53 protein-coding genes and 2 tRNA genes (2 of these 55 cut by a window edge) are annotated in these 56507 nt (G+C 65.4%); 35 read left to right on the top strand and 20 right to left on the bottom strand.

Translation table 11 applies throughout. The features are described from left to right. The 5 genes in view from OJI97_RS17410 to OJI97_RS17390 are tightly spaced (at most 8 nt apart) and all read right to left on the bottom strand, a layout consistent with a single transcriptional unit that may run on beyond the window. Positions 1-744: the 5' portion of a DNA polymerase III subunit delta' gene (locus tag OJI97_RS17410; RefSeq protein WP_297665584.1), read on the bottom strand. 234 nt of this gene lie to the left of the window's left edge; only the first 744 of its 978 coding nucleotides appear in the window; the start codon lies at positions 742-744; the stop codon falls past the left edge of the window. Further along, entirely contained in the window at positions 735-1361 is a 627-nt protein-coding gene (gene tmk / locus OJI97_RS17405; RefSeq protein ID WP_297665590.1) for a dTMP kinase, read from the bottom strand. Before tmk ends, OJI97_RS17410 begins: the two co-directional genes overlap by 10 nt. Next, on the bottom strand, positions 1355-2578 hold the full coding sequence (locus OJI97_RS17400; protein ID WP_297665582.1) for a D-alanyl-D-alanine carboxypeptidase family protein: 1224 nt from the start codon (positions 2576-2578) through the stop codon (positions 1355-1357). The genes tmk and OJI97_RS17400 overlap by 7 nt, the downstream gene beginning before the upstream one ends. 8 nt (positions 2579-2586) lie before the next feature. Beyond that, entirely contained in the window at positions 2587-3540 is a 954-nt protein-coding gene (locus OJI97_RS17395; RefSeq protein WP_297665580.1) for a septal ring lytic transglycosylase RlpA family protein, read from the bottom strand. Beyond that, positions 3524-4519: a lytic transglycosylase domain-containing protein gene (locus OJI97_RS17390; protein WP_297665589.1), complete on the bottom strand. Its 996-nt coding sequence runs from the start codon at positions 4517-4519 to the stop codon at positions 3524-3526. The genes OJI97_RS17395 and OJI97_RS17390 overlap by 17 nt, the downstream gene beginning before the upstream one ends. Positions 4520-4733: 214 nt before the next feature. Here OJI97_RS17390 and OJI97_RS17385 point away from each other — a divergent pair. After that, positions 4734-4823, top strand: a tRNA-Ser gene (locus OJI97_RS17385). A gap of 237 nt (positions 4824-5060) precedes the next feature. On the opposite strand, the gene OJI97_RS17380 is transcribed toward OJI97_RS17385, so the two are convergent. After that, complete coding sequence (locus OJI97_RS17380; RefSeq protein ID WP_297665578.1) at positions 5061-5777, bottom strand: 2OG-Fe(II) oxygenase; 717 nt, start codon at positions 5775-5777, stop codon at positions 5061-5063. A 158-nt stretch (positions 5778-5935) separates the two neighbouring features. On the opposite strand from OJI97_RS17380, the gene OJI97_RS17375 reads away from it, so the two are divergent. From OJI97_RS17375 to OJI97_RS17360, 4 genes are all read left to right on the top strand, one after another. Next, entirely contained in the window at positions 5936-9139 is a 3204-nt protein-coding gene (locus OJI97_RS17375; protein WP_297665576.1) for an autotransporter domain-containing protein, read from the top strand. Between the two features lie 245 nt (positions 9140-9384). Next, positions 9385-9903 (top strand): sigma-70 family RNA polymerase sigma factor, encoded by a 519-nt coding sequence (locus tag OJI97_RS17370; protein ID WP_297665574.1) that lies wholly within the window; start codon positions 9385-9387, stop codon positions 9901-9903. Continuing rightward, entirely contained in the window at positions 9896-10831 is a 936-nt protein-coding gene (locus tag OJI97_RS17365) for a FecR family protein (protein WP_297665572.1), read from the top strand. The genes OJI97_RS17370 and OJI97_RS17365 overlap by 8 nt, the downstream gene beginning before the upstream one ends. Before the next feature lie 2 nt (positions 10832-10833). Beyond that, positions 10834-13230: a TonB-dependent receptor gene (locus OJI97_RS17360; RefSeq protein WP_297665571.1), complete on the top strand. Its 2397-nt coding sequence runs from the start codon at positions 10834-10836 to the stop codon at positions 13228-13230. Between the two features lie 39 nt (positions 13231-13269). Here the strand turns inward: OJI97_RS17360 and OJI97_RS17355 are convergent, their stop codons facing one another. Then, positions 13270-14409 carry an acyl-CoA dehydrogenase family protein gene (locus OJI97_RS17355; protein WP_297665569.1) on the bottom strand — a complete coding sequence of 380 codons (1140 nt, stop codon included), beginning with the start codon at positions 14407-14409 and terminating at the stop codon, positions 13270-13272. Positions 14410-14513: 104 nt separating this feature from the next. Further along, positions 14514-15707, bottom strand: coding sequence for an acyl-CoA dehydrogenase family protein (locus tag OJI97_RS17350; RefSeq protein WP_297665568.1), 1194 nt, complete (start codon positions 15705-15707; stop codon positions 14514-14516). 153 nt (positions 15708-15860) lie between these two features. Between OJI97_RS17350 and OJI97_RS17345 the strand changes: the two genes are divergently transcribed. Next, positions 15861-16937: an MBL fold metallo-hydrolase gene (locus tag OJI97_RS17345; RefSeq protein ID WP_297665566.1), complete on the top strand. Its 1077-nt coding sequence runs from the start codon at positions 15861-15863 to the stop codon at positions 16935-16937. A gap of 132 nt (positions 16938-17069) precedes the next feature. On the opposite strand, the gene OJI97_RS17340 is transcribed toward OJI97_RS17345, so the two are convergent. From OJI97_RS17340 to OJI97_RS17320, 5 genes are all read right to left on the bottom strand, one after another. After that, on the bottom strand, positions 17070-17948 hold the full coding sequence (locus OJI97_RS17340) for a PAS domain-containing protein (protein ID WP_297665564.1): 879 nt from the start codon (positions 17946-17948) through the stop codon (positions 17070-17072). A 91-nt stretch (positions 17949-18039) separates the two neighbouring features. Beyond that, a complete protein-coding gene (locus OJI97_RS17335) occupies positions 18040-19659 on the bottom strand; it encodes a TadG family pilus assembly protein (RefSeq protein WP_297665562.1) in 1620 nt (539 codons plus the stop codon). Positions 19660-19662: 3 nt separating this feature from the next. Further along, positions 19663-20055: a TadE/TadG family type IV pilus assembly protein gene (locus tag OJI97_RS17330; protein ID WP_297665561.1), complete on the bottom strand. Its 393-nt coding sequence runs from the start codon at positions 20053-20055 to the stop codon at positions 19663-19665. A gap of 209 nt (positions 20056-20264) precedes the next feature. Continuing rightward, positions 20265-21149 (bottom strand): glutathione-dependent disulfide-bond oxidoreductase, encoded by an 885-nt coding sequence (gene yghU, locus OJI97_RS17325; RefSeq protein ID WP_297665560.1) that lies wholly within the window; start codon positions 21147-21149, stop codon positions 20265-20267. Positions 21150-21223: 74 nt separating this feature from the next. After that, positions 21224-22402 carry a CoA transferase gene (locus tag OJI97_RS17320; RefSeq protein WP_297665559.1) on the bottom strand — a complete coding sequence of 393 codons (1179 nt, stop codon included), beginning with the start codon at positions 22400-22402 and terminating at the stop codon, positions 21224-21226. Between the two features lie 163 nt (positions 22403-22565). On the opposite strand from OJI97_RS17320, the gene OJI97_RS17315 reads away from it, so the two are divergent. The 14 genes from OJI97_RS17315 to OJI97_RS17250 all read left to right on the top strand — a co-directional run bounded on the left by OJI97_RS17315 (position 22566) and on the right by OJI97_RS17250 (position 36078). Further along, a tRNA-Ser gene (locus OJI97_RS17315) sits at positions 22566-22655 on the top strand. 168 nt (positions 22656-22823) lie between these two features. Continuing rightward, positions 22824-24233 (top strand): integrase arm-type DNA-binding domain-containing protein, encoded by a 1410-nt coding sequence (locus OJI97_RS17310; protein ID WP_297665557.1) that lies wholly within the window; start codon positions 22824-22826, stop codon positions 24231-24233. 221 nt (positions 24234-24454) lie between these two features. Beyond that, positions 24455-24727: an AbrB/MazE/SpoVT family DNA-binding domain-containing protein gene (locus tag OJI97_RS17305; protein ID WP_297665555.1), complete on the top strand. Its 273-nt coding sequence runs from the start codon at positions 24455-24457 to the stop codon at positions 24725-24727. Continuing rightward, positions 24714-25103 carry a type II toxin-antitoxin system VapC family toxin gene (locus tag OJI97_RS17300; protein WP_297665553.1) on the top strand — a complete coding sequence of 130 codons (390 nt, stop codon included), beginning with the start codon at positions 24714-24716 and terminating at the stop codon, positions 25101-25103. The genes OJI97_RS17305 and OJI97_RS17300 overlap by 14 nt, the downstream gene beginning before the upstream one ends. A gap of 731 nt (positions 25104-25834) precedes the next feature. After that, positions 25835-26380: an RNA polymerase sigma factor gene (locus OJI97_RS17295; protein WP_297665552.1), complete on the top strand. Its 546-nt coding sequence runs from the start codon at positions 25835-25837 to the stop codon at positions 26378-26380. Beyond that, the gene (locus OJI97_RS17290) at positions 26377-26646 is read left to right on the top strand and encodes a DUF4880 domain-containing protein (protein ID WP_297665551.1); all 270 of its coding nucleotides are present in this window, start codon (positions 26377-26379) and stop codon (positions 26644-26646) included. Before OJI97_RS17295 ends, OJI97_RS17290 begins: the two co-directional genes overlap by 4 nt. Positions 26647-26688: 42 nt before the next feature. Continuing rightward, the gene (locus OJI97_RS17285; RefSeq protein WP_297665550.1) at positions 26689-27732 is read left to right on the top strand and encodes a FecR family protein; all 1044 of its coding nucleotides are present in this window, start codon (positions 26689-26691) and stop codon (positions 27730-27732) included. Positions 27733-27938: 206 nt separating this feature from the next. Then, a complete protein-coding gene (locus tag OJI97_RS17280) occupies positions 27939-31310 on the top strand; it encodes a TonB-dependent receptor (protein WP_297665549.1) in 3372 nt (1123 codons plus the stop codon). Positions 31311-31507: 197 nt separating this feature from the next. Continuing rightward, a complete protein-coding gene (locus OJI97_RS17275) occupies positions 31508-32365 on the top strand; it encodes a metal-dependent hydrolase (protein WP_297665546.1) in 858 nt (285 codons plus the stop codon). An 80-nt stretch (positions 32366-32445) separates the two neighbouring features. After that, positions 32446-32811, top strand: coding sequence for a DUF2147 domain-containing protein (locus OJI97_RS17270; RefSeq protein WP_297665544.1), 366 nt, complete (start codon positions 32446-32448; stop codon positions 32809-32811). A 192-nt stretch (positions 32812-33003) separates the two neighbouring features. After that, a complete protein-coding gene (locus OJI97_RS17265) occupies positions 33004-33753 on the top strand; it encodes a LuxR family transcriptional regulator (protein WP_297665543.1) in 750 nt (249 codons plus the stop codon). A gap of 63 nt (positions 33754-33816) precedes the next feature. Beyond that, the gene (locus tag OJI97_RS17260) at positions 33817-34428 is read left to right on the top strand and encodes an acyl-homoserine-lactone synthase (protein WP_297665542.1); all 612 of its coding nucleotides are present in this window, start codon (positions 33817-33819) and stop codon (positions 34426-34428) included. A gap of 9 nt (positions 34429-34437) precedes the next feature. Further along, positions 34438-35319, top strand: coding sequence for a phytanoyl-CoA dioxygenase family protein (locus tag OJI97_RS17255; protein ID WP_297665540.1), 882 nt, complete (start codon positions 34438-34440; stop codon positions 35317-35319). A 12-nt stretch (positions 35320-35331) separates the two neighbouring features. Beyond that, the gene (locus OJI97_RS17250) at positions 35332-36078 is read left to right on the top strand and encodes a DUF2285 domain-containing protein (protein ID WP_297665538.1); all 747 of its coding nucleotides are present in this window, start codon (positions 35332-35334) and stop codon (positions 36076-36078) included. Between the two features lie 5 nt (positions 36079-36083). Here the strand turns inward: OJI97_RS17250 and OJI97_RS17245 are convergent, their stop codons facing one another. Then, positions 36084-36296: a helix-turn-helix transcriptional regulator gene (locus tag OJI97_RS17245; RefSeq protein WP_297665536.1), complete on the bottom strand. Its 213-nt coding sequence runs from the start codon at positions 36294-36296 to the stop codon at positions 36084-36086. 222 nt (positions 36297-36518) lie between these two features. Between OJI97_RS17245 and OJI97_RS17240 the strand changes: the two genes are divergently transcribed. Genes OJI97_RS17240 through OJI97_RS17230 form a run of 3 tightly spaced genes read left to right on the top strand, consistent with a single transcriptional unit; the run spans position 36519 to position 37877 of the window. After that, a complete protein-coding gene (locus tag OJI97_RS17240; RefSeq protein WP_297665534.1) occupies positions 36519-36740 on the top strand; it encodes a helix-turn-helix domain-containing protein in 222 nt (73 codons plus the stop codon). Beyond that, on the top strand, positions 36733-37263 hold the full coding sequence (locus OJI97_RS17235) for a S26 family signal peptidase (protein ID WP_297665532.1): 531 nt from the start codon (positions 36733-36735) through the stop codon (positions 37261-37263). Before OJI97_RS17240 ends, OJI97_RS17235 begins: the two co-directional genes overlap by 8 nt. After that, the gene (locus tag OJI97_RS17230) at positions 37251-37877 is read left to right on the top strand and encodes a lytic transglycosylase domain-containing protein (RefSeq protein ID WP_297665530.1); all 627 of its coding nucleotides are present in this window, start codon (positions 37251-37253) and stop codon (positions 37875-37877) included. Before OJI97_RS17235 ends, OJI97_RS17230 begins: the two co-directional genes overlap by 13 nt. Here the strand turns inward: OJI97_RS17230 and OJI97_RS17225 are convergent. Further along, a complete protein-coding gene (locus OJI97_RS17225) occupies positions 37830-38621 on the bottom strand; it encodes a hypothetical protein (RefSeq protein WP_297665528.1) in 792 nt (263 codons plus the stop codon). The genes OJI97_RS17230 and OJI97_RS17225 overlap by 48 nt on opposite strands. A gap of 218 nt (positions 38622-38839) precedes the next feature. Between OJI97_RS17225 and OJI97_RS17220 the strand changes: the two genes are divergently transcribed. The 4 genes from OJI97_RS17220 (at position 38840) to OJI97_RS17205 (ending at position 42297) form a co-directional block, all read left to right on the top strand. Further along, positions 38840-39817 (top strand): zincin-like metallopeptidase domain-containing protein, encoded by a 978-nt coding sequence (locus tag OJI97_RS17220; protein ID WP_297665526.1) that lies wholly within the window; start codon positions 38840-38842, stop codon positions 39815-39817. Further along, positions 39814-40218 carry a DUF2958 domain-containing protein gene (locus OJI97_RS17215; RefSeq protein ID WP_297665524.1) on the top strand — a complete coding sequence of 135 codons (405 nt, stop codon included), beginning with the start codon at positions 39814-39816 and terminating at the stop codon, positions 40216-40218. The genes OJI97_RS17220 and OJI97_RS17215 overlap by 4 nt, the downstream gene beginning before the upstream one ends. Before the next feature lie 83 nt (positions 40219-40301). After that, positions 40302-42053: a ParB N-terminal domain-containing protein gene (locus tag OJI97_RS17210; RefSeq protein ID WP_297665523.1), complete on the top strand. Its 1752-nt coding sequence runs from the start codon at positions 40302-40304 to the stop codon at positions 42051-42053. A gap of 55 nt (positions 42054-42108) precedes the next feature. Further along, on the top strand, positions 42109-42297 hold the full coding sequence (locus OJI97_RS17205) for a hypothetical protein (RefSeq protein ID WP_297665521.1): 189 nt from the start codon (positions 42109-42111) through the stop codon (positions 42295-42297). Between the two features lie 87 nt (positions 42298-42384). Here OJI97_RS17205 and OJI97_RS17200 read toward each other — a convergent pair whose 3' ends face one another. After that, entirely contained in the window at positions 42385-42612 is a 228-nt protein-coding gene (locus OJI97_RS17200; RefSeq protein ID WP_297665519.1) for a hypothetical protein, read from the bottom strand. A gap of 359 nt (positions 42613-42971) precedes the next feature. Between OJI97_RS17200 and OJI97_RS17195 the strand changes: the two genes are divergently transcribed. The 4 genes from OJI97_RS17195 (at position 42972) to OJI97_RS17180 (ending at position 47267) form a co-directional block, all read left to right on the top strand. Beyond that, entirely contained in the window at positions 42972-43292 is a 321-nt protein-coding gene (locus tag OJI97_RS17195; RefSeq protein WP_184101424.1) for a DUF736 family protein, read from the top strand. 326 nt (positions 43293-43618) lie between these two features. Next, positions 43619-43783, top strand: coding sequence for a hypothetical protein (locus tag OJI97_RS17190; RefSeq protein WP_297665518.1), 165 nt, complete (start codon positions 43619-43621; stop codon positions 43781-43783). A 326-nt stretch (positions 43784-44109) separates the two neighbouring features. After that, positions 44110-46074, top strand: a complete 1965-nt coding sequence (gene rlxS / locus OJI97_RS17185; RefSeq protein WP_297665516.1) for a relaxase/mobilization nuclease RlxS — start codon at positions 44110-44112, stop codon at positions 46072-46074. Between the two features lie 377 nt (positions 46075-46451). Then, entirely contained in the window at positions 46452-47267 is an 816-nt protein-coding gene (locus OJI97_RS17180; RefSeq protein WP_297665514.1) for a hypothetical protein, read from the top strand. A 52-nt stretch (positions 47268-47319) separates the two neighbouring features. On the opposite strand, the gene OJI97_RS17175 is transcribed toward OJI97_RS17180, so the two are convergent. Further along, entirely contained in the window at positions 47320-47763 is a 444-nt protein-coding gene (locus OJI97_RS17175; protein ID WP_297665512.1) for an Rrf2 family transcriptional regulator, read from the bottom strand. Between the two features lie 78 nt (positions 47764-47841). On the opposite strand from OJI97_RS17175, the gene OJI97_RS17170 reads away from it, so the two are divergent. The 4 genes from OJI97_RS17170 to OJI97_RS17155 all read left to right on the top strand — a co-directional run bounded on the left by OJI97_RS17170 (position 47842) and on the right by OJI97_RS17155 (position 50716). Continuing rightward, a complete protein-coding gene (locus OJI97_RS17170; RefSeq protein WP_297665510.1) occupies positions 47842-48771 on the top strand; it encodes an NAD(P)/FAD-dependent oxidoreductase in 930 nt (309 codons plus the stop codon). Continuing rightward, a complete protein-coding gene (locus tag OJI97_RS17165) occupies positions 48768-49457 on the top strand; it encodes a class I SAM-dependent methyltransferase (RefSeq protein WP_297665508.1) in 690 nt (229 codons plus the stop codon). Before OJI97_RS17170 ends, OJI97_RS17165 begins: the two co-directional genes overlap by 4 nt. 362 nt (positions 49458-49819) lie before the next feature. After that, complete coding sequence (locus OJI97_RS17160) at positions 49820-50272, top strand: MarR family winged helix-turn-helix transcriptional regulator (RefSeq protein WP_297665506.1); 453 nt, start codon at positions 49820-49822, stop codon at positions 50270-50272. 42 nt (positions 50273-50314) lie between these two features. Further along, positions 50315-50716, top strand: a complete 402-nt coding sequence (locus tag OJI97_RS17155) for a hypothetical protein (RefSeq protein ID WP_297665504.1) — start codon at positions 50315-50317, stop codon at positions 50714-50716. 164 nt (positions 50717-50880) lie between these two features. Here the strand turns inward: OJI97_RS17155 and OJI97_RS17150 are convergent, their stop codons facing one another. The 3 genes in view from OJI97_RS17150 to OJI97_RS17140 are tightly spaced (each overlapping or abutting the next) and all read right to left on the bottom strand, a layout consistent with a single transcriptional unit that may run on beyond the window. Continuing rightward, positions 50881-54150: an error-prone DNA polymerase gene (locus OJI97_RS17150; protein WP_297665503.1), complete on the bottom strand. Its 3270-nt coding sequence runs from the start codon at positions 54148-54150 to the stop codon at positions 50881-50883. Next, entirely contained in the window at positions 54150-55967 is a 1818-nt protein-coding gene (locus OJI97_RS17145; RefSeq protein WP_367184784.1) for a DUF6504 family protein, read from the bottom strand. Before OJI97_RS17145 ends, OJI97_RS17150 begins: the two co-directional genes overlap by 1 nt. Continuing rightward, positions 55885-56507, bottom strand: the 3' portion of a protein-coding gene (locus OJI97_RS17140) for a protein ImuA (protein WP_297665500.1). The gene runs 154 nt beyond the window's last position; only the last 623 of its 777 coding nucleotides appear in the window; its start codon lies off the right edge, out of view; the stop codon is at positions 55885-55887. The genes OJI97_RS17145 and OJI97_RS17140 overlap by 83 nt, the downstream gene beginning before the upstream one ends.

Below are 56507 nucleotides of genomic sequence, written 5' to 3'. Positions count from 1 at the left end.
CGCGAGCGCCTCGCGCAGGCGATTGCCGGGGTCGCCGCCGGCCGCGATCGCAAGCAGCTTTGCCTCCATCGCCGCGACGTCGCTGTCGATCAGCGCGAGCGCCTTGCCGGGCACGCCGCCCGAGGCGGCGACGATCGCGCGTAGCTCCGCCCTGTCGGTCATCGGGCGCAGCACGTGCAGCCACGCCGTCATGACGTCATGATCAACTGGTTGAAAACGCAGGATTCGGCAGCGCGAGCGGATCGTCGGCAACAGACGCCCGGGCGAGTGGCTGACGAGCAGGAACAGCGTCCGCGCGGGCGGCTCCTCGAGCGTCTTGAGCAGCGCGTTGGCGCCGTCGGTTTCGAGGTCGTCGACCGCATCGACGATGATCACGCGCCAGTCGCCGAGCGACAGCGACAGGTGCAGCCGGCGGATGACGCCGCGCACCTGATCGATTGTGATGTTGCGCGCAAGCTCCTTGCCCTTGTCCTTCGGCTGGCGCGCGAGTTGGATGATCTCGGGGTGATTGCCCGCCTCGACCAGCTTCCCCGCGGCGGCGTCGCCCGGATCGTCGAGGGTGACCGCTTGCCCCGCGCCCGCCTGGCCGTGGGTGGCGAGAAAGCGCGCGACGCGCGCGGCGAAGGCCCCCTTCCCCATCCCCTGCGGTCCGGCGAGCAGCCAGGCATGGTGCAGCCGCCCGCCCTGCCACGCTTCCAGAAAGGCCTTTTCGGCGTCGCTATGGCCGATCAAGGTCACAGCCACGGTTCCAGTTCGGCGAGGATCGCGGCCGTCACCGCGTCGGCGGGCGCGTCGGCGTCGATCACGCGCCAGCGGCCGGGCTCGGCCACCGCCATTTCGGCAAAGCGCGCGGCGAGGCGCGCCTGATAATCGGCGGGCTTGCTGCCCATGCGGTCGGCGCCCGCGGCATCGCGCAGCGCGAGCCGCCGCTCGGCCTCGCGCGCGCTGACGGTGAGCAGGAAGGTGCGATCGGGGAGCAGGCCGAGCGAGCCGAAGCCGTGCAGCGCCAGCAGGTCGGCATCGGTAATGCCGCCGCCGCCGCCCTGATAGGCGCGCGAGCTGTCGACGAAGCGGTCGCAGAGCACCCAGGCGCCGCGATCCAGCGCGGGGCGGATCGTGCGCGCGACATGGTCGGCGCGCGCCGCCGCGAAGAGCAAAGCCTCGCTCCGCGCGTCCCAGCGGTCGTCGCTGCCTTCCATCAGCAGCGCGCGGATCGCCTCGGCGCCGGCGCTGCCGCCGGGCTCGCGGGTCGCGACGGCCTCGACCCCGCGCGCGGCGAGCGCGCCGACAAGCGCGCGAATCTGAGTCGATTTGCCGACCCCTTCGCCGCCCTCGAGCGTGATGAAACGGCCGCTCACCAGCCGGTCAGCCGGTAGAATCCGGTGCGTAGCCTTGCCCCGAAACCGCCTGCGCCAACATCGTTCGCGGCGAGCAAGGGCGTGACCTGCGGCGGCAGGCCATCGGGGGTGACGATCAGGTCGGCGACCCGCGTCCCGCGCGCGACCGGCGCCGGAACGGGCGAGCGGCTGCGCATCACCGCGCTATAGCCACCAGCATAGCCGCGCGGCACCGTCATCCGCACCGGGATCGCGGCTTCGGCGAGGACGGCGGGCGCATTCCCCTGCCCCACGTCGACGCGGCCGATCTTGGCGCCCGCGGGCACGAGCTCGCGCCCTTCCCATTGCTCGAAGCCCCAGGTCATCAACCGCGCGGCCTCTTCGCGGCGCGCCTTGTCGCTCGTCATGCCGGCGACGACCATGATCAGCCGCCGCCCGCCGCGCTTCGCCGAGCCGAGGAAGCAATAGCCCGCTTCGGCGGTATGGCCGGTCTTGAGCCCGTCGACCCCCTCGACGCGGCCGAGGATGGGGTTGGTGTTCGGCTGGACAATCGGCTTGCCCTCGGGGCTCGTGCCGTGCTGGAGCTTCGGCAGGGAGAAATAGCGCGCATAGTCGCGCGGATGCTCGCGGATCAGGCGGTCGGCGAGCAGGATCAGGTCGGCGGCGCTGACCTTGGTGACACCGCCATCGGGCCAGCCGTTCGGAGTGCCGAAATGACTCGACGTCATGCCAAGTTTCGACGCCATCGCATTCATCCGCTTGACGAAAGCCTCTTCGCTGCCGTCGATGCCCACCGCCAGCGCGGCGGCGGCGTCGTTGGCCGATACGGTGATCAGCCCCTTGAGCAGTTCATCGACCGAGATTTTCTCGCCCGATCGCAGGAACATCGTCGAGCCGCCGTTGCTGCCGTTCCATTTCTTCCACGTCGCCTGGCTGACGGTGATGACCCTGTCGCGCGGCAGTTCGCCCTTTTCGATCAGGTCGAGCACGATGTAGGCGGTCATCACTTTCGCCATCGAGGCGGGCGGGAAGCGCTTTTCGGCGCCGCGCGAAAAGAGGATCGCACCCGAATCGAGATCCTTGAGCATCACGATCGGCGCCTGGGTCATATAGAGCGGGCGGCTGGCGGGCGCCGATTTCGAATGCGCATCGCCTGCCGAAGCCGCCGGAAAGGCCGCGATAAGTGCCAGCGCCGCGGCGCCGGCGATCGCGGCCCTGGCGATGAAAAAGGGTCGGCGCATGACGGCCGTCAACGGTCGCGGACGACCACCGCGTCGCGGAAGCCCTTGTCCCTGGCCTTGCCGAGGGCGGTGCGCGCCTCGGCGTCGCTGGCGAACGGGCCCATGCGGACGCGCCAATATTTGCCGGCCTTTGCCACCGTCCCGCCGACCGACCTGGCCGCGGCGGCGGCGCGCGTTTCGGTGCTGAAAGCGCCGACCTGGATCTGATAGGCCCCCGTAGCGGCGGCGGGTTTCGCGGGAGCAGGTTTCGAGGCCGGCTTCGACGGCTGGACCGCGAGGCGATCGTCGCCGGGCTTGACCTTGCCCGACGCCACTGGCGGTGCGGGCTGCGCCGCGACGGGCGCGGGCTTGGGCGCGGGTTGAGCCTTGAGCTTCTTGCGCAGGATCGCGAGCAGCGAGTCGGGGGTCGCGATCCGTTCGGGGACTGCGCGGCCCGCGCGAAGCTGCGCGCGCTCGGCCTGCGGCGGGTTGGTTCGGCGCACCCGCACCGCGGCGGCGCCCCCGGTGATGCCAAGCTGCCTGGCGGCGCCGCGCGACAGGTCGATCAGGCGGTCACCCACCATCGGCCCGCGATCGTTGACGCGGACAAGGATCGTGCGCCCGGTATCGAGCGCCGTCACCTCGACATAGCTCGGCATCGGCAGCGTCCGGTGCGCGGCGCTGATCCCGTCGGGGTCGAAAATCTCGCCATTGGCGGTCGGTTTGCCGGCGAGCTCGTCGCCATACCAGCTCGCATAGCCGACATCGTCGTAATCGGGGATATCGACGGGCGTGTAAGTGACTCCGGCAACGGCGTAAGGATCGCCGAGCTTGACCGGCGTGTCGCTGACCCGTTCGACCAGCGGCGCGGGCGCCGGACCCGCGGCGGGCCCGCCTTCGCGCTTGCCATCCATCGCCCCGCATCCCGCAAGCAGCAACGCCGCCCCCGCGATCAGGGCCCCCTCCCTAACGATCGATTTCATCCGCCAGCAACCCCACAGACAATGCGTAAAAGTTGGAACAATTATAGTCCAATATCGCACGATAGTTGCCAGTCAGCAAATAAGCGGTTTTTCCCGGTCCATCGGGTTCGAGCAAGGTTGCCTGTATCTGCCCGTCGGGCCAGCGGCCGCTGAGCGTCTGAAAACCGTCCGCGCGCCATTCGGCCATCGAGCGCCAGCGGCTGTAGCGCGCAAAGACGCGCGGGCAGCGCGTCGGTTGCAGGCGGCTCGCCATCGCGGCGCGATTGTATCCGGCGGGAACCTGCACCGCGACGCCCCACGGCTGCCCCGCGCGCCAGCCGGCGCGGCGCAGATAGGCGCCAATCGATTCGATCGCGTCGGCCTCGCTCGACCAGATGCGCGCGACGCCGTCCCCGTCGCCGTCCTCTGCAACCTGAAGATAGACCGAGGGGAGGAATTGCGGATAGCCGAAGGCGCCCGCCCAGCTTCCCTTGAGCACGTCGCGCGGCACGCCCTTTTGCACCATTTCGAGCGTCGCGATAAATTCGGGCTCGAACAGGCTGCGGCGGCGCCCTTCATAAGCGAGCGTCGCCAGCGCCTCGGGCAGGTCGAAACTGCCGGTTACCGCGCCATAGGCGGTCTCGTGCCCGAAGATCGCGATCATGATGCTCGTCGGCACCCCGGTGCGCTGCTCGATACGCGACAGCAGCGGCAGCAGCCGATCGTGGACGCGCCGCCCGCCGTTGATCCGCGCCGCATCGACATGCTTCACGCGATAGGGCGCGAAAGCCGGGATCGGCGTGTTCGGGTTCGGCGGCGCGCCGAGATTGTCGCGGTCGAGCGCGATGACGCGGGAGTTGTAGCGCAATCCCGACGTCACCCGGTCGAAGGTGGTGCGCGAAACTCCGCGTGCCTCTGCCTTCGGCCACAGCGACTGGACATAGGCGTCGAACCCGGCATCGCCACCGCTCTGCGCATAGAGCGGGCCCGACATCACCATCGACCAGGCCGACAGCGTGAAGCCCAGCAGGCTGGAAAGACGACCGATTCTGAAACCTCTAGCGTGCATCATGTCCCACCCCATAGAATCGGATTGAACCAGATGCACGCGGCTTCGCCATCCGCCGCGAGACGGGTCGAGTCATTCGCGCGGCGAACCGAGCCGCCGATCTTTTGCTTGCCGCGGGGGCGCCGCGCGCTATGGCGGCGGCGACGGACAGGTGGCCGAGTGGTTTAAGGCAGCGGTCTTGAAAACCGCCGTGGGTGCAAGCTCACCGTGGGTTCGAATCCCACCCTGTCCGCCACCTTCCTTTTCATGCGCGACTTTATCGCGAGCGGCGATTTTGGGTTGGAAAGCAGCCTCTCCCTACCTTCGTCATTCCCGCGAAAGCGGGAACCCAGTGTGGGGTTAGCTGACGCACGCTCTGGGTCCCCGCTTTCGCGGGGATGACAAAGTTAGGAGATGCCGGGGCGGCCGCAATCGGTCGAAAACGGCCATTAAACTCGTCATCGACGAATGTAATCTGGGCGTCGCCCCCTCCCTACCCCGCATCGTGAAAGATCACGCCCAGCGTGAAACGCTCGCCGCGGCGGATTTCGCTGACGCCATGGCGTAGCTTGACGCGATAGGGGCCGCGGCTGCCCTGGCGCGGGGCCTCGTCGACCGCGAAGATCACCGCATCGCCCTGCTCCAGCGGCACGACGTGCGGGCGCGATTGCATCCGCGGGCGCTGTTCGGTGAGGACGAATTCGCCGCCGCTGAAATCTTCGCCCGGCCGCGACAGCAGGATCGCGATCTGGAACGGGAAATGGAGTTCGCCATACAGGTCCTGATGCAGGCAATTATAGTCGCCGGGGCCATAGCGGAGGATCAGCGGGGTCGGGCGCGACTGGCCGGCGAGCGCGCATTGCGCGAGAAAGGTGGCATGGTCGGCGGGATAGAGCACCGCGCGCCCGAGCGTCGCGGCCCAATCGTTCGCGATTCGCGCCAGCGGCGGATAGAAGGTCGTGCGAAGGGCCGCGACTAGATCGGGAAGCGGATAGCGGTAATAGCGATATTCGCCGCGGCCGAAGCCGTGCCGCTGCATCGAGATCGTGCTGCGATAAAGGGCGTCGGCCGCATAATCGGCGCGGAGCGCGGCGCATCCGGCCGCTGACAGCAGGCCGGGTACAACATGCCAGCCTCTGCCCCCGAGATCGGTCGCGAGCGCTTCCCTATCGAGACCGGCTGTGCTGCGGGAGATGTCGCGGGTCGGCATGATTGTCCTTCGGTCGAGGCGGATACCGGCTCCTATCCGCGGCACGACGGCACTCCGCCCCGTTTCTTGCGATCAAATTTCTTCCAAGGCTGCTCCGCAATGCCTCCGTCTTGAGGTCGGTTCCGGGAACACCCGGTCGACATCAAAAGAGGGATTTCATGCGCACGACCTTGCTGGCCTCCACCTGCCTTGCCGCCGTTCTTTCCACCACCGCTCATGCCGAAACGAGCATCAGCACCGCGACCACCACGCCGGTGCGCACCTCGACGGTCAAATCGGGCGCCGCCGACGATGTGAAGATTACCTCGGCGGGATCGGTCAAGCCGGCGAGCGGCACCGCGGTCACCATCGACAGCAACAACAAGCTGACCAACGACGGCACGATCCAGATCACCAATTCGGACGGCGCGACCGGCATCTTCGCGAACGGCGGCGTCAGCGGCGCGATCACCAATTCGGCGACCGGCAAGATCATCATCGACGAAAGCTATGCGCCGACCGACATCGACAAGGACGGCGACATTGACGGACCCTATGCGGTGGGCAGCGGCCGCACCGGCATCGCGACCGGCGGCGCCTTCACCGGTACTATCGTCAACAGCGGCGAGATCACGATCGAGGGCAATGATTCGGCGGGCATCCGTCTCGGCGGGCCGCTGACCGGCAATTTCACCAACGACGGCAAGATTTCGGTGCTCGGCGACAATGCGCTGGGTGTCGGTTTGCAGGACGTCACCGGCAACGTCCGTCTGGCCGGAACGATCACCGCTGTCGGCGAGAATGCGACCGCGGCGCGGCTCGCGGGCAATATCAACGGCGCGCTCGTCGTGCAGGGCACGCTGACGTCGACCGGCTATCGCTATACCACGGCCCCGACCGACCCGTCGAAGCTCGACGCCGACGACCTGCTGATCGGCGGCCCCGCGCTGTCGATCGAGGGCAATGTCACCGGCGGTATCGTCGTTGCGGTGCCCCCGAAGGACACCAAGCCCGACGACAAGGACGAGGACAAGGACGGCATCGAAGACGCCAAGGAAGGATCGGGTGCGATCCAGTCCTACGGCTCGGCGCCTGCGCTTCGCATCGGTTCGGCCAGCCAGGACATCGCGATCGGCGCGGTTGCGGGCACGGGGACCGGCCTGGGCCTGATCATCGACGGCACCGTCACCGGCAACGGCCTCTATGCGGGCAAGGACGCGGCCGCGATCCAGCTCGGCGGCATGGGTCGCAACGTGACGATCGCCGGCGGCGTCGGGATCAATGGCGGCGTGTCGGCGATCTCGAACGGCGCGTCGGCGACGGCGATCCGCGTCGGCAGCGGTGCGACCACTCCCGAAATCCGCGTCGCGGGCAAGGTCGAGGCATCGGGCGGCAAGGAAGCCTCCGCCATCTCGACCGGCATCCTTGTCGAGGCGGGCGGCGACGTCGCTCTCATCCGCAACAGCGGAGTGATCAGCGCGAAGGCAGCGGGCGATGCCGGCACCGCGCGCGCGATCGTCGATCTGTCAGGCACCGTCGACACGATCGAGAATAGCGGGACGATCAGCGCCACCGGCGCGCTCGCCACCTCGGATCGCAACATCGCGATCGACCTGTCGGCGAACGGCAATGGCGCGGCGGTCAAGCAGACCGCGGTCGCGAGCGGCATCGCCGCGCCGAGCATCGTCGGCGACGTCCGTTTCGGCGGCGGCAACGACCTGTTCGACATCGCCGACGGTTCGGTAAAGGGGAACAGCTATTTCGGCGCAGGCGACAATCGCCTGAACCTGTCGGGCGACGCCACCTATGCGGGCAATGCGCGCTTCGGCGCCGGCAACGACACGATGACGCTCGCCGGCACCTCGGTGTTCAGCGGCGCGGCCGATTTCGGCGGCGGCAGCGACACGCTGACCATCGGCGGCACGTCGCGCTTTTCAGGCAGCCTCGCCAATTCGCAGGGGCTGGCGGTGTCGGTCGATGGCGGCACCTTCGACGTCAGCGGCGCGGCATCGATCGCTTCGCTTGCGGTCACCAACAAGGGTGTCCTGGCGGTGACGCTCGACGACGGCAGCACCGGCACCGCGCTGACCGTCGGCGGCACCGCCAGTTTCGGCGCGGACTCGAAACTCGCGCTCAAGCTGTCGAGCCTCGAGGAGGCCGAGGGCAACCATATCGTGCTGACCGCCGGGACGCTGACCGGCGCCGATAATCTGACCACCGAATCGACGCTGCTGCCCTTCCTCTACAAGGGCACGCTCAGCTCGAACGCCAATCAGCTCATCGTCAACGTGGCGCGCAAGAGCAGCACCGAACTGGGTCTCAACCGCTCCGAAGCGGGCGCCTTCGACGCGGTGATCGACGCGGTGACCGCCGACCAGAAGGTCGAGGACGTGTTCCTCGGCATCACGAACGGCGACCAGTTCCACAACCAGCTTCGCCAGATGCTGCCCGAGCATGAAGGCGGGGTGTTCGAGACCGTCACCTCGGGCTCGCGCGCGCTGGCGCGGCACCTGCAGGATCCGAACGCGCCGTTCCAGGACGAAGGCAAGTGGCGTTACTGGATCAACCAGGCCGTGTGGGGCACCGCGAAGGGGGTCGGCCAGACCGCGGGCTATAATGTCAGCGGCTGGGGCCTGTCGATGGGTGCCGAGATCAAGAGCGACGTCGGCAATTTCGGCGGCTCTATCGCTTTCCTGAGCGGCAAGGACGGCAACAGCAGCAACGATAATGAAGTGTCGTCGAGCCAGTTCGAAGGGGCGCTCCACTGGCGCCTGCAATCGGACGGCTGGCTGGCGAGCGCCCGCGTATCGGGCGCGCCGATCAGCCTGAAGGGGACGCGCTTCTTCCGTGCCGATGCGGGCGCCGAAGATATCGAAAAGACGATGCGCGGCAAATGGGACGCGACGCTCTATTCGGCTTCGGGCTCGATCGCCAAGGACGCGCGCCTCGGCGGGCTGACGATCCGCCCCACCGTTGCGATCGATTATTACAAACTGCAGGAGGATGGTTATGCCGAATCCGGCGGCGGCGACGCGCTCGATCTGACCGTGCAGGACCGCAGCAGCGACGAACTGGCGGTGTCGGGCACGGTGGCGCTTGGCCTTCAATTCGGCGGCACCGACGAATATGACGGCTGGACGCGCTTCGAACTCGAAGGCGGGCGGCGCCAGATCGTCGGCGGCTCGCTGGGCGCGACCGTCGCGTCGTTCAAGGACGGCACGCCCTTCACCCTGGTTCCCGAGGATCGCACGAGCGGCTGGGTCGGCCGTTTCCGCGGCATCGCCGGCAATTCGGCCTTTCAGGTCGCCGGCGAAGTGTCTGCGGAAGAACAGCAAAGCCACATCGGCTGGGCGTTCCGTGCGAGCCTGCGGGTCGGCCTTTAATCCCCCATTGGCCGGCCCCGCAGCAAGGGGGAAGCCCCTCCCTACCCCCGCTTCCCCCTTGCCAAGGCTCAAAGGATGAAAAGGAGATGATGATATTATCCGCCGCCACCTGCCTTCCCGGCTCCGCAACCCCGGCGCGGTTGCATGGTTCGCTGAGGACGCTATATCGCGGCAGCATCAGGGGACCGGAAGGCGCGCGGCGGGGTGCGCGCCGACAGATTATGGCGTTCCGCGGCAAGCAATCCATGACCGATGCGAGTGATCGAACCGACGCCGTCCAGGGCATCGAAGGCGTGCTGCTCGCCAACCGCGAGCGAATCGTGCGCTTTCTGGAGGTGCGCGGCGCGGGCAATATGGCCGAGGATCTGTTTCAGGATTTGTGGATGCGGCTGACCGAACGCGGCATGGGGCCGGTTGCCGAACCGCTCGCCTATGCGATGCGCGCGGCGAACAATCTGATGCTCGACCGCTATCGTTCGGCGCGGCAGAGCGCGCTGCGCGATGCGGCGTGGAGCGATGCGTCGATCGCCGAAGGTCCTTCCGCCGAAACTACGCTGATCTCTCGCGAGCAACTGGCGCTGGTCGAGCAGGCGATCGCGGCGGCCGGCGAACGGCCGGCGCGCATCTTTCGCCGCTTTCGCGTCGACGGCATCCAGCAGCGCGAGATCGCGGCCGAAATCGGCGTCAGCCTGAGCACCGTCGAAGCCGATCTGCGCAAGGTCTATGCCGCGATCGCCCGGACCCGGAGGCAGTTCGATGTTTGACGATGCGAAAACCGCCGCCGAGGCCCGCGCGAGCGACTGGATCATCCGGCAGCGCGACCCCGCGTTCGACGATTGGGACGGCTTCGCCGACTGGCTGGCCGAAGACCCCGGCCATGCCGACCTTTATGACGCGCTCGCCAGCCTAGACCGCGACCTCGACATGCTGCCGCCCGAGCGCGCGCCGTCGGTGGTGATCCGCCCCGAACCGCCGCGCCGCCCGTCGCGGCGCCTGTGGCTGGGCGGTGCGGTCGCGGCCGCGCTCGTCGCCGTGATCGCGCTGCCGCAGCTTGGCCTGTTCGGCGACGCGAACCGGATCGAGACGGCGGCGGGCGAGCCTCGTTCGATCACGCTCGCCGACGGGTCGAGGATCGAGGTCAACGGTGCTTCGGTCGTCGAACTCGACAAGGATCGACCCCGCTTCGCGCGGCTGGAATCGGGCGAAGCGATGTTCCATATCGTCCACCGCGAAAGCGATCCCTTCGTCGTCGAGGCGGGGGCCGCGCGCATCGTCGACCTCGGCACGGCGTTTAACGTCGTCCGCCGCGAGCGCCGGACCTCGGTCGCGGTGTCCGAAGGCGTGGTGCTCTACAACCCCCAGCGCGACAAGGTCCGCGTCGCCGCCGGACAGGCGATCGAGGCCGGCGATGCCGACAGCAAGCCGCCGCAGGTCCATCCGGTCGACGTTGCCAATGTCGGCGGCTGGCGCACCGGGCTGCTCGTCTACAACGACGCGCCGCTCGCGGTCGTCGCCGAGGATCTGAAGCGCACGGCGGGGATCGAGGTCGCGGTCGCGCCCGGCGCCGAAGGGCAATCCTTCCGCGGCGCGCTGATCATCGACAAGGATCGCGCGCGCACCGTCGCCGATCTCGCGGCGCTATCGGGCACGACCGCCGAACGCCGCGGCGATGGCTGGGTGTTGACGCGCTAGTCATGGCGCGCTGGCAAACGTCCTTTCTGGCTCTCGCGCTCGTCGGCCTGCCGGCGCAGGTCGCGGCGGCCGAGGAGCGGGCGTTCAACGTGGCGGGCGGGGCGCTGTCGACAGCGCTGCCGCAGCTCAGCCGGCAGGCCGGCGTCAGCATCAGCGTCGCCGATGCGCGGCTGTGGCGGGCCGACGTCCAGCCGGTGCGCGGGCGCATGGACGTGCAGGATGCGCTGAAGCAGATGCTCGTGGGAACTGATGCCCGTGCGGTGCGGGTCAATGCGACAAGTTGGCGGATCGAGCGCCGCGCGCCGCCGCCGAAAGTCACGCGGCGTCCGCTGCCCCGCCCCGCGCCGCAGCCGCGGGCTCGCGAACCGGCGCCGGTCGTCGCGTCGGCGGATGAGACGATCATCGTCACCGCGACCAAGACCGACCTTCCCTATTCGCATTTCGCAGGCGTCGCCACCCGGCTGGATGGCGACGATCTGGCGTTCGGCGGCGAGCGTGGAACCGATTCGATCCTGTCGCGCGTTGCGACGATTTCCTCGACCTATCTGGGGGCGGGGCGCAACAAGCTGTTCATTCGCGGCATCGCCGATTCGAGCTTCACCGGCCCGACGCAGGCAACGGTTGGGCAATATCTGGGCGACGTCCGGCTCAGCTACAACGCCCCCGATCCCGACCTGCGCCTCTACGACATCGACAGCGTCGAGGTGCTGGAGGGGCCGCAGGGGACGCTTTATGGCGCGGGATCGCTCGGCGGGATCATCCGCTCGGTCCCCAAGGCGCCCGACCCGCGCGAGACCCGGCTGCAGGCGATCGCGGGAGTTTCGGCGACCCAGCACGGCGATCCCGGCGGCGATATCGCGGGGATCGTCAACATCCCCGTCGGCGAAGGCGGCAGCGCGGTGCGGCTGCTCGGCTATATGCTGACCGATGGCGGCTATATCGACAATCCGTTGCTCGGAAAGAATGACGTCAATCGCACCCATATCTGGGGCGGCCGCGCCGCCGCGCGGGTCGAGGCGGGCGACAATTGGACGATCGACCTCGGCGGCGTCTATCAGGCGATCACCTCCGACGATGCGCAATATACCGACAAGGACGCCCCGCCGCTGACGCGCAGCTCGCTGGTCGAGCAGAATGCCCGGACGCGCTACGGGCTCGGCACGATCGTCATCCAGAAGGACTGGGACGGCCTGCATTTCCAGTCGTCGAACGCCGTCGTCAGTCACCGCCTGTTCGAGCGGTTCGACGCCGGAAAACCCGGCGACGATCCCCGGATACTCGATCAATATAACCGCACCCGCATGTTCGTCAGCGAAACGCGGTTGTCGCGGCCCTTCGTCGACGGTTTCGGCTGGGTGATCGGCGCGAGCGTCATCGACAACCGCACCCGCCAGCGGCGCGAATATGGCACCACGCTGCGGCGCGCCGCGGTGCCGGGCGTGACCAACGAGATCACCGAGTTTACCGGCTATGCCGAGGCGACGCTCGAACTGCTGCCGCATGTGATCGCATCGGCGGGCGGGCGGATTTCCCATGCGCGTCTCGGCGGCGAAGCCGATAGCGTCCCCCTTGCCATCGCCATGGCCGGACGCGCAACGACCGCGCATCGCACCGAAACCGACCTCCTTCCCTCTTTCTCGCTGCTCGCGACGCCATTCGACAATCTGCGCCTCTATGCCCGCTATCAGGAGGGATTCCGCCCCGGCGGCCTTGCCATCGACGGCGATTTCGTGCGCCGGTTCCGCAACGATCAGGTGCGGACCTGGGAAGGCGGAATCCGCTTCGGCGAAAAGGGACGGACCCCGTTCGATGCGAGCGTTTCGGTGTCGCACACGCGCTGGCGCGACATCCAGGCGGATTTTATCGACGGCAACGGCTTTCCGACCACCGCCAATATCGGCAATGGCCGGATCACGAGCATTTCGGGCGCGGTCGCCTTCCGTCCGATCGCCGCGCTCTCCTTCGATCTCGGTGCGGTCTATAACCACAGCCGCGTCGACGAACTGTCGCCACTGGCGATGGCCGCCTTCGCCGACGCCCCTGCCAAGCTGGGGCGCATCCCCAATGTTGCGAGCCATGCGGTGCGGGGGGCGGTGACCTATGTCGCGCCTATCGGGGTCGACACCGAACTGCGCGTCAACGGCTGGGCGAATTATATCGGGCCGTCGCGGTTGGGCATCGGCCCGGTGCTCGGCGAGGGTCAGGGGGATTATGTCGACACCGGCCTGGCGCTGCGCCTCGGCACCGAACATCGCGGCCTGTCGCTGACGCTGACCAATATATTCGACGCGCGCGGCAATCGCTTCGCGCTCGGCACGCCGTTCGTCGAGGGCGGCGCGGGCTATATCACCCCGCTCCGCCCCCGGACGATCCGGATTGCGGTGGATGTGGCGTATTGAAATAGCCCCTCCTCTGAAGAGGAGGGGGCGTTTACGGGGTCAATCCGCCAGCGCGATGCGCTCGTAGCGGCCCAGGTGATGGTCGGCGCTGCCGAACTGGCCCTCGATCATCGTCGCGCGCTTGAAATAATGGCCGATCGCCAGCTCCTGCGTGATGCCGATGCCGCCGTGGGTCTGGATCGCGTTCTGGCCGACGAATTTGGCGCCGCGCGCGACCTTGCTCTTGGCGGCCGACACCGCCGCCATGCGCTCGCTTGCGGGCAGGCCCAGCTTCAGCGTCCCCATGATCGTCATCGAGCGCGCCTGCTCGACCTCCATGAACATGTCGACCATGCGGTGCTGGAGCACCTGGAACTTGGCGATCGGCACGCCGAACTGCTTGCGCTGCTGCGTATATTCGAGCGTGCCTTCGTGCAGCTTCTGCATCACGCCGGTCGCCTCGGCACAGACCGAGACGGTCGCTTCGTCGACGATCTGCTCGATCAGCGGCAGGCCCGTCCCCTCGCCGCCGAGCAGCGCGTCGCCGGGGACCGCGACATTCTCGAAATAGATTTCGGACGCGCGGTTGCCGTCGACGGTCGGATAGTCGCGGCGGACGATGCCGGGAAGATTGGCGTCGATCAGGAACAGCGACACGCCGTCCGTGTCGCGCTGGCCGCCGCCGGTGCGCGCGGTGACGAGCAGATGCGTCGCCCACGGCGCGGCATAGACGACGCCCTTGTGGCCGTTCAGCACATAGCCCGCGCCATCCTTCTTCGCGGTGGTGCGGAGGTTGGCAAGGTCGTAGCGGCCCTGCGGCTCGGCATAGGCGAAAGCGACGATCGCGTTGCCCGCGATGATTTCGGGGATCATCGCATCGGCCTGCGCGCCGCCGACAGCCTTGAGCGCGCCGCCCGCGATGACGACGGTCGGCAGATAGGGCTCGATCGCGATGACCTTGCCCAATTCTTCCATGATGATCGCATTTTCGAGCGCGCCGCCGCCAAGGCCGCCCTGCTCTTCGCTGAACGCCGCGCCGAGCATCCCCAGTTCCTGCGCGAGCGCGGTCCAGATGGCGGGATCGCGGCCCAGATCACCATTGATGAACTTCTGGCGCGTTTCGAAATCATAGGTGTCGGCCAGAAAGCGCGACAGCGTGTCGCGGATCATATCCTGCGTTTCGGTGTAGGTGAAATCCATTTTACTATCCCCGTCGCCCCCGCGAAGGCGGGGGCCGCTGTAGGTTGTCATTGCGGCGCTGAGTCAGGCCGATTGCGGTCCCCGCCTTCGCGGGGACGACGCTGTCACAATCCCAAGACCATCTTCGCGATGATGTTGCGCTGAATTTCGTTCGACCCGCCATAGATCGTCGTCTTGCGGACGTTGAAATAGGTCGGCGCGGCGCGATGGGCGTAATCAGGGCCGATCGGATGCTCGTTGTCGCCGTCCCCGAAGCCGCGGAAATAGGGCGCGCCATAATGGCCGACCGCCTCCAGCGTCAGTTCGGTCAGGCGCTGCTGGATTTCGGAGCCCTTGATCTTGAGCAGGCTCGATTCGGGCCCCGGCCCCTTGCCCGCGTTGGCGCCCGCAAGGCTGCGCAGCTCGGTAAATTCGAGCGCGGTCAGGTCGATTTCGAGCTCGGCCATCTTGCGCTTGAAGAAGGGGTTCGCAAGCAGCGGCTTGTCGCCGTCGAGTTCGGTGCGCGCGATCGCCTTCACCTTCTCGACTCCGCGCTTCGACGCCGCGACGCCAGCAATGCCGGTGCGTTCGTGCGCGAGGAGGAACTTGGCGCAGGTCCAGCCCTTATTCTCCTCATAGACGCGCTGGTCGACGGAAACGCGGACGTCCTCGAGGAACACCTCATTCACTTCATGCTCGCCGCCCAGCGTGATGATCGGGCGCACGGTGATGCCGGGCGACTTCATGTCGATGAGGAGGAAGCTGATGCCTTCCTGCTGCTTCGCATCCTTGTCGGTGCGGACGAGGAAGAAGCCCCAGTCGGCATATTGTGCCATCGTGGTCCAGGTCTTTTGCCCGTTGACGACATATTCGTCGCCGTCCCGCACCGCCGCGGTGCGCAAGCTGGCGAGGTCGGAGCCCGAACCGGGTTCCGAATAGCCCTGACACCACCAATCCTCGCCCGACAGGATGCGCGGCAGGAAGCGCGCTTTCTGTTCGGGAGTGCCGAAGGTGTAGATGACCGGGCCGACCATCGCGAGGCCGAAGGGCATCAGGCGGACGCAGTCGGCGCGCGCGGTCTCCTCCGACCAGATGAAGCGCTGCGTCGGCGTCCAGCCGGTGCCGCCATATTCGACCGGCCAGGCGGGCGCGACCCATCCCTTTTTGTAGAGGATCTTGTGCCAAGAGAGGAAATCCTCCTTGCTGAGCTCGTCGCCCTCATCCTGCTTGCCGCGCAGTTCGGCGGGGTAATTTTCGGCGATGAACTCGCGCACTTCCTTCTGGAAGGCGAGGTCTTCGGGGCTGAACTCCATGTCCATTATCGATTCTCCCATTGGGTCATGGCGCCCTTATAAGAGGCGCTCACGTTTACGTAAAGGTAAGTTGCAGGCCGCAACGCTTTGTGAAAGACTGCGCCCTGCGGCGCGGCTTGTCCAGCGGCGCGCTACGAGAAAATCGGGCGGGAGGGGATGATGAAAAAGAGCTTGCGGGCGCTGACGGCGCTCTTGCTGCTGCTGGCCGTCGCGGGGGGCGCGGCGATGCTGTTCCAGCGGCCGATCGGCCTGTGGCTCTATCAGCGCGGGCTCGACAGCCAGGCGGGGCGCGACAATCTGGCGAAGCTGCCCGACGGCTTGCATGTCGGACTGTGCGGCACCGGGTCGCCGCTGCCCAACCGCGACCGCGCGGGCGCCTGCACCGTGGTGATCGCGGGCAAGGCGATGGTCGTCGTCGATGCCGGCGAAGGCGGCGCGCGCAACATCGCGCTGATGGGCCTGCCCAACGGCAAGATCCGTGCGCTGTTCCTGACCCATTATCATTCGGACCATATCGACGGCCTGGGTCCGATGATGCTGCTGCGCTGGACGGGCAGCGGCAACAAAAGCCCCCTCCCCGTCTATGGCCCGACCGGGGTTGAGGCGGTCGTCGGCGGTTTCGACGCGGCCTATGCCGCCGATAACGGCTATCGCACCGCGCACCATGGCCCGGTGATCACGCCGCCCGCCGCCGCAGGCGCGACGGCCATGCTGTTCGCGGTGCCGACGGGGCCGGTGGTCGTCTATGAAGCCGACGGGCTCAAGGTCACGGCCTTCCCGGTCGATCATCGCCCGGTCCAGCCCGCGGTCGGCTATCGTTTCGATTACAAGGGGCGCAGCGTCGTGATCAGCGGCGACACCGCGAAATCGCCGATGGTCGAAGCCGTCGCCAAGGGCGCCGACCTGCTGATCCACGAAGCGTTGCAGCCCGAAATGGTGACGATGCTCGCGGCGCGGCTGAAGGCAGCCGGGCGGCCGCAGACGGCGCAGATCATGCACGACATCCTCGATTATCACGCCAGCCCGGCGCAGGCGGCCGAAAGCGCCGAAGCGGCGCGGGTGAAGATGCTGGTGCTGACCCACATCGTGCCGCCCTATCCGGGGCGCTATCTCGACGCGGCGTTTCTCGACGGCGCGAAGCGCAAATTCGACGGGCCGCTGATCATCGGCGAGGACGGCGACAGCTATTCACTCCCCGTCGGAAGTAAGACGATCACGCGCGGCAACTGGTTTTAGAGGGTGATCAACTTTGAGTAAAATATATGCGTGTCCCCGCGAAGGCGGGGACCCATCTCCGGTCGGTTCAAACTAGTGCTGGCAGGAGATGGGCTCCCGCCTTCGCGGGAGCACACAGTTTTTCAATGAAAATCATGCCTTGGACACGATCACCACTGCACCCTCGCTGGCATAGGCGCCGCGCCGCTCGGCCATCGCGAGCGTGACCGGCAGCGCCGCGCCTTCGCGCGTCACCAGCGCGGAGATCAGGCGCGCGGGGGCGCCTGTGCGGAACAGGGTTTCGAGGGCATCGAGGAAGGCCGCGCGCTCGCCCATCGCGATCAGCGCCGAAAAGCGCACGCGGCGGATCGCGGCGGGATCGACGCCGACCATCGCGGTCAGCGCCGCGTTCGCGTCTTCGACCGCCTCGCGGACAGAAATCGAAGCGCAGCCGATGGCGCCATGCGCCTCGACGGCATCGACAAATGCGCGCCGCGCATCGTCCGCCCCCTGCTCGTTCATCGCGGCGCTGATGTCGCGCAGCAGGATCGCGCCGCCGACCGGCAGCGGCACCAGTTCGACGCGCAGCCATTGGCGCGGCCGCAGCAGTCCGGGCACGTCGCCCGCGAACCGCTCGCGATGGTCGAGCAGCCGGTTGATGTGGGCGAGCAGCAGATGAGTGCCGAGCGCGGGCACTGCGTCGGTCAGCAGACGGCCGATCAGCTCCGCCGCCGCGGTTTCGAGCATGTCCGACGCCGACGGATTGACCGCCGCGATCCGGCGCTCGCGGTCGATGAGGATCACCGCGTCACGGATCGATTCGACCAGATCGGCGAGCGAGTCCCGCAGCGCCGACGAAGGCGGACCCGCATCGCCGAGCCGGCGGTAATCGTCGAGCGAGATCAGCACATGAGCATCCTTGCCGTGATGGGTGACGACCACCGGCCGCCGCGACGCCTGCAATCGCCAGTTGCCGAACCCGCGAATGAAATCCGCCGCCGATACGCGCTGCGTTTCTCCGGTCCTTGCCACCTTCGCCTCCCCTCGAAGCCCCTTGCCTCCTTATGGGCGGAGGAAGCGCCCCATGGCGGGCAAGCGGGTCCGGATCGGCGCCGATATGGGGTCAGACGAGCTTCGCCCGGCCGCAGCGCAGCGCGTTCACGCGCGCGTCGGCCTCGCCGAGATGGACGCCGAGCGTTTCGGTCAGCCCCTCCAGCACCCCGTCGAGCACCGGCGCCGCGAGGCCCAGCGCCTCGCCCACCACGCCCGACAGCGCGTTGAGGCCGAGCCCCAGACCCAGGACATTGACCTTGAGGTCGATGCGGTCGGCGAGCGACTCGGCCGCGCCGGCGATGAGCCCGCTGCTTTCGACGGTCTTGACCGTGCCGTCGTCGATTTCGCCGCGGGTGAAGCGCGCGGGCTTTTCGTTGAGATCGGAAAGCACCAGTTCTGCCTTCCCCTCGACGTTGGCGAGCGGCAGCTTGACGAGCTTGACCGGCGCGGGGTCGAGCGGGCGCTGCATATTCTGGAAATCGCTGTCGGCGACCAACCCAATGGCGAGCTTCGCGGGCGAGGTCGTGATGCCCAGCGTCACCGCGTCGCCGTCCCCGGCGAAGCAATCGATGTCGGTGATCCGCGCCGACGCCGATCCCAGTTCGGCGTAGACCGGAATCTCGACGCTCGCGAGCGGCAGCGCGACCTTGGTCACCATCTTCAGCCGCACCTGGGCGGTGCGCACGACGACCTGCTGCGTGTCGGTGATCGCGATCAGCGGCGAGTCAGCGGGCGGTTCGCCGATGAGCAAGGCGATATCGACGCCCGATCCGCCGGGCAGATTGCTGGCGACCGACAGATCGACCTGGCGGTTCGCATTGGCGAGCAGCAGCATCGAGCGCAGCAGGCTGAGCGCGTTGACCTTGACCGGGTTCGCTTCGTCGATGCGGATGCTCGACGACCGCGGGCCGAGGCTCACCGCCCGCGAGGGGAAGAGGGTTTTCGGCACCGCCTTGGTCGCGAGCGCGCTGAGCGCCGTGGCGGCCTGCCCGTTGCTCGCCGCCGCGAGCGCCGACAGCACCTGCGGCAGCGTCGCCTGCGTGTCGAGCGTCTGGCCGAAGGTCAGCACATTGGCGCCGAGTTCGGTGCGCAGCGCTTCGGAGAAAGCGAGCAGATCGACGTCGGCATCCGCCAGGGCATTATAGTCCATCACCGACAGATCGACGTGCCCGCCGGTCAGCGCCGACAGCAGCGCATTCGGCACCCCGCCGTGCAGCGCCGCGACGCGCGAGCCGAGCGAAAAGGCGGCATAGCCCCGCCGCGCCGCCGTTGCCGACGCCCCGATGACCGTTTCGTCGCGGCCGGTCACGAAGCGGCCGAAGATCATCGGCCGGTCGCGCGTCAACACGATGCGCACTGCATTCGGCGCGCTGCCCCCCGCGGTAAAGCGCTGTTCGGCCGGAACGGCGGGGTCGGGCTGATAGGTGCCCGTCGTCAGCGATGCGATGGCGATGGTGCAATTGCAGTTGGCGGCGATGATCCGCTCGGCCGCCGCGCGTTCATCGCCCGGCCGTCCGGCGGCCGCGAGCGCGGCAGCGTCGGCGATCCCTTGCAGCTTGCGGCGGTCGAGGGTGAAGGAGCCGAAATCGACCGCGAGCGCGGCCGCGCCGATCAGCATCGCGAGCGCAAAGGCCGAGGCGATGCTGATCCCGGCGCGCCGGTCTTTCAGGAAAATGCGGAGCAGCGCCATGGGTCAGTCCACCGGAAGCTCGAAGGTCGCGCGGGCACGGATGGTATTGCCCGGCGACGGGACGAAGGAAGAGCGGATGAGGCTGGTGGCGGGGACAGCATAAGTGACGGCGACCGTCACCGCGTCGCTGGTCTCGCTGACCGCGACGCTGCGCGTGGCGGGGGTGAAGCCCCCTATTGCTTTCATACTGCGATCGACGGCGCGGATCGCGATCGCGCTGCGGTCGGCGGCGTCGAGCCCGACGATCGCGGCGCGGGCGCCATCGTTCGCCGCCTGCTGGACGCTGTGCGCGAGCAGAAAATATTGGCCGTAGACCAATATGCCCATGAGGAGCGCGAGGAAGAGCGGCAGCACCAGCGCCATCTCGACCATCGCGGCCGCCCGCTCGCTTCGCACCAGACGGGCGCGAAGCGAGCGGGTGGACCGCGGCAAGGGATCGGGAGCCATCATCCGCCCAGCATGGTGCCGGGCGATGAAGGCCGGGTCGAGACGGCGGCGCGCCGATTTTGCGGATTTTACGGCAAGTGCGCGGCTCGCAACGCCCGCAATTCCGCGCCTCCTGCCGGGCCGTTAACGGCCGCGGCGGGCGGTGCGCGGAAAATCCGTCATTCGGCGGGCGGCTGCGCCTCCAGCTTATCCTGGGTGCGCAGGTCGAAATCGGAAGCGTCGTGGCGTTCGCGAAGCTGGCTCGCGGGGTCGCCCATCACGCGGTTGACCATCCGCCCGCGCCTGACCGCGGGACGCGCCGCGAGTTGGTCGGTCCAGCGCTGGACGTTGCGATAGTCCTGCACTTGCAAAAACTCGCCCGCCTCATAGACGAGGCCTTTGGCGAGCGCACCGTACCAGGGCCAGATCGCCATGTCGGCGATCGTATAGTCGACCCCCGCGATATATTCGTTTGCCGCGAGCTGGCGGTCGAGCACGTCGAGCTGGCGCTTCACCTCCATCGCATAGCGGTTGATCGGATATTCCTGCTTCGTCGGCGCATAGGCATAGAAATGACCGAAGCCGCCGCCGAGGAAGGGCGCGCTGCCCATCTGCCACATCAGCCACGACAGCGTCTCGGCGCGCTTCGCGGGATCGCTGGGGAGGAAGGCGCCGAATTTCTCGGCGAGATGGATCAGGATCGCGCCCGATTCGAAGACGCGGATCGGCGTTTCGCCGCTGCGGTCGACGAGCGCGGGAATCTTGCTGTTCGGATTGGCGCCAACGAAGCCGCTCGAAAACTGGTCGCCCTCGCCGATGTTGATCAGCCACGCGTCATATTCGGCGCCGCTATGCCCCGCCGCGAGCAGTTCCTCGAGCATCACCGTGACCTTCACCCCGTTGGGTGTGCCGAGCGAATAGAGCTGAAGGGGATGCTGGCCGACCGGCAGTTCCTTGTCGTGCGTCGGGCCGGCGACGGGGCGGTTGATGTTGGCGAAGCGCCCGCCGCTTTCCTTGTCCCAGGTCCAGATCTTCGGCGGCACATATTCGGCTTGATCGGTCATCGGGAGCTCCTGTGCTAGATTTTATACTGACCGGTATCTAATGCGGTGGGGCAGCGCCGTCCAGCACCGGCGGCTCAAATAATATTTTGCGCCCGCAAAGCCGAAATCGCTTCGGCATCGTAGCCGAGTTCGGCGAGGATCGCGTCGCTATGCTCGCCAAGCTGCGGCGCGCGTGTGGGCGCGGGCCTGGCGCTGGCCGACAGGCGGATCGGGGCGCGGATCAGCGGCACGTCCGCCGCCGCGCCCGGATAGGCGACCGGCTCGACAAGCCCCATCGCGGCGATCTGCGGCTGCGCCAACGCTTCGTGGGGACGCAGGACCGGCGCGGCGGGGACGCGCGCGGCGGCGAGTTCGGCGATCGCCTCGGCGCTCGTCCGGCCGATGCACCACTGCTGCATGATGACGCTCAATTCCTCGCCATTGTCGCCGCGCAATATGTCGCTGGCGTAGCGCGGATCGTCGACGAGTTCGGGGCGGCCGACCAGGTCCGCCCAGCGCGCGAAGATGCCGCCGCCGACGATCTGCGTGACGATCCAGCCGTCGCGCGTGCGGAACAGGTCGGTCGGCGCCGAGCTGTAGCTGCGGTTGCCGATCGGCTGGCGCTCGATCCCGTTCAGCGCATGATCGATGGTGAGCGCATTGGTCATCGCGAGCGCGGTGCCCAGCAGCGACCCCGACACGCATTGCCCCTTCCCCGTCGTCTCGCGCTCACTCAGCGCGACCATGACGCCGAACGCGGTGTGCAGCGCGGTGCCGAAATCGACATAATTGACCTGCGCGCGATAGGGCTGGCCGGGCGTCCCGGTCAGGTGCACCGCCCCCGACATCGCCTGACCGACCGCGTCGAACCCGACATTCTTCGCAAGCGGACCCTCGCTGCCGAAGGCCGAGGCGGTCGCGAGGATGATGCGCGGGTTGATCGCCGACAGGCTGTCATGATCGAGCCCCAGCCTGACGAGCGCATCGTGCGGCAGGTTCGCGACGACGACGTCGGCGGTTTCGACGAGGCGGCGGACGATCTCGCGCCCCTCGGGGCTGCCGGGCTTCAGCGTCAGGCAGCGCTTGGCGCGGTTCATCTGCAGGAACATCGCGCCCGATCCGTCCGCGGCGACCGGCACGGTGAAGCGGTCGTCGTTGCCGCCCGGCGCCTCGATGCGGATGACGTCGGCGCCGTAATCGGCGAGCAGCGCGGCGCAATAGGGGCCGGCGATATAGCGGCCGAAGTCGAGCACCCTTATTCCGGTCAGCGGCACGCGTCGTTTCTCCCCGATGTTTTTCCATCGGCTAGCAGCCGCGCGCCGATGCTGCCAAGCGCCTTTGGGCTTTTTCGACGCGGCAACGCTCGCGCGCGGCGAAAATGTGACGAGAGGCTTGCAAGACGCGCGAGCCGCCGCTAGGGGGCACTCCTCTCAGCGAGGAGAGTTGGCTGAGTGGTCGAAAGCGTCGCACTCGAAATGCGAAGTGCCGGCAACGGTACCGAGGGTTCGAATCCCTCACTCTCCTCCAGAGCCTCTTCCGCAGAGGTTCTTATTGGTCCGCTAGGATTGATTTTCTTCCCATAAAACCATCGCTTTCGACCCAGACCCGGTTCGGTCGCGTTCGCACGCCTCCGCCTTTGGCTTGGGCATAAAACGTGGCTCCGGTGCGTGAAAAACATGGCCTCGGAGAAAATCAATGCTGAACGACGCAAAACTACGGAATGCCAAGCCGCGCGATAAGGCTTACAAATTGACGGACAGCCACAGCCTCTATCTTCTCGTCAAGCCGAGCGGAGGAAAACTCTGGCGCTGGAACTATGCCTATGCCGGAATACAGAAGAGCATGAACTTCGGCATCTATCCGATGGTCAGCCTTATTCAGGCACGGGCGAAGCGCAATGAGGCCCGCGCGATCCTCGATGAAGGCAAAGACCCCGCCATCGTAAAGAAGCTGACCATCGAAGCGAATCGCAAGGCGGCCGAACGCACGTTCGAGCTGGTCGCAAAGGAATGGCATGAGGCGTTCAAGGCGCAATGGGCCGTCGCTCATGCCCATGACGTGATTCGCAGCCTTGAGCGCGACGTCTTTCCCGCCATCGGCAAATATCCGATCACGGACCTGACTCCGCCGGTGGTCCTCAAGGTGTTGCGCGCGATCGAAGCGCGCGGGTCGATTGAAATTGCGAAACGTGTCCGGCAGCGCATTTCCGCTGTCTATGTCTATGCCATCGCGGAAGGCGTCGCGACGTCCGACCCCGCCGAGAAGCTGGCCGCCGTGTTGAAGCCGCTCCGCAAGGGTCGGCAACCGGCGATCACCGACCTTGAAAAGCTGCGCGAGATGATCGGCAAGGTCGAAGAGGATTATGCCCGCCCGGTGACGCGCCTCGCCATGCGTTTCCTCGCCCTGACCGCCGTGCGTCCCGGAGAGTTGCGCGGCGCGCGCTGGGACGAGTTCGAGGACTTGGATGGCGATGAGCCACTTTGGCGGATTCCCGCCGCGCGCATGAAGGGCGACTTTGACCGCAAGCATGAAGAAGGCGGCGATCATCTTGTGTCGCTGTCGTATCAAGCCGTTGCCATCCTGCGCGCACTATGGCCGCTGACAGGCGCTTGCCCCCTGCTTTTTCCGAACAACCGGCACCCGCACAAGCCCATGAGCGAGAACGCCATCGGCTATCTGCTCAACCGCGCGGGTTACCACGGCCATCATGTGCCACACGGGTTCCGGGCTGCCTTTTCGACGATTATGAACGAATGGGCGAACCGCGAGGGCAATGCGGGCGACCGGCAGATCATCGACTTGATGCTCGCCCATGTTCCGCCGGGCAAGGTCGAAAGCGCCTACAACCGGTCAGCTTACATGCCGCGACGTCGGGAGTTGGCACAGATTTGGGCCGATATGCTCGTGACCACCCTCCCCTCTCCGGTGGCGCTGGTCCAGCGCCCGTCGAAGGCGACCGGCGAGTGTTCGCGGCGGCGGGTGCCGCAGCCGGTTTCGACGAATTTCCGCTTTCCGGTGCGCGCGCAGGCGGCATCACGAGCCAAGGGGGCCGGTGCAGACGGGGAATTTCGACAAGCTGTTCCGCGATGCAAAACGAGACGCTGATCTGTCGCACATCAATTTCCACGAGCCGAAGGGAAGCTGCGACTACACTGGCGCCAGGACAGTCTAATGTGTTGGAATTGGAGGCAAATTCTCTGCTCTAAATATCTCGCAAATTCAAAGCGGCTGATCTTGCCGTCAGATTTGATAGGTAGGAATGCCATGCAGCCCTTGTTCCGGCCCGCCTAAATTGCTATCTTACCTTAATCTTACTGGAGGCCGATATGGGCGTGTTTGAACGGCTAACGACCGTTATTTCTACGAAAGGGCAGGTCATCCTGCCAAAGGCTATTCGTGACATGCGCCATTGGCCTGCCGGAACGCGGTTGTCGGTTGAGGACACGCCTGAGGGCGTTCTCCTGAAACCGGTCCCCCTATTTCCTGAAACTGACATCGATGCGGTGTTTGGCTCTCTGCAACATAGCGGCTCTGCGCTATCGGTCGAAGACATGAACGCAGCGGTGGCACGTGAAGCGAAACGCCGTGCGCGCGATTGATACGAACATCATTGTCCGATTTCTTACGGCGGATGATCACAAGCAATCTCAAGCCGCCCGCGCCGCTGTAAGCGCCGGGGAAATTTTTATCCCGACAACCGTGTTGCTCGAAAGCGAATGGGTGCTGCGAAGCGGCTACGAATTTACTGTCGATCAGATCGCAAAGGGATTGCGTGGCCTGGCCGGCTTGCCGGGGATCACACTGGAGGAACCCATGGCGATCGCACAAGCGTTGACTTGGATGGTCGAGGGTATGGACTTTGCCGATGCGCTTCATCTGGCCAAGTCGCAGCAATGCAACGCCTTTCTGACCTTCGATCGTAAATTGGTAAAGGCCGCAAAGGCGCGCTCGCCAATCACCGTCGAGATGCTCTGATTCGCACCCCGGGGGACGGATCTCCGCTTCCCGATACGCTCCAAGCGGCATAGGCGGCAGGCGGTGCGATCATCGCCGCACCGCTACGCCAACGATATGATGGGTGACGACCCAGAGTCCCAGCGCCGAAATCAGGGTCGCCTGTCGCCAAGCTTAGGTCGATCAGGCGGCCCGGATTTGGACGGTTCGGTCGCGGATGGCATGGGAACGCTAAGGGGGCTGAAACTTCCGATCGCGCTCCTCACCAGATCATCGACCTGCCCGATCACATCTCGCGATTCCAAAAACAGGTCGCGGGCGTGAAGCTGGGCGGAACCGCACTTCGGGCAGGTTCGCCGGACCGGCCCCGCAAGCGGCGTGACGACCCGAACGACTTCCTCGAAACCACAATCGCAGGAGAGGCTGATGTCGAAATCTTCGCTTCTCTGTCCCATGACCCTATGCCTTTCGCAAGACCTACGCCCTGAATTTCAACGACAGTGCGCCGCAGAAAGCTGGTCTGTCAGGGAACTTGAACGCACCAGACCGGCGTGTTCGATGCTGCTATCATAACTCAACCCCCGGCTTGGGTCAAAGTCCCGCCAAATCGCCCCCGCCGAGGCTCGAAACATCTGAAACGCTGGCCTTTTGTCGACTGTGGTATTGGCCGGCCCCGCTCTCCACGACGCCATCACAACCTATCTTGCACCCGTCCGGATTGTGAATCATCCTCGCGCGCGAGGGTGAGGGACATGGTGAGACGGCATCAACGAATCGAGTATAGCGAGCAGGACAAGGCCGTTCTGGAACGCCTCGACCGCAAGTTTCGGCGCTCGCTGCTGACCTATTTCGGACGCCGGACGAGCGACTTTTGCGACCTGGAGGATATGGTTCAGGACGTGTTCGTCCGCCTGATCAAGCGCGGCAATGCGTCCGAACTGGAGCGCGCCAACATCAGCGCCTATGTGTTCGAGACGGCAAGCAGCGTTCTGACAGACCATCTGCGAAAGAAGATTACCCGCCGCGCGCATCTTTACGAACCATTCGATCAAAATCGACATGGCGAGGAGGATTTTTCGCCGGAGCACGTTCTTATATACCGGCAGCAACTCGAATTTACGTCTGCGATGCTGCTCGAATTGCCGGAAGAGACGCGGGCGATATTCCTGCTCAGACGCGTGGAAGGGATGAAGGTGAAGGATGTGGCCGCGCGTATGGGAATTTCCGTGACCTCGGTAGAGCGGCACATGCGGGTTGCCGTTTGGCACGTCATGCAACGAAGCGGCAGTGAACAGTGACCCGCGATTCAGCGACGGAGCGGGAAAAGAAGGCGCGCAACGATGCCGCCACCCTCTGGTATATCCGCATCGAACTGGCCGACGATCCGGTCGGTGCCGATCAGATGGAAGCGTTTGAGTCATGGAAAGCGGAACACCCCGATAATGCCAAGGAATTTGAACTCGTGAAGGACGCGCAGCGCCCATTCGACAACCTGCTATTCCGGTTTCTGGTCAAAGACCGCCTTAAGGCATCGCTTGCCGCCAAATCCGACCCGAAGGATTGACCGCAGCCCATGAACACGCCCCGCCCTCTGTCTGTTCGCGGCATGACGCCGGATGAAGCCGCCGCCGCGTGGATCGTGCGCGTCGAGGACGGTCCGCTCAGCGCCGCGGATCAATGCGCTTTCGACGAATGGAAAGTCGAATCTCCCGCGAATGTGGCCGCCTATGAGCGCGCCGAAGCAGCGTGGAATCTTTACGAAAATCCGCCAAGCGATCCGGTAATGGACGCCATGCGCGCGTCCGCGCTCGCCATTCGGCCGAAGCCGCGTCGCGGCTTATGGGCTGGCGTTGGCGTCGGGCTCGCCGCCTCGCTACTCGCCGCCGTGGCGCTCGGCACCGGCCTGCTGTCATTCGGGCCGCAGGCCGACGCGCCCCAGCTCGCCGCCCAGTCCGCGCCAACCGCCGCCGCGCCCAAAGCACCCGACGCGGGCGAGTTTGCCACCGCCAAGGGCGAGCGCCGCACCGTTCGCCTCGCCGACGGAACGTCCGTCACCCTCAACACCGACAGCGCGATCCGCGTCGGCTATGTCGCCGAACGCCGGCTGGTCCGCTTGCTGCGGGGACAGGCGCTTTTCGAGGTCGCCAAAGACCCGCACCGACCCTTCGTCGTTCAGGCCGGCACGAACCAGGTCACGGCGCTCGGCACCGTGTTCGAGGTCCGGCTGGACGCCAACCGCATGCAGGTCACGCTGGTCGAAGGCAAAGTGGTCGTCGATGAGCCCGATGACCAATCCGCCGATAGTTCGGCCGTCATGGTGCCGACCGTCCTCACTCCCGGCCAAACGCTGGTCGCAGCCGAGGGCATCAAGCCCGTGCTGGCCAAGGTGGACGTCGCTCAGGCCCTTCGCTGGCGCGATGGTTTTGTCGAGTTCAGCGACACGTCGCTCGCCGATGCGGTTGCTGAAATGAACCGCTATTCGGGCAAGCAGATCGTCGTGCAGGGACCAGCCGCCGGCAATCTGCGCGTCAGCGGCGTGTTCCGCACCGGCAATCCCGAACGCTTCGCCGCGATCGTCGGCGAACTGTTGCCCGTCCGCCAGCGCGACCTTTCCGACGGCCGCGTCGAATTGAGCGCCGAAGGCCGCTAGACTAGCATCGACGCCGCAAGGCCTTCGCCCCTTCGTTCGGGGCTTCGCAAATTTTTTTTTCAGCAAGTTTGACGCTACGTCACCGCTGCTTTTTGGTGTCATGCACCCCGCTTTTTGGCAATTCGGGTGAAGGGTTTTTGCGCGAACCACGTTCTGATGTTCGACGCCGTCAAGCGGCGCGGAACCATTACATGGGGGAGGCAAGCATGAAATTCGCAGCACGCACCGCTGTTTCGTTCAAGGCGGCGATGTTCTTGGGAGTGGCGTCCATCGCGGTCGTCGCGGCCAGTCCGGCGCAGGCCCAATCGGCCGAGGCGAAGCAGCTCGACATTCCGGCGCAGTCCCTCGCAAACACGCTGACGCAGATCGGTCGGCAGACCGGCAGCGAGGTGGTGTTTCAGCCCGCCGACGTGCGCGGCCACAAGGCGCCCGCCGTTCGCGGCGTGCTGACGGCCGACCAGGCGCTCGACGCCGCCTTGCGCGGCAGTGGCCTGACCGCGCGGCGCACCGCGCAGGGGGCGTTCGTCATCGAGCGCGCGGCGGTCGCGCAGGACGACCAAGCGAATAACGCTGGCTATACGGCCAACGAAATCGTCGTCACCGCACAAAAGCGGGTGGAATCGGCGCAGGACGTGCCGATCGCCATTTCGGCCTTCAACGAACAGGCGCTACAGGAACAGAAGATCGAGGGCGGTTTCGACCTGCTGAAGGCGATCCCCAACGTCACTTTCTCCAAAGGCAATTTCACCAGCTATAATTTCTCGATCCGCGGTGTGGGCACCAAGGCGGTGTCGGCGACGACCGACCCCGGCGTGGCGGTCGCGTTCAACAACAGCACGTTGATCCACAATCGCCTGTTCGAGCAGGAATATCTCGACGTCGAACGGGTGGAGGTGCTGCGCGGACCGCAGGGCACGCTTTATGGGCGTAACGCTACCAGTGGCGTCATCAATATCATTTCACGGCGTCCCAAGCTCGGCGTGTTCGAAGGCTCGATCAAGGGCGAGGTCGGTAATTACGATACCCGGCGGATGAGCGCGACGCTCAACGTCCCGCTGATCGATGATGTGCTGGCGTTAAGGCTGGCCGGATCGATGACCGCCCGCGATGGCTTCGATTACAACAGCATCACCAAGAACCGGGTCAACGGACGCGATCTATGGTCCGGGCGGGTCAGCGCGCGGTTCGAGCCATCGGACAATTTTCGCGCGAATTTCGTGTGGGAGCGTTTCAGTGAGGACGACAATCGCTCGCGCACGGGCAAGCAGCTTTGCCACCGCGACGATGGGCCGACGCATGTCGGTTCGGTCGATCTTGCCGACAATGTGAACGTTTTTACAGGCGTCGAGCTGAGGAGGGCGCTGTTTGGGCAGGGCTGTAAGCCGGGGAGCCTTTATGACGATGCAGCCTTCGGTACGCCGAACGGTTTGTCGTACAGCTTCATCCTTGGAACCATCGCTTTGAAGGACCTTGTGACTGGAATTGGTTCCCTGCCAGGCGTCCCCGGCTTCCAGAGTTTGCTCAAACCGACCGATCCCTATGGTGGGATGATGCAGTCGCGAAATCTGCGCGAGATCGCCTCGGTTCGCGATCCCGTTTATCGAGCGGGGGCCGATCTTTTTGAAATCAATTTGGAATATGACATCACGCCGTCGCTGACATTCACCTCGCAAACGGTCTTCAATAATGACAAAAGCTATTCGTTTCAGGACTATAACCGCTTCAATAGCCTTCCTGCGTTCAATGATACATCCGCACTAGTGAGCGGATCTGGGCCCAGCAGATTTGCCAAGCTCGCTCCAGGCGGTATTTTTTGCGATCCGCAGATTGGTTGTTCTGATACAATTGCTGGATTCGATATAAGTTCATCTAATTCTAAGCAATTTAATCAAGAGTTTAGGATTCAATCTTCCTTTGAAGGCCCATTTAACTTTAGCTTAGGAGGAAATTATACAAAATTCAGGACATTAAATGAATATTACGTCATGTTCAATTTGTTGACGGCAATGTCGTGGAGTCCGCCATTTTATTCTAACCCTACAGCGGTTGGAGCGACTTGGGATCCCAGTATTTGTTATGCCGCAGCCTATTTTGGTTCGGCTTCTGGCGTTCCTATCGACGATCCACTAGCGGAGTGCCCCTATGTTGACCCCAATCCGGTGGAAAGCATCAACGGCGAAGGGCATAATTATTTTCGATCCAGCAATCCGTACAAATTGCAATCCAAGGCATTGTTCGGAGAGGCCTATTGGAATATCCGCGATAATTTGAAACTGACGGCCGGCCTACGTTATACGCAGGATCGAAAAACCCTCCGCATTATACCGTCCCAGACTTTGCAGGGCCGGTCGCTAACGTCTGGCGGTCTGGTATCTAAGGGCTATCCCGAAGAGGCGCCGATCCGGCAGAAATGGGGTGAGTTCACCGGGCGGTTCGGTCTTGATTGGAAGCCGAATCTCGGTTTTACCGACGAAACCTTATTGTACGGCTTCTACTCGCGGGGCTATAAGGCGGGTGGCGCCAATCCGCCGCAGCCGAGGTTCGCGACGGCGGCAGAAACCCGGCAGGATATGCTTGATGCGGGCATCCCCGAGGCGACTGTCGATATATATACAAATTTTTTCGACACCCTGCCTGTGCTGCAACTGACAGCAGTCGAATATGGTCCGACGTTTGAGCCCGAGTTCGTAAACGCCTTTGAAATCGGAATGAAGAACAGCCTGATGAACGGCAAGTTGTCGCTCAATCTGACGGGCTTTTATTATGATTATAAGGACTATCAGGTATCGCAGATCCGCGACCGGACGGCGGTGAATGAGAATTTTGACGCCGAAACCTGGGGCCTAGAACTAGAATCCGTGTTCGCACCCACCTCAAACCTGAAAATCAACTTCAATATGGGTTATTTGAACACGCGAATTGCTAACGGCGAAACGTCGATCGACATTATGAACCGCACGCAGGGCGATCCGAATTACACGCTGGTAAAACCGTGGATGCAGCTACCGTCCAATTGCGTCGTTCCGACTCATGTTGTTGAATCCTGGGCGAATTTGAACTCCGGCCTCCAAGGCTATTGGGGCATGTGTGGTGGCCTCAAGGGCTTGACCGAGGCGTTCGCTGGTTCCCGGGTGCCGGACCCGAAGTTTGGCGGGACGCGATACAATCCAATGAACTATCCGGAAATCAACGGCGGGGCCGGAATCCGCGCGGATCTGGGCGGCAATGAATTGCCCAACGCCCCGCACTGGACAGCCAATTTCGGCATCCAGAACACATGGTCAGTGTCCGACGATTGGGATGTCACGCTGCGCGGAGATGCCTATTGGCAGGGCAAGAGCTGGGCGCGCGTCTATAATTATGCGCCCTACGATCGGCTGCGCGACTGGACCAACTTCAACCTGTCGCTCCGCGTCGATGGCCCCGAGAACCTGACGTTCGAGGCCTACGTGAAGAATGTCTTCAACAAGTCGCCGATCACCGACGCCTTCCTGAACTCGGACGACACGGGGTTGACGACCAACGTCTTCACCCTCGATCCGCGCATCATCGGGTTCAGCATCGCGAAGAAATTCTAAGTCCTCTCCACTGGGGAACCAACTCGGGCCGATGCCAAGCTTGCTCCCGGGCAAGCATCGGCCCGGCTTTTTGGACCTGACTTTCGACGCGATGCTCTCACTCGCACTCTCTCCCGGAGAGAAACTGGCCGTCGCCCGGTTCCTTCCCCGGCGCCGTGCGACTGCCCATTTCCCCTTATCGCGGAAAGGAGATGATGATGACCGACACGACGCAAACCCCGGCCGGCCTCGTCATCGAAAAGCGCAACTGGAAATTCGGCCGCGATATGCAGCCGCGCCGCTGGTGGCACGGCGGGGATGCTGGTCGCACCGCTTTCTACAATGCCCTGTCCTCGACCTTCCCGGTCGGCGAGAAATTCTTCATGTCGGCCGTGCGTCATTACCGCGACGGCGCGCCCGAACCGCTTCGCGAGCAGATCGACGATTTCATTTTCCAGGAATCGACCCACTCGCGCGAGCATATCTTCTTCAACCGGCAGGCGCGCGATGCCGGTTACGACCTGGCCTCAGCCGAGGACCGCGCCGCTCGGACGATCGCCTGGGCGAAACGGCGCTTGCCGCTCATGCAACTCGCCGCGACCTGCGCGCTCGAACATTTCACTGCATTACTGGCGAACGCCGTCCTCTCCGATCCGGCGCACCTCGCCGGCGCCGACATCGAGGCGCAGCGCATGTGGCGCTGGCACGCCATCGAGGAGATCGAGCATAAGGCGGTCGCGTATGACACCTGGCTTCACGCGACCCGCTCCACGCCGCGCTGGATGAGCTGGTCGCTACGCTCGCTTGCCATGCTGAGCGCGGCGGTGCGCTTTCATTGGGTCGTCTTCCGCAATACCCGCGACCTGCTGCAGCAGGACGGGTGCAACGATCGTGCGACGTGGCGGCGGCTGCTGGCGTGGCTCTACGATTATCCCGGCCCGATGCGATTGCTCGCGCGCGGCATCCTCGACTATCTCCGCCCCGGCTTTCATCCGTGGCAACACGACGACCGTGCGCTGGCGAAGCGTGCCCTCGCATCGCTCACCCCGCCGCTCATCACCCCCCTGCCGCGGTGATTGGCATCATGCGGGAAGCCATATCCATCACACTATTCTTTGCGGTCGTCTCGGGAGGGGGAACGGCCGCGGCTTCGCAGGTGAGCGACGCCATCACCGGCCTATGGTCAACCGGAAGCCAACAGGGGCGCGTCGAGATTTACCGTTGCGGTCCCTCACTATGCGGGAAGATTGTCGACGCCGCTCCCCTGCGTGCCAATCCCGATCAACGCGACGGGAAGAACCCCGATCCCGCGCTGCGATCCCGCCGATTGAAGGGACTGGTCGTGTTGCAGGGGTTCAGGGGCGGCCCGCACCAATGGAAGGGCGGCCCGCTCTACGATCCCGAAACGGGCGATGGCGCAGCAACGGGCAGTCTGACCCTGCGCGCTGACGACAAGCTGGAGGTGAAGGGTTGCAAGGCGGCCATCTTCTGCCGAACGAAAATCTGGACGCGCGCGCGATGATATTGGCGTACGCTTCCCATAGCGGGCTTGCAGCCGAGCGGCGCGGTGCGGCGATTCCGCCGCCCGCGCATGAAGGATGGGCGCGCTAGGGGCGATCCCGAACCGATCGGCTGAACCACCGATCCGCTTCATTTTGTGGAATATATTCAGCGCCATCGGTCGGCATGTCCGAGACGATCGCGACCCTCTGCCATGTCGCTCGACCGGCTGATCGAACAGCACCGGATGCGGGTGCGCGCCGCTCAAAACGGCCCCGCCATCTTCGGTCCCACGCTCGATGCCGTTCGCGAACTGGGATTCAACCGCGCCGCGATTGTCCATGCCCAATGGTTCGTTCGGCCCAGACAGAATCTCCTCTTCCTCCACAATTTCGACGAATGGGGCGATATCTTCGTGGCGCGGGGATATTATCGCCATGATCCTGCGCTGCTGACTTCGCAGCGGACCCACCGCCCCTTCACCTGGACCGAGATGCGCGAGGAGATGCCGCCCGGCCCCATGCCGGCCCGCATCCTGAGCGAAGCCGGCCGTCACGGCCTTCGCGTCGGCCTCACCGTTCCCGTCTCGGTTCCCGGAGAGCCCGCCGGCTGCTGCACCTTCGCGACCGATGCGAGCGAACTGCCGCCCCCGTCGTTCTGCCGCGCAGCGGCATGGATCGCCGACGAGGCGTTTTACGCAGCTCGGCGGCTGCACGGCTATCCCGTGCCGATCGAGGCAACCGAGGTTCCGCATGTCAGCGCGCGTCTCCTCGAATGTTTGCACTGGGCTGTCATTGGCAGGACCGACGCGCAAATTGCGATCATCATGGGTCTCAAGATCACGACCGTCCGTTCCTACATGCGCGACCTGCGCCAAATGTTCGGGGTGTGCAGCCGCGTGGAACTCGCACGCGCCGCGCAGCGCGCCGGATTCATCGGCCTCGACGACACAATCCCCTATTAGTGACGCTTACGCGCGCGGGTTCGGTTTGCTCCCTTGAATCAACAATCAAGGGAGTAAAGGTTCATGATCCATATCCGCCACGGTTGTTCGCTCACCGATCCGCTCGCCGCCTCGATGTTCCGCGACCGCAAGGAGCAATTCGTCGACCAGCTGGGCTGGGACGTTCCCGTCGTCGCCGGCCAATATGAAATCGACCAATATGACGGTGGCGACGCCCATTATCTGATCATCGCCGACGCGAACGGGGAACATGCCGGGTCAATGCGGTTGCTGCCGACGATCCGCCCTCACCTGCTCGCCGATCACTTCGCGGGCCTCTGCGATGGCGAGATCCCATGCGGCCCGCACGTCATGGAGATCACCCGGCTCTGCCTGCCGTCGCGGCTCGGGCGCGATGGGCGTCGCGCTGTCCGCAACCGGCTGATTTCGGCGATGGTCGATCATGCCCTCGACAATGGAGTCTGGGTTCTCACCGGCGTCGTCACCGCGGTCTTTCGCGAAACCATCCTGGCGATGGGCTGGCGCGCCGCGCCGCTCGGCCCCGCGCGGAGCCATCAGGGCAGTTCCATCGGTGCCTTCCGTCTCGACCTCGATCCCGACACGCCGGCGCTGCTCGCCGCGACCGGCATCTATGTGCCCGACACGACCGCGTTCGTCGCGGCCGAACCGGCTTGAGGGAGAGCGATGATGACGCACGATCCCGCCCGCTGCGCCGCGATGCTGCTCGCCGACGGCTATTGCACTATCGAGGATGTCCTTCCGCCCGATACCGTCGTCGCCCTCGAGACCGAGTTGGCGCCACGGTTCGAGACGACGCCGTTTTGCGAAGGCGGCTTCTATGGCGCGCGCACCAAGCGGTTCGGCGCGCTTCTGCGCCGCTCGCGCCACGCTGCCATGCTCGTTCAGAATCCGCTGATCCGCACTATCGCCGATACGATCCTCGGCGCATGGTGTGACCGCATCCTGCTCAACCTGACGCAGGCGGTCGAAATCCATCCCGGCGCGCTCGCGCAGGCGCCGCACCGCGATCAGGATTTATGGGGCGGCGACAAGACCGGCATCGACTATCAGCTCAACGTCATCTGGCCGATCGACCCGTTCACCGCCGATAATGGCGCTACGCGGCTCTGGCCCGGAAGCCACCGCGACGAAAGGGTCGATCCCGTTTCGGTGGCCCCGCTCGTCGCGGAGATGGATCCGGGGTCGGCGCTGCTGTTTCTTGGCTCGATCGTCCACGGCGCCGGCGCCAATGCGTCGAACGCGGTGCGGCGCGCGGTGATCGTGAGCTACTGCCTCGGCTGGCTACGGACCTTCGAGAATCAATATCTTGTCTATCCGCCCGAGGTTGCGCGGCACTTCGATCCCGACCTCGCGGCGCTCGTCGGCTACGCCCAGCACCGTCCCAATCTCGGCAATGTCGAGGGGCAATGTCCGTCGGTGCTGCTCGGCGATCCCGCCATAGACGGGCTCGCCGCGATCGACGCGCTGCGGCCCGAACAGGCCGAAGCCATCGCCGATTATCTCGCCGAGCAGGAGGCCGCCCGCGCGGGCCTCTTGGGCGGATAGCGAGGCGACCCCATGTCCGCCGGTCGGCTCGTCGCCGACTGGCGCGACCCGGCGGCCTATGACTGGCTCGACGACTGCGGCCGTCACGCCTTCGCCTGGGAATGGCTGCGGCGGCAGCCCGATTTTCAAGCTGCCATCGAAAATGAAGCTGGCGGCCCGGCGGCGCGTTTCGGACTTCGCAATCGTCCGACCTTTGTGGCCGATGCCCGTACCGCCCACCCGATCTGGACGACCGAGGCCGATCCCTTCCTCCTCACCGCGTCCGCGCAACCCTGCGCGCCAGGCGAGAGCAATTTCGATCTGTCGCGCGTACGGGAAGATATCGCGATGGCAGCAAGCTCCGAAGGTGAGCATTGGCTGTTCGGCACCGCCGCAAGGGCGCTGCGTCTCGACATTCGTTCCGGCAGTCTGCGCGGCGGTCCCGTCGCGCTCACCGTGCATGTTGCGCGGCTCGATGTGCCCGCAATCGTCGCGCTCGCTCGCCTGATCGCGCTTGCCCGCGATGGCCGCTGGCGGCGCAGTCACTTTCCGGCCGAGCGGCGCGCAAACCGCTGGAGCCAGATTCTTCGCGTCCACGATGCACTATTGGCTGGCGCCAGCCAGCGCGACATCGCCGATGCGCTGTTCGGAACCGCGGGGATCGCCAACTGGCGCATCAATGCCGCGCCGTGGCGGCGACGCAGCCAGCGCCTCGTCGAAGCGGCTCGGCGCGCCGCAGCGTCGAAGCCCGCCGACTGGCTGAGCGGCGCCTTTCCCTGAAGCTGCTATTTACCGAGCCGCTTTCGGACCGTCTCGGCGATGCCGGGTTTGAGCAACTCGTCGATGCTGACCTGAAAAGCCGCGGCGATCTTCTCGATCATATCGACCGACGCCGCATATTTTCGATGCTCGACAAAGCTCACATAGCTGCGGTCGATTTCCGCGATGCCCGCGAGATCCTCCTGCGTCATATCGTGGAGGTCACGCAGCTCCTTCATATTGGCTGCAAGTATCTCTCGGCCTCGGCGCTCCATGCCCCCATGACCAAGGCCAATTGGCCCTCAACTCTATAGAGTATTCACCACAAATCTTGGATGAAGGCGGCTGAGGCGCGATTTGATGGCCTGGCCCGAAAATGAAGGGGACCGATTGCGGGCCTCTGCGGACCCGCCGTGTCGCGTTAGCCCGTCCGCCGAACCATATGGGAGGAGCGGGAAACGATGTCGGCCGATGCAAAGCGAATGGGACCGTCGGGGCGCCCCTATCTCAACACCGCGCAGGCGGCCCATTATCTCGGCATCGGCGCCCGCAAATTGCAGCGGCTGCGCGCCAGCGGCGAGGGGCCGCGTTTCCGTCGCCACGGCCGCTTGATCTATTATCATCCGGGCGACCTCGAAAGCTGGTCGCGCGGCACGGCCGAACCGGGCGGCCGCCATGGGTGAGCGCGAACGCATGCACCCCAGGCGGTTGCTCGGTTGGAGCCTCGCGCTCGGCGGCCTCGCGGGCGCGCTCGCTACGACGCTACTGATCGAGCCGCGTCCGCGCCTGGTGTGGAACGCCAGCGCCAGCGCGCCGGTCGGCCTCTATGCGGTCGGCGACGGTGCGGCGCTGGCGCGCGGCGACATGGTGATCGCGCGCGTTCCGATCGCGTTTCGGATGCTGGCGGCGCGACGCCACTATCTTCCCGCCAATGTGCCGCTGGTGAAGCGTGTTGCCGCCGCGTCGGGAGACAAGGTCTGCGCCGCCGGCGCGCGTGTTACGGTCAACGGGCGACTCGCCGCGCGCCGCCTCGATCGCGATGGCGCCGGGCGGCCGATGCCGGGGTGGTCGGGCTGCGCTTTGCTCGGCGACGGTGAATTTTTCCTGCTGATGGCGGATAGTCCCGCGTCGTTCGACGGGCGCTATTTCGGTGTGAGCGAGGCCAGCGATATTGTCGGCAAGGCGCGGCTCCTATGGTCGCGCTGAAGATCGCGCTCGCCGCGCTCGCGCTGCTCGCGGCGGTGCCCGCCAAGGCCGAATCGCTCGATCGCTGGCAGCCCTATATCGCCGAGGCGTCGGCGCGCTTCGGCGTCCCGGTCGACTGGATCGAGCGCGTGATGCGCGCGGAGAGCGGTGGGCGCACGACGCTGGACGGCCGCCCGATCGTCAGCCGCGCCGGGGCGATGGGATTGATGCAGCTCATGCCGGAGACATGGGCGGACATGCGCGCGCGGCTCGGCTTGGGGTATGATCCCCATGCGCCGCGCGACAATATACTGGCGGGAACCTATTATCTACGGCTCATGTACGATCGCTTCGGCTATCCGGGGCTGTTCGGCGCTTATAATGCCGGGCCGGGTCGCTATGCCGCCTTTGCGACAAAGGGCCGTCCGCTACCGCCGGAGACACGCGCCTATGTGGCAGCCCTCACCGGCTCGGCTGGACCCGTGGCTGTGCCGTCGAGCAGGGCGTTCGCTAGGTCTCGGCAACAATATGCCATTTTCTTTTCCACGAAATCGCAGGAAATCGGGCGCGACGATCGCGGTTCGGAATCATCGCCGCTGTTCGTGCGGCTCAGAGTCGCGGTCGATCGTCCCTGAAGACGCGTCCTGGCTGGGGTCGACGTTCGCGAGCATGGCCTCGATTTCGTTCAGGACGCGCCGGCAACCGTCGGGACGCGATAGCAGGTCGCGAGTCAGCTCGGTCCGGTCGCACGCCAGCATGTCGCCGAGCGTCGCATAATCGGTCTGCGCGAGCAGCTTGCGTGTGCGGCGGCTGAACGGTGTCGCGGCGACCCCGAGCGCCGGTGTGATCGCTTCGGGCCAGGGCGGCGGTGCATCGGCGCGCTGCCGGACCGCATCGGCATGGATCTGCAACGCGCGGGACTGCGAGATGCCCTCACGTTCACCAATCGCGCGGAATGTCAGACCGGCCTCGCGCAGGGCGAACACCCGTTCGCGGCGTATTGCGACCGCGCTCGCTGGCTCCGATGGACGCATAGGACATCTCTCCGTCTTCCTTCGGTCGATGCGAGCATAACCGCCAATCGCGACATTCTCAAATCGCCGGCGCGAACGGTCGATCGGCGAGAAAGCGCGAAAGCGCGAAAGCGATGAGGGTGCCGGGGACGCCGCCCGATGGTTGAGGAAATGCTGGGCGGTCTTGCGGGCGCCTCGCGCCTGCGGCGCGACCGCGCTCAGCTTCGCTAGGCGCCCGTCGGTGCGCCAAGCGAAGGCGGGGCCGCGCTGCGCGCGTCCCGCCCCGTTCGGGCTATGATCGCTGGCGCATGGCCGGCGCTGCGCTCCGGCCTGTCGTCGCCGCGCGGGTCCGCGCGGCGGCGTCATTTCGGGGCCCTCCCTCCGTCGTGGAGGTGAGCGGCGCGCCCTTCTGGGCGCGGCCCGGCCTCCCGCAAGCCGGCCCTACGGGACCGGCTCCTCCACCTGCGTTCCGGCCCTTCGGGTGCGGGCTGCCTCCTGACCGCGCCCGGTAGGTCGCAAGTCGCCGCCCACCCCCACGCCGGGGGAGGCCCATGCGGGTTGGGGGTGGCTCTTGGAGGACAGCCATGCGCCAGACCGGCAAACGCCGCGCGCGCCGCGGGGATGGAGGGGCGAAGGCCCCCGCCGAGCGCGCCAATCTCTACGATGACGTGACCCGCCGCATCATTTCCGAACTCGAGGCGGGCCGCTTTCCTTGGGTCCAGCCTTGGGGGCGCCCCGGCAGCGAGGGCGGCGGCGCTGGTCCCGGCCTTCCGCGCAATGCGCTGACCGGGCGCAGCTATTCGGGCGTCAATGTCCTCATATTATGGGGCGCGGTGATCGAACAGGGCTGGCCGTCACAATCGTGGCTGACCTTCCGGCAGGCGCTGCAAGCGGGCGGCACTGTCCGCAAGGGCGAGTGCGGCACCACCGTCGTCTATGCCGACCGCTTCACCCCCGAGGCCGAAAAGGAACGCGCGCGCCAGACCGGCGATGATGCCAAGAGCATCGCCTTCCTCAAACGCTTCACCCTGTTCAACGTCGCACAATGCGAAGGGCTGCGCTCCGGCCTCGCCGCCGACCCCGCACCGCTTCCTGACCGCGAGATCGTGCCGTTAGCCGAAGCCGTCATTGCCGCGTCGGGCGTCGATTTCCGTATCGGGGGCGACAAGGCGTTTTACGTCCCGAGCGAGGATTATGTGCAGGTGCCGCCGCAGCCCGCCTTCTTCGAGCAGATCAATTATTACCGCACCGCGCTCCACGAACTGTGTCACGCCAGCGGCCATGTCTCGCGGCTGAATCGCAAATTGCTCAATGTCTTTGGCAGCAAGGAGTATGCCCGCGAGGAACTGGTTGCCGAAATGGGCAGTGCCTTCCTTTGCGCCGCGCTCGGCATCGTTCCGACCGTGCGCCACGCTGATTATCTGGCGTCGTGGCTCGCCGTGCTGCGCGAGGATAATCGCGCGATCTTTCGCGCCGCGAGCCAAGCGAGCAAAGCCGCCGACTGGCTGCTCGCACGTCATGTCGAGGTGCAAGGCCGCCAAGACGGGAGGGCGGCGGCATGATGCTCCTGACCCCCGATCTTCACGCGGCGTTGCGCGCCAATGATGTCGCCGCCGCCAAGCTGGAGAATTTCGACCCCGTTCCGGTGGTCAAATTCTTCAACCCCGTCGGCGCGGCGACATGGCTGGCGACCGAACTTGCCGAGGACGGCGACACGCTTCGCGGTCTTGCCGACCTAGGGTTCGGTTGCCCCGAACTCGGCACCTTCAGCCTGTCCGAACTGGCGAGCGCGCGGCTTCCGTTCGGTCTCGGCATCGAGCGCGACCCGAATTTCCACAGCGGTCACCCGCTTTCGACATGGGCAGGATGGGCGCGCCGCACCGGATCGATCAGCACCGCCGAAACCTTGCTGCGTAGCCTTGCGCGCGCAGCGAACGACGAGACTCCGCCGATGGGCGGATAACGCGCGGCGCGTTTCGCCGCAATCCGTAAGCCGGTCCGCCATCCCGAGAAGAACAACGGACCGGCGCTCATAGGAGCCGACCAATGAAACTCCAATTTATCGACCTTGGCAAGCTGTCGATCAGCAAGGCCAATATGCGCTACGCGAAGAAAGCACCCGACGTGTCGGATATCTTGCCGACCATTCGCGCGCGCGGCGTTCTCGTGCCGCTGATCGTCCGCCCGAATTGCGGTCCTGATGCCTATGAAATCGTCGCGGGCGCGCGGCGCTTCACTGCCGCCAAGATCGTCGCCGACGTGCGCGGCGACGGCGCCGCCGCCCCCCTGCCCTGCGCCATCTTGGAGGATGGCGACGATGCCGCCGCGATCGAGGCGTCGCTGATCGAGAATATCGCGCGGCTCGCGCCCGACGAGGTCACCCGCTGGGAAAGTTTCACCCGGCTCGTCAAGGAAGGCCGCGAGATCGCCGATATTTCGGCGACCTTCGGCATCCCCGAACAGGGGGTGAAACGCATCCTCGCGCTCGGCAATTTGTTGCCGCGCGTCCGCAACCTCTACCGCGACGAGGCGATCAACGCCGCGACCGTCCGCCATCTGACCTTGGCGAGCAAGAGCCAGCAAAAAGCATGGCTCGCGCTCCATGACGACCCCGACGCTTACTGTCCGACCGGCCATCAGTTGAAGCAATGGCTGTTCGGCGGTGCGTCGATCAAGGTCGATCATGCGCTGTTCGATGTCGAGGCCAGCGGGCTTGCGGTTGTCGCCGACCTGTTCGGCGAGGACCGCTATTTCGCCGACGCCGATGCGTTCTGGACAGCGCAGGAAGCGGTGATCGAGAACCGCCGCGATGCCTATCTTGACGAAGGATGGGGCGATGTCGTCATCGTGCCGCGCGGTCAATATTTCTCGCCATGGGAGCATCGCAAAGCGTCGAAGCGCAAGGGTGGGCGCATCTATATCGAGGTGCGCGACAATGGCGAAATCACCTTCCACGAGGGCTATGTGACCGCAAAGGAGGCCGCGCGCCTCGAACGCGGCGAGGCGATCGACAGCGGCCCCAAAGTGCCGCGCCCCGAAATCACCGGCGCGATGCAGACCTATATCGACCTGCATCGCCACGCCGCCGTCCGCGCCGCGTTGACCGGCCATCCCAAGGTTGCGCTGCGCTTGGTGGTCGCCCACGCCATCAGCGGGTCGTACCTGTGGCGGGTGAAGCCCGAGCCGCAGACCTGCCGCAACGAAGCGGCGCGCGAAAGTGTCGAAACCTGCGCGGCCGAAGCCGCGTTCGACGCCAAGCGTCGCGCGGTGCTCGATTTGCTCGGCTTCTCGCCCGAGGAGCCGACCGTCACCGGCGGCAATGGCGACGACTTCGGCCTTGCGGGCCTGTTCCTGCGCTTGCTCGACCTTCCCGACCGCGCGGTGATGGACGTGATCGTCATCGTGATCGGCGAAACGCTCGAAAGCGGCAGCGCCGCCGTCGAAGCGGTGGGGACTGAGATCGGCGTCGATATGGGCCGTTACTGGCAAGCCGACGATGCCTTTTTCGAGCTTATTCGCGACAAGGAGGTGCTGACCCGCATCGTCGCCGAGGTCGCGGGCGAAGAGATCGCGACCGCCAATGCGAAGGAGCCGGGCAAGGTCTTGAAGCGCATCGTTCGCGATCATCTGGACGGTGCGAACGGGCGGCCCAAGGTCGAGGCATGGGTGCCGAAATGGATGGTCTTCCCGCCGTCCGCTTACACCCAGCGGGGCGGCATCAGCACTGTCACGGCTGCTGAATTGGTCGCGGCGGCGCGCGCCGAGAGCGGACCGAAGACCGAGCCGCTCGCGGCCTGACCCTCATAAGGATGGCGGCACGTCCGCCATCCTTTCCTTTCTAATGGAGGGCATCATGGCTCCCGAGCGTCCGCATTATGTGCTGGAACAGCAATATCCACATCTTGAACTGCGCGGCACAGACTGGTCGCCTTACGGCATCTATCGCTCGTTCGACCGCGCGCGGGAAAAGGCGGCGCGGCTGAACAGGCCATGCCGGATCACCCAATATCTTGTCGTCTGGCGGTCGGTTCCGATCCGCTAGCGCGGCGGCTTAACTTCAATTTATGCCGCGCGGCGCTCCGCTGCCGCGCGGCTTTTTTCTGGGCGCCCAAGATGCCTCGTCTGACGCCTATTTGGCGCGATGGCGGGTCACCGTCCGGCCGTTCCCGCATAAAGTGCAGATATCGCGTGTGCGTTCGAAACCGCGCGTTCCGCCGAGCGCGCGGGTGACGACATCGGCCTGCGCCGGAATCGACAGGCCCAGCCGATCGGTCACGCAGCCTTCGCACACCCCTGCGCCGTCCAGCCGCACGATCAGCCGTTCGATCTGCCCCGCTATCGTTGTTCCGCCCGTCATTGCGTCGGCCCTGTAGGCGCGGCTCGCCGCGCGCGAAAGCCGGGATGCGATGCCGAAGCCGTGTCGCCAGACGCACTCGCCCGCCATCGCGGGCATGGCTTCTTCGCCGGCTGCTCCGGCCCGGTGCCGGCTCTTGGGCGCAGACCTGGAACGACCGCGCGCGCCGCGAAACCATCGCGCGGACCTGATTTCCCCGCGCCGCCAAGGCGGCGCTCCTCGCGGCCGCTTCGCTTCAAATCAGCCCCGCGTCTCCGGTCCTCCGCTTCGCTGCGGCCTGCGGTTCGCGGCGCGCGCGGCCGTCCCTTCGGTCCGCCCATCGCCCGGCACCGGGTCGGGCGAGCTTGAGAAGGAGTAAGGAAATGCCTGCAATCGGCCATGTGCAGCGCCAGGACGACGGATCGTTCCGGGGCGCGTTGAAGACGCTTTCGGTCAACGCCGAGATCGTCATTCTTCCCAACCGCGGCAAGACCGGCGACCAGCCCGATTACCGCATCCTGTCGAGCGGCGTCGAGCTCGGCGGTGGCTGGGTTCGCACCGGCGAGGTGAGCTGCCGCGAATATATCCGGCTCGCCATGTCGGCCCCCGAACTCGGCGGCCGCACTCTCTACGCCAACCTCGGGCGTGCTGCCGGGCAGGATGATGACGACGCTTTCGCCATCATCTGGAACCCCGGCGACTGAGCCGAGCCGAGCCGCCCCGCGCCGGTCATCCGGCGCGGGGCTATTCTTTGCCTTTTCCACGCGGTCTCGGGAACAAAATCATCGCCGGGAGCCATCCGGGAGGGTGGAGATCCGCTCAGTCGGATCCAGCATCCGGCGGCGAACGGGCTGCGTCAAGGATCGACGGTGCCCCCAATTTTGCCGCCGTCTCCGCTGCGCTTCGCTCCACTCCGCCGCCAACAAAATCGGCACCCCCATCGCCCGCTTCGCGGCCGCTTCGCGGTCCTGGACCCAGCCCGCCCGCCGCCGGGCGAGGCCTCATCTTTCGCAAGATGAGGAGATGAAACATGTCGATCGAACAGCAAATAGAGGAGCTGCGCGCGGAGCTTTCATGGTGCGATGACGCAGCCGAACGGCGCCAAATCGAAGCCGAATTGCGCGCCGCCGAAAGGCAAGGAAAGCGGCGCGAGCGGGAGCAGCATCAAGTCGAACAGGCGAGCCGGCACAGGTGATTGGTAGTTTTCGGGAGCAGCGCCGGCGGGCGTCGCTCCCCCCCTTTTTGATCGCAGGGATGACGGGAACGACGGGTGGAGGGAGAGGATCGGCGCACGGCAAGATAGAAATAGTGTCTCGCACTCCCGCGACCCACCATTAAGCCTTTGTCTGCACATCGTTTTTTCTGAACGGCCGCGAGACCCGCAATCGCGCCGCGAGACAGGGTAGAATAACTCGCGCTTTTCTGCGGCTTTCAGCGGAAAATCGTGAGACTCCTTGCCTTGGCGCGCGAAAGCGCCACTTTCGCGGTGGGGAGCGTCATTCCAGACCGGAAGGACGCCATATGCGCGACGATGAATTTGAACCGCACCTCGGCCGGATGCGCGGCCGCGGTAAAGAAACCCCATATCTGAACAAGGTTGTGAAGGCGGCAAAGCGCGCCGGGATGAAAACCGGCAAGCGCGGTCGCTTCGACGGCAGCCGGATCGGCCGCGGTGCCAGCGTCGCGCGCGTGCTGCGATCGCGCGATCGGTTTGGCGGCTTCCGGTCACGTCGCGTCATCGTCAAGATGCGCCCTGTGAAGCTCGCTGGAAAGGGCGTCGGCGGCGCCCGCGCCCACCTCAGCTATATCCAACGCGACGGCGTGACCCGCGAGGGCCAGCCCGGCGAGCTTTATTCGGCCGACAGGGACACGGCCGACGGAAAGGCGTTTCTCGAAAGGTCGGGCGGCGACCGGCATCAATTCCGTTTCATCGTGTCGGCCGAGGACGGCGACCAATATCCCGACCTCAAGCCTTTCGTTCGCCGCTTGATGACACAGATGGAGCAGGATCTGGAAACGAAACTCGACTGGGTGGCGGTCGATCATTTCAACACCGGCCACCCCCACACCCATGTCGTGCTGCGCGGCAAGACTGATCGCGGCGATGACCTCATCATCGCGCGCGAATATATTTCGCATGGGTTTCGCGAACGCGCCATCGACATTGTAAACCTCGATCTTGGGCCGCGCACCGATCTGGAGATCGAGGAGCGGCTACGCAGCGATGTGAACGCCGAACGGCTGACTGCGATCGACCGGCGATTGATCCGTGACATGGACGCGGCGCGGCTGGTCAGCGCGAGCGACCAGGACCCCTTCCAGCAATCGCTTCGTATCGGCCGCTTGCAGAAACTCGCCCGCATGAATTTGGCGACCCATCTCGGCGGTGAAGGCTGGCAACTCGAGCCCGACCTCGCGAACACGCTGCGCCGGATTGGCGAGCGCGGCGATGTCATCCGCACCATGCAGCGCGAATTGACGGCGCGGAATCTTGAACGCGCGGCTGCCGATCGCGTCATCTATGATCCCACTATCGCAGGAGCGGCGCCGATCGTCGGCCGCGTCATCATGCGTGGCCTCGCCGACGAACATCATGACCGCCATTATCTGTTGATCGACGGCATCGACGGACGCACCCATTATGCCGAAATCGGCAAGGGCGAAGTGGTCGAGCCGATCCCCGACCAGGCCATCGTCCAGATCGCCCCTCGCGGCGACGGCGTTCGTCCCGTCGATCGCATGATTGTCGAGGTCGCGACCGCCAACGGCGGACGCTATACGATCGACGCGCATTTGCGGCACGATCCGACCGCCACCGAGCGTTTCGCCGAAACCCATGTCCGCAGGCTCGAAGCCATGAGGCGTTCGACGGGCAGTGTCGAACGCGAGCCCGATGGAAGCTGGATCATCACGCCGGACCATTTGGACAAGGTGGAAAAGTTCGCGGCGCGTCAGATCCGCGACCGTCCCGTCACCATCGAAACCCTTTCGGCCGTGCCGCTCGACAATCTGCCGGGGGCTGAGGCCGCAACCTGGCTGGACCGGGAGTTAGTCGCCGATCGTCCGACGCCGCTTCGCGATGCGGGCTTCGGGCGCGAGGTTCGCGCCGCGCAGACCTTGCGGCGGCAATGGTTGGTTGCCGAGCAGCTTGGGGAAGAACAGGATGGGCGCACCGTCTATCGGCGTCATATGCTTGCGTCCCTGCAGCGCCGCGAGCTGCTGCGGGTTGCCGACCAGCTATCGGGCGAGGTCGGAAAGCCGTTCGTGGAAGCGAAGCCGCAAGAGCCGATTCAGGGCCGGCTGGTTCGCGGTGTCGATATGGCGAGCGGACGTCATGCGCTGGTCGAGCGATCGCGCGACTTCACGCTGGTTCCGTGGCGCCCGGTGATGGAGCGCCATATCGGCAAGAGCGTATCGGGCATCATGCGCGAGGGTGGAGTTAGCTGGACTTTCGGTCGGCAACGCAGCGGGCCGAATATTTCGTGACCGAACTCGAACAATCTGGCCGTTCGCGGAGTGGCAGGTTTCGAGGAGGCGGAAAGCTATGACTGCTACATGCAGGTTCCACAGCTGCGGCAGATCTGGATGAATAGGTTGCGAGCTACACGAAGAGAGGTTTCACCAGAGCCGCTGATGCGTACCATAGTTGGCGCCCCGCCGCTCGCCAAAACAAGGAGATCGTGGCCTGCTTGTGCGGGGCAGGCCCAGCTCGCCCCCTCATAAACCCAAATGCCCGATCAGGTCCAAAATTCGACACCTGGACCAACAGATCGGCGCGGGGCACTATTCCCGCCCAGCGCTACCCAATCTTACTCGTTCGCGAGAACTTCCCGCGAACGGATTCGTCCAGAGGAGTCCGGATCATGATCCGTCCCATATTGTCTTTCGCCATCGGCATCGCAGCCCTTCCCACGCTCACGATGCCCGCGCCTGCGTCCGCCCAGGACATGATCAACAACCTGCCCGACTATACCAGCGCATGGGTCATGGGTGACCTCATGCAGCGGCGGGGCCGGGATAGTGGCGACACAGCCGATAGCAAGACGAACCGGAAGCCTGATCCGCAGGCGATTCTGGCCAGACAGGCGACCTACACGCCGTCGGCCGCCGTCAGAACGAAGGTCGACAGCGCATTCGCCAGCTATCTTGCCGGTCGGCGGCCCGCGTCGGCCCCTGTGCTCCTGCGCGCCCTGGCCGCAGACAGCCCGCCCGGATCGGCTTTCACACGCCTTCTTGCAGCCGAACTGGGTAACAGCGAAGATGCGATCCGCCGCCAGCTCCAGCAAGGGCAGTTGCAGGGCGACTACGGGCGCTGGCTAACCACGATGGGGTATTCGGATCGTAATCTGTTCGATGTGAACACGGCCTTCCTGATGCATAGCTGGTCGATCGCAAACGGCGGCGTCACAACCCGTTATCCCAAGATCACCTTCCGCACCGTTCGAGACGACCTCATGGAGCACCAGGATCCCGGACGGATGGCGGGGCGCAGCAACACGCTGAAGCAGGAAGAAGCACAGAGCTTCGCATTGTTCACCGCGCTGCTCGTCTCGGCGTGGGAGAATGCCGACACGCGCGAGCGCGCGGTCCTCAGCAGCGGGGTTGCGAAACTGGGTAAACGCATCGGCATCGACTACAGACAGGTTCGCTTGTCGGCCGAAGGCTTCGCATTCAGATGACTGTTCGGTTGTCGCACATGTTTCGGACTCAAGCCTTCAGGCCGCCGCGGTCTCAATGTCGACCTTTAGCATGCACTTGAACCGGCACCTGATCGGACGGAGCAATTTGATCGAGCGTGATCTCGCCAAACCGTCTCACAAACAACGCCGTCGCCTCGGCCATGGTGTCCTCCACCACGGCATTCACATTCTTCTCGACCAGGCAGTCGGAATGCCGGCTGCGATTCCCAATGGAAAACAGGTTTGGGCAATCGAGCGCCTGATAGACGGTCAGCAGCGTAATCGTTCTTAATGGACGGGACAGGCGCCACCCCCCGCCGTGCCCCTTCTCTGACCTGACGAGGCCCGCCTCGCGCAGCCCCGCCATGGTACGGCGGAAGACGGCCGGATTGGTCCCCATGCTGCGCGCAAGCACCTCGGATGTGAGCGGCGTATCGACCCGATCCATGTGCAGTAGGACATGGAGAACGTCGGAGAGGCGGGTATCTTTGTTCATTGAAGGGACCTGCGAGAAGCTGGGCGAGCATTACCCCAGTTGACGTATCATTACAAGATACGTATCTTATGATGATACATGATCGGCGCAGGGCGGGAGAATGCAGTGCAATATGATGCAATCATCGTCGGCGGCAGCTTCGCCGGATTGTCCGCCGCGCTGTACCTTGGCCGAGCGCGGCGGTCGGTTTGCGTGCTCGACACGCGCATGCCACGTAACCGCTTTGCCGACGCCTCGCATGGCCAGTTCGCGCAGGACGGCAACGATCCTCAGGCAATGCTCGCAACCATGCGCGCGCAGGTCGCCGCTTATCCGACGGTGCACTTCGTAGAGACGCAGGCGGTCGATGCCGCGCGCGACCGCGAGGCGTTTGCCGTTGCCCTGGCAAACAGCAATGTAGTGAGGGGGACAGCGATTCTGCTGGCCTTCGGCATCATCGATATACTGCCCGATCTGCCGGGACTCGCCGAGCGGTGGGGACGTTCGGTAATCCACTGTCCTTATTGCCATGGCTATGAATTCAGCGACCGGCGCCTGGGGGTGCTCAATTTGTCGCCCATGTCGGTGCACCAGGCGATGCTGATCCCCCAATGGGGACCCACGACCTTCTTTCTGAACGGGGGAACGATCGATCCCGAGACCACGGCCCAACTCGAGCGCCGCGGCGTGGCGATTGAACCCGCACTCGTCCGGGGACTGGTCGGCGAAGGCGTGCATCTGTCTGCGATCCAGTTGGCCGGCGGTCGCGAGCAGCCGCTCGACGCGCTCTATATCGGACCACCTTATCGGTTCAGCAGCGACCTCGCCGAGCGTCTGGGCTGCGCGATCGAGGACGGAATGCTCGGCCCAACCCTTACCGTGGACGAGATGAAGGCGACTGACATCGGCGGCGTTTATGCCGCAGGCGACATCACCCGCACAGGCCATACGGTCTCCTTCGCCTGCGCGGACGGCGTCATGGCCGCCCTCGCCATCCACCGTTTACTGATTTTTGGAGCACCTACATGACACCTGACAAACCTTCGCCGTTCGCGGACGCCACCGCCATCGCATCCTACACACAGGAAACGCCGCGCAAAGTTCCCGGCCTTTCCGATCTCCATCGCATGACAATGCTGTTGCTGGCGGAGCAAGCCGTGGGACCAGCGCAGATTCTGGTCGTCGGTGCTGGCGGCGGTATGGAAACGCTGGCGCTGGCGGAGGCGCAGCCCGGTTGGCGCTTCACCGGTGTCGATCCTTCCGCGGCGATGCTCGACCTCGCTTCCGGTACGTTGGCCTCGGCAGCCGAGCGCGTGACATTGATCGAAGGGACAGTCGATCAGGCGCCAGACGGTCCTTTCGACGGCGCGACGTGTATCCTGACCCTGCACCACATCGATCGGGATACACGTTTGCATACCCTTCGGGAGATCCGCCGTCGCCTCAAGCCCGGGGGACGCCTCGTGATCGCTGGCCATTCGGCGCCCGGTCCCGATCCCGCCCGTTGGATGACTCGCTCCGTCGCGTTTGGCGACCACAGCGGGATCGACTGGGAGAAGGCTGCCGCTACCGGCCGCATGATGGCTGAACGCCTGCCGCTGCTCACGCCAGCCGAGGAGGTAGATTTGTTGCTGGAGGCTGGCTTTGTCGACGTAGCGCTGTTTTACGCCGCATTTTCCTTCCGGGGCTGGGTTGCGACCGCCGATCCAGATTGAATTTGCCAGGCTGTGTCACTGGCGCCGCAAATTGGAGGTCACCCTCGCCCCATCAGATCTTCACGAGCCATTGCATCAGCTTGCGAAACGCCGCCGACAGGCTGTCGCTGCGATACTCGCGCGGCGCCTCGCCCAGCGCGCAAGGTGCATTCTGAAGCCCCGGGATCAACGGGACATAGCTCTCACCGCGACAGCCAAGCGACATACGACTGATATAGGCGCAGAGCCGTCGGTGGTCCCCGACCCATTCGCGCATTCGCGCCACGGGATTCCTACCGGGAGACTTACGATTATCCTTGGTGAAATAAGGTTGACTAGGAAACTATATTGATTACGTTGCTGGTGAACGAATCGGAGTATCCGTGGCTATCGTCTCTGACCTCACCGCCCATACGGGCTATATGCTGCGGATGGTGTCAAATGCCGTCTCGCAGGAATTCGCCCGTGCCGTGGCGGATGAAGGCGTGACCGTGGCTGAGTGGGTGATGCTGCGCTCACTCTATGACAACTCGGCTGTCGCGCCTTCTGCTCTGGCCAGCAAAATGGGCATGACCAGAGGCGCGATCAGCAAGCTTGCCGACCGATTACTGGAGAAGGAGCTAATTGAACGCACCGGCAATCCTGATGACAAACGCGGACACAGACTTTCCCTGTCGGACGCGGGCGTCGAAAAGGTGCCGGTGCTTGCCCGGCTTGCCGACGAGAACGACGCCGCCTTTTTTGCCGTTCTGAGTCGTAAAGAGCATGAGGGGCTGCGCAGGTTGCTGCACGCGCTGATCGATAAACATAGGCTGTCAGGCATACCTGTCGACTGACCCTGTTCTCTCGACATCATCATTGAAGAAAGGAACCTGCGCATGGACGCGGAACGGATTGCTGTTGCCAAAGCGTGTCTCAATGCCGCGCATGACGGGAGCCTGAGTTTTCCCGAAATCATTGGCAAACTCGTCAGTGCAGGTTTCGAGGGCTATGCGGTCGATTATCGCCGCAATGTCCAACTGTATTATCTGCCGGATGGCGACAACATTGAACTCGGCATGCCGCATTCGATCGTACCGGTGGCGGCGCCGTTCGATAGTGCCGGCGTGGAAGTGCTCGTGCGCTGGGCACAGGCCAACGGTCCCGACTATAGCTATGCTATCTTCTGCGAGAAGGCGAAGGCCGCGGGCTGCGCCGGCTATCTCGTCTCGTTCATCGGTCGCCGGGTGGTTTATTATGGTCGCACCGCCGAGACGCATGTCGAACTGTTTCCGCAATAAATCTCACGGAAATCATGGCCTCCTCGGCATGATCCATCTCGCCTCTGCCAAATGCGAACTGAAACTGGACCGGAGGGAACAATGGCCCAGGTTCGGCCAATGCTGACCGCGTATCACGACGGGTAGATGTCAGTGCTCGCCGAGCATTCTGCGCTGGATGCCGCTCAATGAAAGTCGTGGCTGCGAACACGCAGCAATTCTTCATCCTCGGTCCCGAACGGTCGCGAGGCCAGCGTCCGTCCGCGCGGTGCCCAAGTCGGATCGCGAGGGTCCGGGCCGCCGCCGCTCCTGGCGCCATCGGCGCGGCTTGGCTGGATCGCAAAATCCATCCGCGCGATCGAGCGCAGCATGTCGTCATGATCGATGATGCGGTCGCAGATGATGTGGATGACCTCGCCCTCCTTCTGCAGCCGCCCGCGCATCGCGATCATCGACGCCGACATGACCTGTCGGCGATAGGTCTCGAACTTGTCGGGCCACAGGATGCCGTTGGCGATGCCGGTTTCGTCCTCGATCGTGATGAACAGGACGCCGCGCGCCGAGCCGGGCCGCTGGCGGACGAGGACGACGCCCGCGACCTCGACATTGCGGCCGTCGCGGATCGAGCGAAGATCGGCGCAGCGCACGATGTTCATGGCGGCAAGCTGATCCCGCAGGAAACTGACGGGCTGGGCGCGCAGCGATAGCTGCGTAGTACGATAATCCTCGACGACCTCGCGGCCGTCGGTCATGGCCTTGAGCGCGACCGCGGGCTCGCGGCCCTCGGGCGAGAAACTCGCCTCGCGTTCATCCGCTGCGGCGAACAGCGGCAGCGGTGCTTCGCCCAACCCCTTCACCTTCCATAATCCCTGGCGGCGATCCTCGGCTATACAGTGGAACGCATCGGCTTCGGCGAGCCGCTCGATCGCGGTGCGCGGCACCCCGGCGCGGCGCCAAACCTGCTCCACGCTGGCATAGGCCGCGTCACCTCGCGCGCCGACGATCGCCGCGCCGTGGACATTGGCGAGCCCGCGCACTTGCCGGAACCCGAGCCGCACGGCGAGATGGCGGCCGGTGCTCGGTTCGAGCGTGCAGTCCCAGTGGCTATGGTTGATCGAGGTGGGCCGCACCTCGACGCCGTGCTTGCGGGCATCGGCGACGATCTGCGCGGGGGCATAGAACCCCATCGGCTGCGCGTTGAGCAGCGCCGCGCAGAACACATCGGGATGATGGTGCTTCACCCAACAGCTCGCATAAGCGATCTTGGCGAAGCTCGCGGCATGGCTCTCGGGAAAGCCATAGGAGCCGAACCCCTCGATCTGCTTGAAGGTGCGCTCGGCGAAATCCTTTGGGTAGCCGCGCGCAACCATGCCGCCGACCAGCTTGTCGTAGAAATGGCTGACCCCGCCAGTCAGCTTGAACGTCGCCATCGCGCGGCGGAGCTGGTCGGCCTCGGCGGGCGTGAACCCGGCGCCGACGATCGCCACCTTCATCGCCTGTTCCTGGAAAAGCGGCACGCCGAGCGTCTTTTCGAGCACGGCGCGCAGCTCGGGCTTGGGATATTCGGGCTTTTCCTTGCCTTCGCGGCGGCGGAGATAGGGGTGGACCATGTCCCCCTGGATCGGGCCCGGGCGGACGATCGCGACCTCGATGACGAGATCGTAGAATTTGTTCGGCTTGATCCGCGGCAGCATCGACATCTGCGCGCGGCTCTCGATCTGGAAGACGCCGAGCGTGTCCGCCTTCTGGATCATGGCATAGACGCCCGGATCGTCGTCCTGCAGGTCAGCCATGCCGACGCTTATGCCCTTATGCGCTTCGAGCAGGTTGAACGCGCGGTTCATGCAGCCGAGCATCCCGAGGCCGAGGACGTCGACCTTCATGAACTTGAGCGCATCGATATCGTCCTTGTCCCACTCAATAATCTGGCGGTCTTCCATTCGCGCGGGCTCGATCGGCACGAGATCGTCGAGCCGGTCCTGCGTCAGCACGAAGCCACCCGGATGCTGCGAGAGATGCCGCGGGGTGCCGATCAGTTCGCGGGCAAGGTCGAGGGTCAGCCGCAGACGATGATCGTCGGCGTTGAGGTTGAGGCTCGCGACCTGCTCGTCGGTCACGCCGTCCATCGACCAGCCCCAGACGAGGCCGGTGAGCATCTTGGTCAGGTCGCGCGGCAGGCCGAGCGCCTTGCCGACCTCGGCGACGGCGCCGCGCGTGCGGTAGCGCGTGACCACCGCGGTCAGCGCCGAGCGATGACGACCGTAGGTCTCGTAAATCCACTGGATGATCTCTTCACGCCGCTCATGCTCGAAATCGACGTCGATATCGGGCGGCTCCTTGCGCTCGCCCGAGACGAAACGCTCGAAGAGGAGTTCATGCTTGATCGGATCGATCGAGGTGATGCCGAGCAGATAACAAACGCAGCTATTGGCCGCCGAGCCGCGTCCCTGGCACAAAATCCCGCGCCGCCGGCTCTCGGCGACGATCGAATTGACCGTGAGAAAATAGGGCGCATAACCGAGCTGGTCGATCAATCGCAGTTCATGGTCGATCTGCCCCCGATAGGCGGGCAGCAAGCCATCGGGGAACATGCGCGCGGCGGCTTCCTCGGTCAGCGCCGCGAGCGCCTGCTGCGCCGTGCGCCCAGCCATCACCTCTTCATAGGGATATTGATACTGGATCTCGCCGAGGTCGAAGCCGCACTGGTCGGCAATATCGGCGCTGGCCTGGATCGCGTCGGGAAAGGCGGCGAACCGCCGTTCCATTTCTTGCGGCGGCTTGAGATTGCGATCCATGTGACGTTCGCGCCGAAGTCCAAGCGCGTCGATCGTCGTCCGTTCACGGATCGCGGTCAGCACGTCCTGCAACGGCCGCCGTTCGGGCGCGTGATAGAGAATGTCGCCGGTCGCGACGCTGCGGATTCCGGCGGCGCGCGCCTGCCCGTCGAGCGCGTGGAGCCGGGCGATATCGTCGGGTCGGCGCCGGAGCGACAGCGCCAGATAACCGCGCGCGCCGAACACGTCGCGGAGGTCCGCGAGGTGCGCCGTGGTCGTGTCATCGGGCAGGTCGGGCACCAGAATGGCAATCAGCCCTTCGGCGTGATCGGCGACATGGCTCCAGTCGAGAACGCAGCAGCCCTTGCCGCCCCGTGCTTTGCCGAGCGACAGCAGGCGGGTCAGCCGCGACCAGGCCGATCGGTCGGTCGGATAGAGCAGCAGCGCGCGGCCGTCGGCTATATCGACGCGCGCACCGGGGATCATGCGAACGCCGGTGGTCTTCTGCCCGTCCCATCCGCGCACGACGCCGGCGACGCTTCCGCGATCGGCGAGGCCGAGCGCGGTGTGCCCCTGCACCGCGGCGGCCGTGAACAGCTCCTCGGGCGACGAGGCACCGCGCAGGAACGAGAAATGGCTCGTCACCTGGAGCTCGACATAGGTGGTCGCGGGCCCCGCCATCAGCCGAACAGTCCGTGCATATACCAGGAGAGGTCGCCCGTCGGCGCTTCGACGCCATCGCCGCGCCGGAAGAGCCAGAAGCGCTCGCCACCCTCGGCTTCGACGCGGAAATAATCGCGGACGGCCCACATTTCTCGGCGGCTGCGCCACCATTCGCCGTGGATGCGTTCGGGACCATCGCCTGCGACGACGCGATAGGGTCTGCCGCGCCACACGAAGCGCCGCGGCGGGTGATCGGGAAGCAGCGCGACCACGCTGGCGAGCAATTCGGGGCGCTTGAGCAACCGGACCGGTCGCTTCCAGCGCGGCCAGCCGGTCGGCGTGGCGAGCGCTGGCGCGCGGCGCACAGCGCGTTCGGGCACGTCACTTTCGCGCGGTACGATGCGGAACAGAGCATCCTCGCCGACGCGCCCCGCGAGCTGGTCGACGAGCGGCGCGATGTCGGGCGCGCGATCCCCGCCGGCGAGATCGGCGGCAGCGATCATCGCGGCATGGAGCTCCTCAACACGCGGGGCCGTGAGCGCCATCGCCTCGATGCCAAGGTCCGGCTCGATCGTCTCGACGCGCATTGCCGCGAGCCGCTTCAGATGCGTGGCGTTGCGCGTTGCTCGCGCCGTGCCGAACCCGATCCGCTGTTCCTGACCATCGACGCGTAAGCAGCTCAGCACGGCCGCGCGCAGGCCGAGCCCGCGCGCCTGAAGCAGCGTCACCATGTCGTCGATCAAATCGCCGATGACCTGCGTGATGGCTTCGGCGGTGCCGATCGGTTCGAGCAGTCGCCGCTCGACGCGCGGCACCTCGAACGGAATAACCGGCACGATCGGCTCGGCCACGGCGCCGCGAGCCTGGTCGAGGCGCGTTACCGTCGAAAGGCCGAGCCGCTTCGCCAGCGGGCCGCGCGGCATCGGGTAGAGGTCGCCAACCCGTTCCAGACCGAACCGCGACGCGGCGGTCAGCGCTTCGGGCGCGAGGCGCAAGGCAGCGAGGGGAAGGTCGACCATCGCTTCGGACTCGGCCCCGGGCGGGAGGATGGTGATGGCCGCACCGCCATAGCGCGCGAGCGCGTGGGCCGCGCCGGGCGTACCGGCGATCGCGATCGTCGCGGTGAAACCGACGCGGCGCAGAAACCGTAGCAGCCGACGGCAGAAGCGTTCCTCGCCGCCGAACAGGTGCGTGGTGCCGGAAAGGTCGAGCCAGAGGCCATCGGAATCGGCGACGCTCGCGATCGGGGTCCAATAGCCGACCGCGTGAAGCGCGAGCCGGTCGAGCAGCGCCCGGTCGGCTTTGGGATCGGCCTCGCGCACATCGAGATCGGGAACGAGCGCGCGAGCATGGGCCGCGGCCATGCCGGGTCGCAGGCCAAGGTCGAGCGCAACCGGGCAGGCGGCGGTCACGATCTCCTTCTGGCCGGTTCGTTCGATCAGGATCGTCGGACGTGTCCAAACCGGGAAGGTGTGAAGCCGCGCCGGGGCAGAGCCAGACATGCCCTCGTCGGGTCGCATGGCGCGGAATGGATGCTCGGCGGATTCGCTGCGGCGGCTCAATTCGCGCGATGTCGGGCGCTGATGCGCCGGCAGGGCGTCGATCTCCGTCTGCGTCGGTTTGGCCGGCAGCGCGCCGTCGCGCGCCCCGCGCGCGCCCGGACGCCAGCCACCGCCTTTAGGCACAGAGCAGGCGCCGGGATTATCGTCGATCGGAGCCGGAAGCAGCGACGGAACGGAAAAGGCGCCGCCTTCAGGCGGCTTGGTGGAGCGCTCGGACCGGCGCAACCGCTCTATGGAGAGCTGCGGCAGGTAGAGCGAGGCGACCCGTGTCATCACACGCTTCAACTTCAAGGGAAAAAGGATTGCCGCTGCGCTGGCGAACGAGTTCGATCGACCAGCGTTCGCGCCCGACCCCGGCATAGGGGAGCCGCGTCGATGGAGCGCAGCCGATCCGCCAGCGGGTCATCGCCGATGACGGCTGTTCGAGCGGGCAGCGATCGCGGGAGCGATGGCGACGGTAGAGCAGAATCGGCGTCTTGCCGTCCGATGCGGCGAGCTGAAGCCGGCGCGTGGCGGTCTGATCGGCGGCCTTGACTTCGGCGACGACGCAGGCGAGCGAGCCGTCCCGCAGGCCGTCTTCGGCCATCGCCAGCACCTCGGCGTCCTTGCGGCCCTGCGCGTAGAATATCCGGTCGGGACCAAGCCCGACCTGTTCGAGGCCCGGTGCGTAGAGATCGAACCGGGTGAGCGCCCACAATATCGTGAACCCCGGCTTGTTGGCGAACCGCGCCGCGATCCCGGCGGCGAAGAGTGTAGCCGCCGCGTCATCGTTTAGGGTCGATGAAGCGGCGGCTAACTCGTGGAGGCCAGCGC

Origin of the sequence: Sphingopyxis sp., assembly GCF_025869345.1 — a bacterium.
In the GTDB taxonomy this organism is placed as follows: domain Bacteria; phylum Pseudomonadota; class Alphaproteobacteria; order Sphingomonadales; family Sphingomonadaceae; genus Sphingopyxis.
Note: the sequence above shows the minus strand (reverse complement) of the source record. Positions and strands in the feature narration are given on the sequence as shown.

Bases quoted from the DNA above. Each gene is read 5' to 3' on its own strand.
- OJI97_RS17400 (WP_297665582.1), bottom strand. From the start codon at position 2,578: ATGCGCCGACCCTTTTTCATCGCCAGGGCCGCGATCGCCGGCGCCGCG.
- OJI97_RS17395 (WP_297665580.1), bottom strand. From the start codon at position 3,540: ATGAAATCGATCGTTAGGGAGGGGGCCCTGATCGCGGGGGCGGCGTTG.
- OJI97_RS17390 (WP_297665589.1), bottom strand. From the start codon at position 4,519: ATGGTGATGTCGGGCCCGCTCTATGCGCAGAGCGGTGGCGATGCCGGG.
- OJI97_RS17380 (WP_297665578.1), bottom strand. From the start codon at position 5,777: ATGCCGACCCGCGACATCTCCCGCAGCACAGCCGGTCTCGATAGGGAA.
- OJI97_RS17375 (WP_297665576.1), top strand. From the start codon at position 5,936: ATGCGCACGACCTTGCTGGCCTCCACCTGCCTTGCCGCCGTTCTTTCC.
- OJI97_RS17370 (WP_297665574.1), top strand. From the start codon at position 9,385: ATGACCGATGCGAGTGATCGAACCGACGCCGTCCAGGGCATCGAAGGC.
- OJI97_RS17365 (WP_297665572.1), top strand. From the start codon at position 9,896: ATGTTTGACGATGCGAAAACCGCCGCCGAGGCCCGCGCGAGCGACTGG.
- OJI97_RS17360 (WP_297665571.1), top strand. From the start codon at position 10,834: ATGGCGCGCTGGCAAACGTCCTTTCTGGCTCTCGCGCTCGTCGGCCTG.
- OJI97_RS17355 (WP_297665569.1), bottom strand. From the start codon at position 14,409: ATGGATTTCACCTACACCGAAACGCAGGATATGATCCGCGACACGCTG.
- OJI97_RS17350 (WP_297665568.1), bottom strand. From the start codon at position 15,707: ATGGACATGGAGTTCAGCCCCGAAGACCTCGCCTTCCAGAAGGAAGTG.
- OJI97_RS17345 (WP_297665566.1), top strand. From the start codon at position 15,861: ATGAAAAAGAGCTTGCGGGCGCTGACGGCGCTCTTGCTGCTGCTGGCC.
- OJI97_RS17335 (WP_297665562.1), bottom strand. From the start codon at position 19,659: ATGGCGCTGCTCCGCATTTTCCTGAAAGACCGGCGCGCCGGGATCAGC.
- yghU (WP_297665560.1), bottom strand. From the start codon at position 21,149: ATGACCGATCAAGCCGAATATGTGCCGCCGAAGATCTGGACCTGGGAC.
- OJI97_RS17310 (WP_297665557.1), top strand. From the start codon at position 22,824: ATGCTGAACGACGCAAAACTACGGAATGCCAAGCCGCGCGATAAGGCT.
- OJI97_RS17305 (WP_297665555.1), top strand. From the start codon at position 24,455: ATGGGCGTGTTTGAACGGCTAACGACCGTTATTTCTACGAAAGGGCAG.
- OJI97_RS17295 (WP_297665552.1), top strand. From the start codon at position 25,835: ATGGTGAGACGGCATCAACGAATCGAGTATAGCGAGCAGGACAAGGCC.
- OJI97_RS17285 (WP_297665550.1), top strand. From the start codon at position 26,689: ATGACGCCGGATGAAGCCGCCGCCGCGTGGATCGTGCGCGTCGAGGAC.
- OJI97_RS17280 (WP_297665549.1), top strand. From the start codon at position 27,939: ATGAAATTCGCAGCACGCACCGCTGTTTCGTTCAAGGCGGCGATGTTC.
- OJI97_RS17275 (WP_297665546.1), top strand. From the start codon at position 31,508: ATGACCGACACGACGCAAACCCCGGCCGGCCTCGTCATCGAAAAGCGC.
- OJI97_RS17265 (WP_297665543.1), top strand. From the start codon at position 33,004: ATGTCGCTCGACCGGCTGATCGAACAGCACCGGATGCGGGTGCGCGCC.
- OJI97_RS17260 (WP_297665542.1), top strand. From the start codon at position 33,817: ATGATCCATATCCGCCACGGTTGTTCGCTCACCGATCCGCTCGCCGCC.
- OJI97_RS17255 (WP_297665540.1), top strand. From the start codon at position 34,438: ATGATGACGCACGATCCCGCCCGCTGCGCCGCGATGCTGCTCGCCGAC.
- OJI97_RS17250 (WP_297665538.1), top strand. From the start codon at position 35,332: ATGTCCGCCGGTCGGCTCGTCGCCGACTGGCGCGACCCGGCGGCCTAT.
- OJI97_RS17245 (WP_297665536.1), bottom strand. From the start codon at position 36,296: ATGAAGGAGCTGCGTGACCTCCACGATATGACGCAGGAGGATCTCGCG.
- OJI97_RS17240 (WP_297665534.1), top strand. From the start codon at position 36,519: ATGTCGGCCGATGCAAAGCGAATGGGACCGTCGGGGCGCCCCTATCTC.
- OJI97_RS17235 (WP_297665532.1), top strand. From the start codon at position 36,733: ATGGGTGAGCGCGAACGCATGCACCCCAGGCGGTTGCTCGGTTGGAGC.
- OJI97_RS17230 (WP_297665530.1), top strand. From the start codon at position 37,251: ATGGTCGCGCTGAAGATCGCGCTCGCCGCGCTCGCGCTGCTCGCGGCG.
- OJI97_RS17225 (WP_297665528.1), bottom strand. From the start codon at position 38,621: ATGACGCCGCCGCGCGGACCCGCGCGGCGACGACAGGCCGGAGCGCAG.
- OJI97_RS17220 (WP_297665526.1), top strand. From the start codon at position 38,840: ATGCGCCAGACCGGCAAACGCCGCGCGCGCCGCGGGGATGGAGGGGCG.
- OJI97_RS17215 (WP_297665524.1), top strand. From the start codon at position 39,814: ATGATGCTCCTGACCCCCGATCTTCACGCGGCGTTGCGCGCCAATGAT.
- OJI97_RS17210 (WP_297665523.1), top strand. From the start codon at position 40,302: ATGAAACTCCAATTTATCGACCTTGGCAAGCTGTCGATCAGCAAGGCC.
- OJI97_RS17205 (WP_297665521.1), top strand. From the start codon at position 42,109: ATGGCTCCCGAGCGTCCGCATTATGTGCTGGAACAGCAATATCCACAT.
- OJI97_RS17200 (WP_297665519.1), bottom strand. From the start codon at position 42,612: ATGACGGGCGGAACAACGATAGCGGGGCAGATCGAACGGCTGATCGTG.
- OJI97_RS17195 (WP_184101424.1), top strand. From the start codon at position 42,972: ATGCCTGCAATCGGCCATGTGCAGCGCCAGGACGACGGATCGTTCCGG.
- OJI97_RS17190 (WP_297665518.1), top strand. From the start codon at position 43,619: ATGTCGATCGAACAGCAAATAGAGGAGCTGCGCGCGGAGCTTTCATGG.
- rlxS (WP_297665516.1), top strand. From the start codon at position 44,110: ATGCGCGACGATGAATTTGAACCGCACCTCGGCCGGATGCGCGGCCGC.
- OJI97_RS17180 (WP_297665514.1), top strand. From the start codon at position 46,452: ATGATCCGTCCCATATTGTCTTTCGCCATCGGCATCGCAGCCCTTCCC.
- OJI97_RS17175 (WP_297665512.1), bottom strand. From the start codon at position 47,763: ATGAACAAAGATACCCGCCTCTCCGACGTTCTCCATGTCCTACTGCAC.
- OJI97_RS17170 (WP_297665510.1), top strand. From the start codon at position 47,842: ATGATCGGCGCAGGGCGGGAGAATGCAGTGCAATATGATGCAATCATC.
- OJI97_RS17165 (WP_297665508.1), top strand. From the start codon at position 48,768: ATGACACCTGACAAACCTTCGCCGTTCGCGGACGCCACCGCCATCGCA.
- OJI97_RS17155 (WP_297665504.1), top strand. From the start codon at position 50,315: ATGGACGCGGAACGGATTGCTGTTGCCAAAGCGTGTCTCAATGCCGCG.
- OJI97_RS17150 (WP_297665503.1), bottom strand. From the start codon at position 54,150: ATGGCGGGGCCCGCGACCACCTATGTCGAGCTCCAGGTGACGAGCCAT.
- OJI97_RS17145 (WP_367184784.1), bottom strand. From the start codon at position 55,967: ATGACACGGGTCGCCTCGCTCTACCTGCCGCAGCTCTCCATAGAGCGG.